This is a genomic window from Steroidobacter denitrificans, from assembly GCF_001579945.1.
In the GTDB taxonomy this organism is placed as follows: Bacteria; Pseudomonadota; Gammaproteobacteria; order Steroidobacterales; family Steroidobacteraceae; genus Steroidobacter; species Steroidobacter denitrificans.
Window position 1 is genome coordinate 3181957 of sequence record NZ_CP011971.1, and the last position, 57671, is coordinate 3239627.

A 57671-nucleotide genomic window follows, 5' to 3' on the forward strand; every position below is an offset into this window, starting at 1 on the left:
CGTTCCACTCCGCCCATCCAGGTGGAAAGCGGCCCAGTTGATAGCCATCCGCACCGATATCCCAAGGCTCTGCAATCAGCTTCACGTAGCGCAGCGAAGATTCTGCGGCGACTTGCTTGAAAAAGGCCGCATCGGTGCGAAAACGCCCGTTCTCGCGGCCCTGCACCGCCGCCAGATCGAAGCGAAACCCGTCGACATGCATTTCCTCGACCCAGTAACGCATGCAATCGATGACCATCCTGCGCACAGCGTGATGACCGAAAGCCACGGTATTGCCGCAGCCGGTACGGTTGATGTAGTGCCCCGGAGAACTGGTCTCGAGCTTGTAGTAAGTCGCATTGTCCAGTCCTCGCAGGCTCAAGGTCGGACCGAATTCGTTGCCTTCTGCAGTATGGTTGAACACCACATCCAGAATCACCTCGATGCCGGCGGCATGCAGCGCCTTGACCATGGTTTTGAATTCAATCACGGCATCATCGATCGCATACCGTTGCTCGGGAGCGAACCAGGCAATGGGATTGTAGCCCCAGTAGTTGGCCAGTCCCTTGTCACTCAAGACCTGCTCTGTCAGGAATGCCTGCACAGGCATCAATTCCACCGTCGTCACGCCCAGGCGCGTCAAATGAGCAATGACATCCGGATGCGCCAGACCCAGATAGGTGCCGCGTTCGCGTTCGGGAACCCCGGGATGCAGCTTCGTGTAGCCCTTGACATGCAGTTCGTAGATGACGGTGTCGCGCCAGGGTACGGCCGGCGGCCGATCCTCTCCCCAATCGAAGGCATCGTCGATCACCCGTGCCTTGTAATTGTACGGCGCACTGTCGTTGACGTCGGGCAGATTTTGTTGCGGATCTTCTTGGTGTCCCATCAACGAGGGGTGCCAGGTGAAACTTCCCGCCAGTAGCCGGGCATAAGGATCCAGCAACAGTTTCGCGCCGTTATAGCGCAATCCGTACGTGGGGTCGTAGGGCCCATACACTCTGAATCCATACACCAGACCGGGCCCTCCCAGCGGCGCAGGCAGGAATCCGTGCCAGATGTTGTCGGTGCGTTCGGCGAATTCCAGGCGTACTGTTTCATGTCCACCCTGTTCATCGAACAGGCAAAGCTCGATCCGGCTCGCTCCCGTAGAATAGACAGCGAAGTTCACTCCTTCTCCCGTCCATGTGGCGCCCAGCGGCACCGGAACACCAGGCTGGAGCGATATCGAGCTGTAATCGGTCGAGAGAGTATTCATGCGTCTATAAGGCTCACGTTTCACCATGCTCCAGCGCGATCATGGCCAGCGGCGGCAATGTGATGCTCAAGCGCGCCGGAAACTCTCGCCAGGGGGAGGATTCGGCCTGAAATTCACTTTGGTGCGCATAGTCCGATCCGCCGAAACAAGACGCATCACTATCCAGCCGTTTGCGATACCGTCCCGGCCGAGGGACGCCGAGCAGATAATCCCGGCGCGGCACTGGAGTACAGTTGAACACGAAGATCAGTAGCGGCACATCGTCGTCCGACGGGTGCCGGCGCAGGAAAGCGAATACGCTATCGTCGCGATTATCGACGTCCAGCCAGCAAAATCCCCGCGCATCGTGGTCGCCCGCATACAGCGCTGCCGAGTTTCGGTACAGTCGATTGAGTTCGCGATTCCAGGATTGCAGCTGTTGATGATGGGGATGCTGGAGTGAGGCCCAGGCCAGATCTTCATGGTCTCGCCATTCGTGCCACTGCCCGAACTCCCCGCCCATGAACATGAGTTTCTTGCCGGGGTGCGCGGCCATATAGCCCATCATCAACCGATAAGTCGCCAGCTTCTGCCATTCATCACCCGGCATCTTGCCCAGCAAGGAGCGTTTGCCGTGAACGACCTCGTCGTGTGAAAGCGGCAGGATGAAATGCTCCGAATATGCATACATGAACGAGAACGTGATCAAATCATGGTGATATCGGCGATACAGAGGATCCATCTCCATGTAGCGCAGCGTGTCGTTCATCCAACCCATGTTCCATTTGAAATGAAATCCCAGCCCTCCGTGATGAACCGGGCGGCTGACGCCGTCGAACGCCGTCGATTCCTCAGCCATGCTCAATACACCCGGATGATAGTGACCGATCGCCCGGTTGAGTTCCTTGAGAAACTCGATGGCTTCCAGATTCTCGCGGCCGCCGTACTCATTGGGCGCCCAATTGCCAGGCGCGCGCGCATAGTCCAGGTACAACATGGAGGCAACCGCATCCACGCGCAACCCGTCGATATGATAACGATCGATCCAGAATAGTGCGTTGGTGATCAGAAAGTTCCTGACCTCGTGACGACCGTAATTGAAGATGCGGGTTCCCCATTGCTGATGTTCGCCGCGGCGCGGATCTGCGTGCTCGTACAAGCAAGTTCCATCGAATTCCGCCAGTCCATGGGCATCCTTGGGAAAATGTGCCGGCACCCAGTCCATGAACACGCCGATGCCGGACTGATGCAGACGATCGACGAAGCACATGAAATCCTGGGGCGAGCCGTGGCGCGCCGTCGGAGCGAAATGGCCCAACACCTGATAGCCCCAGGAGGCGTCGAAAGGATGTTCGGCCACGCCGATCAACTCGATGTGGGTATATCCCATGTCGAGCACATAGGGGATCAATTGCTCGGCCAGTTCGTCCCAGGTCAGGAACGCCGGTTTGCGATGCCAGGAGCGGCGCCAGGAACCTGGGTGCAACTCATAAATGCAAATCGGCGAGCGCAGCGGATCCCAGCTGCGTCTTTGCGACAGCCAGCCGGCATCGCCCCAGGCATAGCCGTCGATATCGGCGACGATCGAGGCGTTCTGCGGCCGTAATTGCATCTGGAAGCCGTAGGGATCGGCTTTCAGCACGCGATGTCCGTGAGCCGTGAGAATCTCGTACTTGTACAAGGTACCCGGCCCGATCTCGGGGATGAAGATCTCCCATATGCCGGAACCGGCACGCGGCCGCATGGCATGCGACCGCGTGCCGGCGCTACCGCCTTCATGATCGAGGTCGCGCCCCCATCGATTGAAATCACCGACTACCCTGACTTGCTTCGCATTCGGCGCCCAAACCGCGAAGCGTGTGCCCGGCATGCCCCCGCTCGTCTGCGGATGCGCACCCAGCTTCTGGTGTATGAAGTGATGTTTTCCCTCGCCGAACAAATGCAGGTCGAGGTCGGTGATTTCCGCGCTCACAAGACCGGCTTGATGCTCCAGATGTTATTCGCGTACTCGGTGATGCTGCGGTCGCTGGAAAAGGGCCCCATGCTCAATGCATTGAGCACTGATTTGCGGGTCCATTCCTGCGGCTGGGCGAATAGTGCATCCACTTCTTCCTGGGCGGCGGCATAGGCGTCAAAATCCGCCAGCACCATGAAATGCTCTCCGTCGCTCAGCAGACGGTCCGTCACGACCCTGGAATCGGAAATATTGCCTGGTGTGAAGTATCCGGAGTCGATCTTCTCCAAGGCGCGTTTCAGCTCGGAATTGGCCTGCATGACCCGTACCGGAGAGTAACCCTGCGCCCGACGTGCGACAACCTCCTGCTCGGTCATTCCGAAAATGAAAATATTGTCCCGACCTACGGCTTCACAGATCTCGATGTTCGCTCCATCGAGCGTTCCGATCGTTAGTGCGCCGTTCAGGGACAGTTTCATGTTGCCTGTTCCGGAGGCTTCCATGCCCGCCGTGGAAATTTGCTGTGACAGATCGGCCGCCGGCATGATTTCCTGAGCCAGCGACACGTCATAATCCGGCAGGAAGCAAAGTTTCAGCTTGTCGGCGATGCGCGCATCGTTGTTGATCGTATGCGCCACGTTGTTGATCAGCTTGATGATGGACTTCGCCATATGGTAACCCGGCGCAGCCTTGCCGGCGATGATCACGACGCGAGGCACGAGATTCGCGGCGGGGTCGTCCAGGATCCTCAAGTAGCGAACGACGACGTACAACAGGTTCAGCAGTTGCCGCTTGTACTCGTGGATACGTTTGACCTGGACATCGAACAGCGCTTCGGGATTGACCCTCACGTCGAGCAATCGTTCGATTGTATCGGCCAACCGCTGCTTGTTGGCAAGTTTGATAGCGCGAAAGCGTTGCTGAAACTCGACGTCATCGACCGCCCATTTCAGGCGCTCCAGATCCTCCAGGTCGTTCTCCCAGGCCGAACCGAGTTTCTCGGTGAGCAGCGCCGCCAGACCAGGATTGGCCTGCTTCAACCAGCGCCGCACTGCGATACCGTTGGTGACGTTCGTGAAGCGTTCCGGCCACATCTGCGCGAAGTCCGCGAAGATGGTTTCCTGCATCAGGCGCGAATGCAACTTGGCCACGCCATTGATGCGGTGACTACCGATCACGGACAGATAGGCCATGCGCACCCGGCGATCGCCGTCCTCGTTGATGAGCGACATGCGGCGGCGGCGCTCCAGATCCTGTGGGTAGCGGCTGCTCACCTCTTCGAGAAAGTCCCGGTTGATCTGGTAGATGATCTGCAAATGCCGCGGCAGGAGCCGTTCGAACAACGATACCGGCCAGGTTTCGAGCGCCTCGGGCAGCAGCGTATGATTCGTGTAGCTGCATACCTCGCGCGTAATTTGCCAGGCATCTGCCCATTCCACCCCATGGATATCGACCAGCAGATGCATCAGTTCGACGATCGTCATCGCCGGATGAGTATCATTGAGCTGGATGGCGATCGCATGCGGAAGTTCCTTCAATGGACGCCGATCGGCCAGATGCTGGGTCAACAGATCCTGAAGGGAGGCGCTCACGAAGAAGTATTGCTGTTTGAAGCGCAGTTCCTTGCCCTGCGGCGTTGAATCATCGGGATAAAGCACCCGGGACAGATTCTTGGCATCGATCTGTTCGCTGACCGCACCGGCATAATTGCCCGCGTTGAACGCCTCGATCCGAAACGGGATGATGCCTCGCCCGGACCATAGCCGCAGATGATTGACCGTCGGGCTGCGATTGCCGGGAATCAGCAGATCGTAGCCCACCGCCCAGACATCCTGCGTTTCCACCCACTCGTGGCGGATCCGGCCATCCTGGTCACGCATCGACTGGCAACGACCGCCGAAACGCACCCGGTAGCGCACTCCCCCGTAGCCGCGCTCCCAGAAGTTGTGCTGTGCCAGCCAGGAGCTGGCAACCTCGCGCTGCGCACCCTCCGGATCGATCACTTGTGTAAAAATGCCGTAGTCGTAACGGATGCCATAACCGGTGGCGGCATAGCCCAGAGTGGCCAGCGAATCCAGAAAGCAGGCCGCCAATCGCCCGAGGCCGCCGTTTCCCAGGCCCGGATCTTCTTCTTCCGCAGCCACCTGTTCCAGTTCATGGCCAAGTGTCCGCAGGGTGTCCCGAACCTCATCGATCAACCCATTGTCGAAAGACGACAAGGCGTTGACCAAGCTGCGGCCGAGCAGAAATTCCATCGACAGGTAGCAGACTCGTTTGACGCGTGCCTTCTCGACACGATTGCAGGTCGCTATCCAACGCTCCGCCAATTCCTCGCGCACCGCCAGCGACAAGGCATCATAGATATCGCGGCGTGTCGCCTGGGCCAGCGACTTGCCGAGGGAGCGCTCCAGCCGGTCGACCAGCGCCTGACGCACCGCACCGGGGCGCAGCGGGACGGAACCGACCAATGCGGTCGTTCTTGCCGGCGAATTCACTTTACTTCGACCACTTTCTCCGCGGCGATCCGCCATGAGCCGCTCTCGCGTACCAGGGTGAGCTCCTTGGCCAAGGCATTGGCGCCAAAGCGCTGCACGAAGCTTGCGATACGCCGATCGTCCCCGTCCGGCGCGACTTTCAGGCCCTGGATGACCGGGTCGGGTACCGGGCCGGTCGCCACTTGCTCATAACGCTGTTCCAGCCAGGCCGTGCTGCCGGCAGCATCGGTGGGCGCCACGAAGCCGGTGGAATACAAGGCGATCACGGCGTCCGCTTCGCGGCCTGCCCAGGCCTGAGCCCAACTCGCCACGACCTCCTCGGGCGAACGGGCCGTGGTCCCGGAAGCACGGAAATAAGACGGGGGTTCATCCAGACAGCGTTCGCGCTGTACACCGGTGCCGCGGGTGCCGGCTGCGGGAATCCTCAGCGATTCGTTCGGTGTCGGCTGTGACAAGCCTGCAGGCACCCGCAAGGCAGGTTCGTTTCGCGCCGACAGATAGGGTTCGTCCCGTGGTACGCAGGTGTTCTTCGACCCGCCACAAGCCGCCAGTAAAGCCAGCATGCACGCCAGCAACAACCCTGCCCCAGGACGCGTCGGGCCAGTGCGCCTCTCATTCATGGAGGAAATGAAAACAGCGGCCGGGTCGGTCATGCTTGTCGCCATGGTTCGTTGCAATATCGCATCGGGAGAGATTTCGAGCGTAGATACACCGGTTCGACGCCGGTTCACCCCTGTTCGCCGCCAGATCACCTGCCAGATCATCTGTAAGGGAAGTAAGGATGCCCACATAAGATCTGTCTGGCGGGCGGGCCGGGTGGCGTCTGCGATGCTAAGGATCTGCCAGGCAGAAGGCAATGATGGCACCACAACCTCACTCATAACGCCTCTCATGGTCCGGGCTGCGGCATTGGTCGTATAGCCGTGATCGACCACTCCCGGCGAACCGGATCGAGCCACCCGGCCGGACACCCCGTCAGGACCTATAGTCCGCCGCGGCCGGCACGATGTGCGTCATCCTCTTACCGCAACGGCCCTCATTCCGGCACAATTCCTGCCGATCGCGGCATAGGCGGCGGGGCGGCATTATGGCATCCATCGGTGAACTCGTTCGCGACGCTGCGAGACGCATGTTCGGCGTGCTCACCTGGCAGCCGCCAGGATGGGTACAGAACCTTGCCGACAAGGCATCCGGCGGCTCTCGGCTCGTCCACGCTCATCCGCGCCGCTTCGCGGCCGCCGGCCTGGGGCTGCTCGTCCTGCTCATGGCCGGCATCGGTCTGTGGCGCTGGAATGAGCTGCGGCCGCGCCCGGCCAGCGTCGTGTTCATGGTCGAAGCTCCGGCGGCGACCTGCTACGCCTGCGAGCCGCCTGGCGACCCCAATCCATTGATGGTGCGATTCGAGTCCTCGGTCGCGCCGCTGGAGCTCACCGGCCGGCCGCTGCCGGCCGGTGATGCGCCGCTGTCCATGCGCCCGGCGTTGGCAGGCCGATGGTATTGGGACGACGATCGCACCCTGCGCTTCCAGCCCGCTGCCGACTGGCCGATCGGCACCACATTCAAAGTCAGCTTCGCTCGCCGGGGATTCACGGCGCCGCATGTCCGCCTGCACGAGCAGACATTCGAGTTCAGCACGGCGGCATTCGCAGCACGCATCGCCGACGCCGAATTCCATCAGGATCCTACTCTTGCCTCGAGCAAGAAGGTGGTCGCCACAATCGCCTTCACCCATCCCGTCGATCCGGAACGCTTCGAACGCCATGTACGCCTGAGACTCTATGAGCGGGTCACCGACAAGATCGAGAAGGAGCTGGCGGCGCCGGCCTACACAGTCATTTACGACAAGCTGAAGCTGCAGGCTCACGTGCATTCCGATACCCTGGATATTCTGCCGAAGGCCGCCCGCCTGCAGGTAGCGATCGAACCGGGAGTAAGTGCGGCGCGCGGCGGCAACGCGACTCGGGACATGCTCGAAACCAGCGTCGCAATTCCCGGCCTCGACAGCTTGAAGGTCACGCAGATATCGCTGGACATCGTGCGCGATGAGCGCAATGAGCCCGACCAGGTATTGCTCATCACGACTTCCTTCCCGGTCGCCGAGCGCGATCTACCGCCAAAGGTACAGGCATGGCTGCTGCCGGAAAAACATCCGGACCGGAAGGTGCAAGAGGAATTCGAGCGCAACGCCCTCCGTGCCCCGGGATACACGCCAGGCCGGCCGTATGAATGGAACCCGGCCCAGGTGCGGACCGAGATCCTGGCGACGGCTCAAAAACTGGAGCTGACGCCCATCCCCGGCGAACGCGACCATTATGAATTGCATAGTCTGCGCTACTCCGCCACACCCGGCCGCACCCTATTCGTCAAGGTGGCTGCAGGGCTGAAATCCTTCGGTGGATACGTTCTGGGCGATTCCGTCGAGCAACTGATGACGGTGCCGGAATACCCGCGTGAACTGCACATCCTGCACCAGGGCTCCTTGCTGTCGATGTCGGGCGACAAGACGCTGAGTGTATTCGCGCGCAATCTGCCGGCCATGCGCATCGAAGTCGGCCGTCTACTGCCGAACCAGCTGCAACATCTGGTGACACAGACTTACGGCAACTTCGCCACCCCGCAGTTCCACGGCTGGGCCTTCGATGCTGCGGACATCACCGAGCGCTTCGTCAAGATCGTCCGGCTGCCTTCCGCACCCCCCGGCCAGGCCCAGTACGCGGCACTGGATCTGGGCGAATACCTGGATGCGGGTACCGGCGAACGACGCGGCATCTTTCTGCTGCGCGTACAGGCCTGGGACGCCGACAACAATCGTGCCATCGGCTATCCGCCCAGCCAATGGAACGCAAGCCGCCAGGAAGGCTCCGCGGATGCGCGACTGCTGGTCGTAACCGATCTGGGATTGGTCGTGAAGCGGGCCCTCGACGGCACACAGGATGTATTCGTGCAATCGATTGCCACGGGGCGACCGGTGGCGGGCGCCAATATCGATATCGTCGGACGCAACGGCCTGACAACATTGTCGCGCAGCACCGATGCCGACGGTCATGCGCGCTTCCCGGACATGAAAAGCTTCCAGCACGAGCGCGCTGCGGTGCTCTATCTGGCGCGCCTTGGCGAAGACCGTTCGTTCCTGCCGATGAATGGACATGACCGGATCCTGGATCAGTCGCGTTTCGATGTCGGCGGCGTGACCGGCCAGAGCGATCCCGGTGCGTTGGCCGCCTATATCTTTTCAGACAGGGGTATCTACCGGCCGGGCGAGGAAATTCGCGCCGCAGCGATCGTGCGCACTCAGGATTGGGCACCCACGATCGAAGGTTTGCCTCTGCGCCTGGAAATCACGGATTCGCGCGGCACCACCGTGCGCCGTGAAATCTTCACTCCCGGACCCGCCGGCTTCGGCGAGATTCGTCATGAGACCCGGAAGAGCGCGCCGACGGGTACCTATACCCTGGCCTTGTCGATCGTGCGCGATCGCCATCGCGCCGACCTGATCGGTTCGACCACGGTGCAAGTACGCGACTTTCTTCCGGATCGCCTGCGCATGCAGGCCGGCTTCTCTATCGAATCCGTCACGGGCTGGGTTACGCCCGAACAGCTCGAAGCCCGCATCCAGCTCGACAACCTATTCGGCACGCCCGCCGGGAACCGGCGCGTCGCCGCACAGCTGACCCTGAATCCGAGCATTCCCGCATTTCACGCCTTTCCGGATTACCGGTTCCACGATCCCCACTATGCTCGTGAAGGCTTCAGCGAAACCTTGACGGAAGTGCGCACCGATGCGCAGGGCCGCGCCGTCATACCCCTGAATCTGCAGCGCTTCGCGCGTGCCACCTATCGCGTCCACCTGGTCGCGCAGGGTTTCGAGGCCGACGGCGGACGCGGCGTGACTTCGGAGGCTGCGCAGCTGGTCTCCAGCATGCCTTATCTGATCGGCTACAAGACCGACGGCGAGGTGGACTACCTGTCGCGCGACAGCGAACGGAACGTCGAATTGATCGCCATCGACCCCGACGCACGACGCATGGCGGTGGACGGTCTGACGCTGGTACAGCTGGAGACGCGCTTCACCTCGGTACTCATGCGCCAGCCCAATGGAACCTACAAGTACGAATCGCGGCGCAAGGAAACCGTGTTGCAGGAGACTTCGCTCGCCATCCCGGTGGCGGGCCTGACGCTGAGCCTTCCCTCCACAACGCCAGGCAGCTTCGCCTACCTGGTGCGTGACGCCCAGGGGCAGCAGCTGGTGCGCATCGATTATCAGGTCGCGGGCGAAGGCAACGTCACCCGGACAATGGAAAAGAATGCCGAATTGGAGCTGACGTTGGACCAGCGCGACTATGCCCCCGGCGAGGAAATCGAGATGTCGATTCGTGCACCCTACGCGGGCTCCGGCCTGATCACGATCGAACGCGAAAAAGTCCATGCCTGGCGCTGGTTCCAGACCTCGACCACCAGCACGGTACAGCGTATCCGCCTACCGGAAGGTCTGGAGGGTAATGCATATGTCAACGTGACCTTTGTGCGCGACGCGGGTTCGCCGGATATCTATGCCAGTCCCCTGTCCTACGGTGTACAGGCGTTCTCGATCGACACCGATGCACGCCGCAACACTGTGGACGTACAAATGCCCGCACAGGTAAAGCCGGGCGAGGATCTCACCTTCCGCTATCGCACCAGCCGGCCGGCGAGGCTGGTGTTGTTCGCGGTCGACGAAGGCATCCTGCAGGCTGCCGGCTATCGCGCACCCGATCCGCTGGGGCATTTTTTCCAGAAGCGTGCTTTGTCGGTTTCGACCACTCAGATCCTGGACCTGATCCTGCCTGAGTTCCGGCTCATGGGCCTGTCATCCGCTCCGGGCGGTGATGCCGACGGCACGCCGGGCAAGTATTTGAATCCCTTCCGGCGCAAGGGAGAAAAACCCGTGGTGTACTGGTCGGGCATCGTCGATGCCGACACGACGCCCCGCGAGTTGACGTACCGGATTCCCGATTATTTCAATGGCAGTCTGCGTGTGCTGGCGGTCGCCGTCAGCCAGGAACGTATCGGCGTGCATGACGGCCGCACGCTGGTCCGGGGTGATTTGGTGCTCTCGCCGAACGTGCCGACCACCGTCACACCGGGGGATGAGTTCGATGTCAGCGTCGCCGTGGCGAACGCCGCCGCCGGCTCCGGTACCCAGGCGCGCATCCAGGTATCGCTCGACACCGGCGCTTCGCTGGAAATCCTCGGCGAGGCGCGTCGGGAACTGACGATCGCGACAGGACACGAGGACTCCGCCCGCTTCCGGCTGCGGGCCCGTGACCCGCTCGGACCCGCCGAGTTGCGGTTCACGGCATACGCCGGCCGCTACAGCGGCCGGCGCAGCGTCGATCTAAGCATCCGACCGGCGACGCCCTATATGACCCGATTGAAAGCGGGTGTGCTGGAGCGGGGGGAACAGGACGTTCGCATCGAGCGGAATCTCTATCCGCAACACCGCCGGCTGGAAGCCGGTATATCGGCTCTGCCGCTGCAACTGGCGCATGGCTTCGTGAGCTATCTGGCGAACTATCCCTATGCCTGCACCGAGCAGATCGTCAGCCAGGCCATGCCGGCCGTCGTACTCGCCGCACGCCCGGAGTTCGGCTACGTACGCGCCGAGACAGGCGCGGATGTGGCGGGCCTGATCGACGAGTTGCGCGCCCGCCAGAACGATGCCGGCGCCTACAAGCTGTGGCCTGGAGGCACCCAGGTCTCCGAATTCACCTCACTGTATGCGCAGCATCTATTGATCGAAGCCGCCGAGCGCCAGGAACCCATTCCTGCGGACCTGCTCGAGCGCGGTAACGGCTATCTGCAGCGACTGGCGACACGCGATGGTGATGACTTGACGCAGGAACGTCAGAGCGCCTACGCCATGTATCTGCTGGCACGCCAAGGCCAGCGCGTATCGGGCGAGGTCGCCGCGGCGCGCGCGCGCCTCGAGGAGCGCTATCGGAGCCGATGGGAGCGGGACCTCACGGCAGGCTGGCTGGCCGCTACGCTGAAACTGATGCACCAGGATCGCGATGCGCAACGCCTGATCGGCGGTCTGCGATTCTCCGCCGCCGGCGCAGCTCCCGCTGCCGCAGATACCGCTGCCGGCGAATCCATGAGCGATGAAATCTACAACGACCCCATGACGCGCGATGCCTGGCTATTGTTGCTTCTGTCGCGCCACTTTCCGGAGCGGTTGAGGGATCTCCCGGATGCCGTGCTCACGAATCTCACCCAGCGGCTGACCCGGGGCGAATATCATTCGCTCTCTTCGGGCGCCGGTTTGCTGGCGCTGGATGCCTATGCCGACGCGACGGGCATGCAGGCCCACGCGCTGTCGCTCGCCGAGGTACTGCAGGACAAGCGCCTGCGACCGCTGCAGCTGCCGGACGAGCTGTTTCCCAAGGTGGCGTTCAGCGATCAGGCCGGTGCGCTGCGCTTCGGCAATGACGGTCCCCTGAAAGCCTACTACCTCGTCGAGGAATCCGGCTTCGATCGCCAGCCGCCCACGCAGGCTTCGCGCTCGGGACTGGAGGTGCTGCGCGAGTACACCGATACGAACGGACGCCTGCTGGAACCCGGCGCGCCGGCCGTGGCCATGGGCCAGAGCATGGAGGTACGCTTGAAATTCCGCAGCTTGAAAGCGGACCGCACGCACAGCGTGGCGCTCGTCGATCTGCTGCCGGGTGGATTCGAGCTGGTCGTACCGCCGCAGGATGCGGACACGCCGTTTCTGCAGGCGGCCAGCGCAGCGGACGATGCGAGCGGGGGATCCGGCATCGCCTATACCGGCTGGCAATGCCGGATCTGTCGCGACGATACCGACGCCTTGCTGCAATACGCGGATCTGCGTGAGGATCGGGTCGTGTTCTATGTCAGTGCCGGCACTTCGGTGTCGCAGATCGTGTATCGCATCAAGGCGACGAATGTCGGCGACTACGTGGTGCCGCCGGCCTACGGCGAGGCCATGTACGATCGATCCGTCATGGGGCGCTCCACCGCCGGCCGCATCAGCGTATCGCGGCCTTGAAAATAATGGAATGCATTCCGCTCATGATCCTGGTCATCCATGCATCTGAGGCGGATCCATGCTTGGTTTCTTCCTGCCAGCTGATGGAATGCATTCCATTCATGTCCGTCTCCGTTCATGCCTCGAATCTGAAGGCATGAACGGAGACGGACATGAGCGGGATGGGCACCCAATGTAAATTTGACAATGCTGAAACGGTTGGAAGGGTGAAACGATTGAGATGAGGCGAGTTGAGTCGAGCTGATCGTTCATGAGAGCGCGTGGAATCGCCTTTCTCACCTGTGCAGTGGCGCTGCTGATCGCAGCGGCCGGCGTGCGCTACTGGCCGCGCGAACCGCTGGCGGCACACATCCCCTCCTCGACTGCGATCTTCGACCGTAACGGCAAGCTGCTGCGCCTGACGCTCGCCGGCGACCAGCAATATCGCCTGTGGACGCCGCTGGAGACGGTATCTGCGCAGTTCATCGAAGCTCTGCTGCTGCATGAAGACCGGCATTTCTATCGTCATCCCGGCTTCGACCCGGTCGCGCTGCTGCGTGCCGCCGCGGCGAGCTGCTCGGGTGATGTGCGAGTGGGGGGGTCGACCATCACCATGCAGCTGGCACGTCTGCTGTACGGCCTGAACACGCGTTCCGTGCCCGGCAAGCTGGAACAGATCGCGCGTGCGCTGATACTGGAACTGCGCTATTCCAAGCGGGATCTGCTGGAAGCACACCTCAACCTGATGCCTTATGGAGGTAATATCCAGGGCGTGGGTGCAGCCAGCCTGGTGTACTTCGGCAAGCCGGCAGCAAGACTCGATCTCGCGGAAGCCCTCAGCCTGGTGCTCATTCCTCAATCCCCGGCCCGCCGCGCCCCGGCGGCCCAGGAACCTGCCGAGTTGCGTGCGGCACGCATGCGCTTGTTCGATCGCTGGCTAAAACAGCACCCACGGGATGCCGATAAGCGCCAATACATCGCCCAGTCCATGCGCTACGGGCAGCTGAATGACCTGCCTTTCGCTGCACCGCATTTCACGGATCAGATCCTGCGGCGCGTCCGCGCCGACGGGGTTGCAGCGCATGCCGGCGAGTTTTCCGGCGGATCGCCGCGCGGCCTGGCGACATCCATACCGGATGAGCATGTCCTGGTCACGACGCTCGATGCTTCACTGCAAAACCTTGTACAAAAAGTGCTGACCGGCTATGTGCGCGAACGGCGCGACCTAGGCATACACAACGCCGCGGCCCTGCTGGTGGATTATCGCGATCTGTCCGTACGCGCCCTGGTGGGTTCGGCGGATTTTTTTTCGGCGGATATTTCCGGACAAGTGAATGGAACTCAGGCGAAGCGCTCTCCGGGGTCGGCGCTCAAGCCGTTCATCTATGCACTGGCGATCGATCAAGGCCTGATCCATCCTCTGACCGTATTGAAGGATGCTCCGACTTCGTTCGGGCCGTTCAGTCCCGAGAATTTCGATGGCCGCTTCATGGGGCCGATTACCGCAACCGATGCGCTGATCCGTTCGCGTAACGTACCAGCGGTGGCCTTGTCGGCACAACTCGCACGACCCAGCCTGTATGAATTTCTACGCAGCGCGGGGATTTCGCGGATGGCGAGCGAACGCCATTATGGACTGGCGCTGGCGTTGGGCGGGGGCGAGGTGACGATGGAGGAACTGGCGGTGTTGTATGGAGCACTCGCGAATCGCGGCCGCCTGGCACCGCTGCGCTATCTGGCGCATGAGCCCCTACGCACAGCACCGCGCGTCTTGTCCGAGGAGTCGAGCTTCATGACGCTCGAAATGCTCAAGAACACACCTCGCCCGGACGACCTCGCCGCGCCCCGACACAGCACCATGCCGGTCGGCTGGAAGACCGGCACCTCCTGGGGTTTTCGCGATGCCTGGACGGCCGGCGTGCTGGGGTCCTACGTACTGGTCGTATGGCTGGGCAACTTCGATGGCCAGGGCAATCCGGCATTCGTGGGAATCCAGGCTGCGGCGCCGCTGTTTTTTCGTCTGGTCGATGCGCTCGCCGCGAACAAAAGGCTCGTCGAGCCGGCATATCGCCAACCGCCGCGGCTGGCACGCGTCGAGGTGTGCGGCGCGTCGGGTGATCTGCCGAATGCAGAATGCCCGCAGATCGCCTCTGCATGGTACATCCCGGGCGTCTCGCCGATCCGGGTGAGCCAGATACACCGCCGCGTCTGGATCGACACACGCACCGGCTATCAAGTCTGTCCGCCGTACGATCCGCGGTATACGCGCAGTGAAGTATTCGAGTTCTGGCCCACGGATCTGCAGCTGTTGTTCGCTCAGGCGGGGATGCCGCGCCGCCGCCCGCCGCCGGGAGCGGCTTGCAGGCGCGACGCAGCAGGCGGAACGCCGCCGCGTATCACCTCGCCGGTCACGGCGGTAACTTATGCAGTGCCGGTCGACCGAATCGGCAAACAACCTATTCCGCTGGCCGCGGACGCAGACGGCGAGGTACAGCGCCTGCATTGGTTTGTCGATGACAGCTATGTCGGTACAGGCTCGCCGGGGGTGGCGCTGCCCTGGAGGCCGGCGCGCGCGGGAAGATACCTGGTACGAGCGGTGGACGATCAGGGCCGAGCCGACAGCCGGGAGCTGAGCCTCGCCCTGGTCAGATGAGGCCTCGCCGAACCCGGTTATCCGGCAGGCACTCCCGGCACAGGATCCAGCGGTCGCTGCAGCTTCAGAGCGCTGCAGCAGCCCGCCGGCGCCTCGACGATGCCTGCATGCGGGTTATCGGCGATTTCGATGTCGTAATGCCCGATCCGATCAAGCCGTAGATAGATCTACCGATGTATCGGCAACCTCCGCAGGGCGGCCTTGCGGGCCGCTTCGAACTCATCGCCCGGTACCCAGGCGGGCATTTCATCCGCGTTTGCGACATTCAGGCCGACATAGAAGCCGAGCTGCGCATCTTCGATCATGCCGTCGAAATTCCAGCTGTCGTCGATTTCGTCCGAGGGCTGGTGATAATGCTCTCTCTCGTAGCGCTCGTGCTGTTCCTTGCCCCAGCCGTCCGGCTTGCCGATGATGTCGGTGCCGGCATCCAGATACAGGGCGGGTACGCCGATTCTGGCGAAATTGAACTGGTCGGAGCGATAGAAAAACCCACGGTCGGGAAACTGATCCGGAGTCACGACGCGATCCTGAAACCGGGCGACGGCTTCGACATAGTCATCCAGCGTCGATTTTCCCTTACCCACGTAAATGACATCCCTGGCGTGGCCCCAGATGTTGCCGCCATCGAAGTTGATGTTGGCCGCCATTCTGCCAGGCTCGACCGTGGGGTGTTCGGCATAGTAGCGCGAACCCAGCAGGCCCTGCTCCTCGGCCGCTACGAACAACAGCATCACGGAGCGGCGCGGCGGTTCGGGCAACGCCGCGAACGACTTACCGATCGCCAGCAGCTGTGCGACACCGGAAGCATTATCCAGCGCGCCGTTATAGATCCTGTCGCCATTGGCGTCGGGCGCACCGATCCCCAGATGATCGTGATGCGCTGTGTAGATGACGTATTCTTCTTTCAACTTCGGATCGCTGCCCTCGAGCACACCATAAACGTTGGCCGTCGTGGAACGATTGAGGGTATTCGTAAATTCCAGGGAAGTCTTGACGCCCAGCGAAACCGGCATGAAATCCTTGGACTTCGCAGCCTGGATCAACTGCTCCAGGTCCCATCCACCGAACTTCACCAGCTCGCGCGAGGCCTCTTCGGTGAGCCAGCCCTGCACCTGGATGCGGGGACCGCCTTCGTCCGGCAACTCGACCTGTTCGCCGGTCCATGAGGTCTGCACGACCTGGAACGGATAGCCGGCGGACGGCGTGGTGTGGATGATGATCGCTCCCGCGGCCCCCTGACGGGCGGCACTTTCATACTTGTAGACCCAGCGTCCGTAATACAGACGGGTATCACCGGCAAATAATGTTGGATCCCAGTCAGGATCATTATTGAGCATCAACAGAACCTTGCCGGTGAGATCCTGACCCTTGAAATCATCCCAGTCATATTCGGGCGCCTGGATGCCGTAACCCACAAAGACGACCTCCGCATCCTGGATCGCGCCCTTGCCGGCTTGCACACCGCTGCCCGCGATGTATTGATCCCACCATTTGAAGGACAGGCTTCCGCCGTCCTTGTGGAAGATCCATTGCTTGGGCATCTGCGTGGTGACGCCGACGACATCGAACCTCTGTTGCCAGCCGCCATCTTTGCCGCCCGCGGAGAAACCAATCTGTTGCAACTGTTTCACCAGATATTCGCGGGTCTTCACATCGGCCGGCGTCGCAGGGCCGCGGCCCTCGAACGCATCGGAAGACAAGGTGACGATCCAATCGCGCAGATCATCGACACTGATCTGTCCGGCCGCCGTGCTGGCTTGCGCGGAAACGGCAACTGCCTGGGGACCGGGTACGGGTGCAGGTTCGTGGCGTTTGCACGCACCGAGCGAAATGGCAAGTATCGCCAGCGCACTCAAGAGCCGAGGACGACGAAGCTCTGTATACATCTTGATTCCCGACCGAATGACTACGTTGCGAACTCTACACCAGATGCGGAGCCGGCCCCGGCCGCCCCGCCGCCAAGCCAGCCGCCTTACCCGATGCATGCTCACTTACCCCACCCGACTCTCTCCACCACTGGACCGAAGTCCCGCTCATGGCCCTCTAGCGTCGTGCATCAGGAGAAATGCACGACGCTAGAGGGCCATGAGCGGGCTTCAACCACGGAACGATATCGAACAACTCTATAATATGCATGGCATGCCTCCCGCCGCACGTAAGTTACCCCGCGATTTCTACGCCCGCGACACCCTCAAGGTGGCTCGTGAGCTGCTGGGCATGCACCTGGTTCATGTCGGACCGGCCGGCCGCCAGGTCGGGCGGATCGTGGAGACCGAGGCCTACCAGGGGCCGCTGGATCTGGCTGCTCATTCTTCTCGCGGCCGCACCGCGCGCACCGACGTCATGTTCGGTCCGCCGGGACATGCCTATGTCTACCTGATCTATGGCTTTTGGAACTGCCTCAATGTGGTGGCCGCCGCCGAGGGCACGCCTCACGCCATCCTGCTGCGGGCCCTGGAACCGGTGGAAGGCACGACCGGCACCACCCATGGGCCGGGACTGTTGTGCCGGGCGCTGCACATCGACCGCAGCCTGAATCGCACCGACCTGTTGGGTCGGACGCTGTGGATCGAGCGGCCGGCGGACTATCGGATGCCACGCGTATCGCGCAGTCCTCGCATCGGCGTGAACTATGCCGGCGCCTGGGCGCGCAAACCCTGGCGTTTTTTCGATCGGGATTCGCCCTACGTCTCCACCGTCACGGCTGCAGCTCGCCGCAAAGCCCTGGCACGCGCCGCTCCATGAGCGTCTCACGGGCCAGCCCCGCGTCCTGTTGCCATGCACCGTGATTCATGGCCCAACCTGCTAGAATGCAAGGTTCTTCTTTAATTGTGCGCCATTTTCCGGCGCGGACTGGCCCCTCCAGGACAGGACCTCCACATCATGCTGGCCGCACAAAACCTGTTCTCCTACCGCAAGTATTGGCCGGCCCGCTTCGGACCGGCACCCTTCCTGCCTATCTCACGCCTGGAAATGGACGCACTCGGCTGGGACAGTTGCGACATCATCATCGTGACCGGCGACGCCTACGTCGATCATCCCAGCTTCGGGATGGCCATCATCGGGCGCGTGCTGGAAGCCCAAGGGTTCCGGGTGGGCATCATCGCCCAGCCTAACTGGCACTCCACGGCCGACTTCGAGCGATTGGGCAAGCCGAATCTGTATTTCGGCGTGACCGCAGGCAACATGGATTCGATGGTGAACCGCTACACCTCGGACCGCCGCGTACGCAGCGACGATGCCTATACGCCCGATGGTCAGGGCGGCCGACGGCCTGACCGTTCGGTCATCGTGTATTCGCAGCGAGTCCGTGAAGCCTACGCCGATACACCCATCGTGATCGGCGGCATCGAGGCCAGCCTGCGCCGCATCGCGCATTTCGACTATTGGTCGGAAACGCTGCGACGCTCGCTCCTGCTGGACTCCAAGGCCGATCTGCTGGTGTACGGCAACGGCGAACGCCAGATCGTCGAGATTGCCCATCGGCTGGCCAAGGGCGAGTCCATCGACACCATCACAGACCTGCGGGGCACCGCTTTCGCGCGGCGCACCCTGCCGGAGGGCTGGACCGAAATCGACTCCACCTCGATCGACGAACCCGGTCGGCTGAGTCCGCCGATCGATCCCTACGCGGTGAAGCGTGATACAGCGGCCGGCACCCCGGCGCCCGCAACCAAGGTGGCGCACCTGCACCGGCAGATCCCCGGTCCGGCGCGCAAGGAATCATATATCCGCATACCGTCCTTCGAAGCGGTGCGCAACGATGCAGTCTTGTATGCTCACGCCTCGCGCATCCTGCACATGGAAGCGAACCCCGGCAACGCCCGCGCACTCGTGCAGCGGCACGGAAATATCGATGTGTGGCTGAACCCGCCGCCGATTCCGCTGACTTCCAAGGAAATGGATGCGATCTACGATCTGCCGTATCAACGGGTACCGCACCCTTCCTACGGTCAGCGCAAGATCCCGGCCTACGAAATGATCCGCTTCTCGGTCACCATTCAGCGGGGTTGTTTCGGCGGCTGCACGTTCTGTTCCATCACCGAGCATGAAGGACGCATCATCCAAAGCCGCTCGGAGGACTCGATCGTCCGTGAAATCGAGTCGATGCGCGATACGATGCCGGGATTCACCGGCGTCATCTCGGATCTGGGCGGACCCACCGCCAACATGTATCGTCTGGCATGCAAGTCACGCGAGATCGAGTCGGCCTGCCGCCGACCATCCTGCGTCTACCCGCGCGTCTGCCCGAACATGAGCACGGACCACACGGCGCTGATCAAGCTTTACCGCAAGGCCCGTTCCCTGCCAGGCATCAAGAAGGTGCTGATCAGTTCGGGCGTACGCTACGACCTTGCGGTGGAATCGCCGCAATACGTCAAGGAACTGGTGCAACATCATGTGGGCGGCTATCTCAAGATCGCTCCCGAGGCGATCAGCGAGGGTCCGCTGTCGAAAATGATGAAACCGGGCATAGGAACCTATTTCCGGTTCAAGGAATTATTCGACCAGTATTCCAAGGAAGCAGGGAAGGAACAATATCTCATCCCCTATTTCATCGCCGCCCATCCCGGCACCACCGATGAGGATATGCTGGAGTTGGCGTTGTGGCTGAAGCAAAACAGTTACCGCATCGATCAGGTGCAGGCCTTCCTGCCGTCACCGATGGCGACCGCGACGGCCATGTGGTATTCGGGCAAGAACCCGCTGCGCAAGGTGACGCGTACCAGCGAGACCGTGCCCATCCCCAGAGGATTGAAGATCCGCCGCCTGCACAAGGCGTTTCTGCGCTGGCATGACGCCAACAATTGGCCGATGCTGCGCGAAGCGCTCAAGCGCATGGGACGCACCGACCTCATCGGTTCGGGCAAACGTCACTTGATACCGGCCTGGCAACCGGCAGGCACCGGTGAAGCGCACGAAGGCCGGCGCATGCCCACGCACACTGGATCGGCCAGACTCCAGCCTGCGCGGACGCAGCACACCGGACTTCAGGGAGTGTCGCCGTCCGCGGCGAACACAGAAAAAGCCACGCCGGCCTCGGCGACCGCCCGGCGCGGACCGGTACGTCGACGCTACGGCAAACGCAGACCCTGACGCCGAACGGAAGCCGCCGTCGCGCGGCGGCGCTCATTCACGCGGCCGCTCCAGTTCCCACTGCGGGAACGACACGCCGCGGCGCACATGGATACCGAAGCCGGCGTAACGGAAATGGCGTGAAAGCCGCGAGCGGTACCATTGCGACTCACGCAAGTGAATACTGGTGTCGCTGCAGGAACGGTCGGCATGGTGCCGCCAATCCTCTACGGTGGGAGCATAAAAATACAATGCCCCGCGGCACAACCGCCCCAGATTGGCCATCGCGCGTCGTGCGTCGCGCTCGGGCAGATACTGCATGACATCGTGGCAAATCACGAGATCGAAGCGCGCCCGCGCACGATAGTCGGTGAGCGATCCCTCAACCCAGCCGTAACGCCGGCACAAATGCTCGCTGAACTCCAATCCCACGTAGGCGCTGCGGGGGAATGCATTCAGCATTGCCGGGCGCATCCAGCCCAGTCCGCAACCGGCATCCAGGATCCGGCGCACAGGCAACTGCCACTGCTTGAGGATGGCGGCCACCACGGCTGCGCGGCGCGCCATCTCGGCCGGCGTGGTCACACGCGTGCGAGGATCGCGATAAAAACGTTGATAAAATCCGGAATCGAAATCGTCTTGCGTCATGTTCTTGCGTCATGGGGATAGGTACCCGCGGGTTGCCGCTGACGGAATCTACCGACTGGGGCTGCCGGTCCTTTCATGCCAATCTCACAAAAAACCAGCCACGAGACCTGTGGCCGGTGCTGCAGGCTGGATCAGCATCGCAAGCTGGAATATGCCGCAGGCCGGAATGGTCGAAAACAAAGGCCGGCGGGGGTAGCTTATCAGCAGCCCCTTGCGTGTGCCCGCGAATATCCGCACAGAGCAGTCTCGTGACCGGAACTGGTGCGGACCGGCCGGGCCTGTTGTGGATCGGATAGAGTACGCTGACGGGGACAGGACGGCATCCGGCGGCGCCTTGACTACCGGATATCCGGCCCAAATTAGCAATCATGTCTCGATAGGAATCCAATCATGGCGATTCGCAACCCGCCCTCGTGGATGTGGGCTGAAGCCTGCGAAATGATCGACCGGGCGGAACGAATGCAACGGCAGTTCTTTCGCTTCGGGCAGGCGGTGCATGCCCAGGCGCGCTGGGAACCGCCGGTAGACATCGTGGCGTATGGAGCGGACATGCAAGTGACGGTCGCCCTGCCAGGCGTCGCACCGGAGCATATCGACGTGCGTACCGACAGCGGTCTACTGCTGATCGCCGCGCTGCGCCCGCCGCCCATGCAACGGAACATGACTGCGGTGCATCGATTGGAAATTCCCTATGGACGCTTTGAGCGGCGCATCGCCTTGCCCGCCGGACACTATGAACTGATGGAGCAGGCGTATGTGAACGGATGCCTCGTACTACGCCTGGCAATACGCTGAACTGGAGCCTTCATGACCGACTCTATACAGCATGATGAGCGGCCCGACGACGAGGTGGCTGCAATGACCGAGCAGGCGGCGAACGATGTCGCTGAGACGGGGAAACCGGACACGACGATCTCCGACGACATGCTGATCATCGTTCCGGTACGCAACCTGGTGCTGTTTCCCGGCACGGTCATGCCGGTGGCGATCAATCGGGAACGATCCCTTGCCGCTGCCCAAGAAGCCGTTCGGTCTGAGCGCAAAGTCGGTTTTCTGCTTCAGCAGGATCCCGACCTGCACGCTCCGACCGGTCGCGACATGCACAAGATCGGCACGGCGGCGAACATCGTGCGCTATGTGACCGGTCAGGACGGCACCCATCATCTGGTCGTGCAGGGCGAGCAGCGCTTTCGTGTGCTCGACTATCAGAGCGGTCTGCCGTTCATGGTGGCACGGGTGGAATATCTGCCTGAATCCGCGACCAGCACCGAAATTGAAGCCCGCGCACTGAATCTGAAGCGGCTGGCCGCCGAGGTAGTGGCGCTGTTGCCGCAGGCGCCTGCCGAACTGGCCAATGCCATCCAGGCCATCGAATCACCCTCGACGCTCGCGGACCTGGTCACCAGCTTCATGGACATCAAATCCTCCGAGAAGCAGGAACTTCTGGAAACACTGGATTTGAAACTGCGCCTGGAGCGTGTCACGGAGATCCTGTCGAAGCGTATCGAGGTATTGCGTCTGCAGCGTGAAATCGAGGCTCAAACCCGCGAAGCCATCGATGAGCGCCACAAGGAAGTCCTGTTGCGCGAACAGTTGCACCAGATCCGCAAGCAGCTCGGCGAAGAAGGCGAAAGCGGCGCGGAAATCGCCGAACTACGCGAAGCCGCCGAACAGGCAGGCATGGCCGAGGAAGCGCTGGAACAGGCATACAAGGAGCTCAAGCGTCTGGAGCGCATGCCGGATGCCAGCGCGGAATATTCCATGCTGCGCACCTGGCTGGACTGGATGATCCAGCTTCCCTGGTCCAAGCTCGATGAGGAGTCGATCGATATCGCAAAGGCGCGCGAGGTCCTGGATGAGGATCACTACGGCCTCGACAAGATCAAGCGCCGCATCATCGAGTACCTTGCGGTACGCAAGCTCAACCCTCAGGGGCGCAGCCCGATCCTGTGTTTCGTCGGTCCGCCGGGCGTGGGCAAGACGTCTCTCGGCCAGAGCATCGCCCGGGCTCTGAACATCAAATTCGCAAGAGTCAGCCTGGGCGGCGTCCACGACGAAGCCGAAATCCGCGGTCACCGCCGCACCTACATCGGCGCACTGCCCGGTAATATCATTCATGCATTGCGCAAGGCCGGCACACGCAATCCGGTGCTCATGCTGGATGAAATCGACAAATTAGGCGCCGGCATCCAGGGCGATCCGGCCTCCGCCTTGCTCGAGGTGCTCGATCCGGAACAGAACAGCACGTTTCGCGACAATTATTTAGGCGTACCCTTCGATCTTTCGAAGGTGATGTTCATCGCCACCGCCAACATGCTCGACACCATACCGGGACCGTTGCGCGACCGGATGGAAATCATCGAGCTCACGAGCTATACGGAAGATGAAAAGGTCGAAATCGCCAGGCGCTACCTGGTGCGACGACAACTCGAGGCCAATGGCCTGAAACCTGGACAGGCGTCGATCACCGAAGCCGCTCTGCGGCAGCTGGCGCACGATTACACCCGCGAGGCAGGCGTGCGCAATCTGGAGCGCACTATCGGCTCGGTCCTGCGTCACGTGGCGGTACGTATCGCGGAAGCCGCCGTCGAACAGCAGGTGATCGATGTCGGCGATCTGCAGGCGATACTGGGTGCGCCGCGCTTCGAAAGCGAAGTGGCGATGCGTACCAGCGTACCCGGCGTAGCCACGGGACTGGCATGGACGCCGGTGGGCGGCGATATCCTGTTCATCGAATCGACGCGCGTGCCTGGAAACGGCAAGTTGATCCTGACCGGACAGCTGGGCGATGTCATGAAAGAAAGCGCGCAGGCGGCCCTGTCGCTGCTTAAATCACAGTCGTCACGGTTGGAACTCGATCCCGAGGCATTCGATCGCAGTGACGTGCACATCCACGTGCCCGCCGGCGCGATTCCGAAGGATGGACCCAGTGCCGGTGTCGCCATGTTCACATCCCTGGTATCGCTGTTCACCAACAAGACGGTAGCCAGCGGCCTGGCGATGACTGGTGAGATCAGCCTGCGCGGCCTGGTGCTGCCCGTGGGCGGCATCAAGGAAAAGACTGTCGCGGCCCACCGTGCCGGTATTCGCAAGATCCTGCTGCCCGCCCGCAATGCCAAGGACCTCGAAGAGGTGCCGCAGGTCGTACGCAATGACGTGGAATTCGTTTTCTGCGAACGAGTCGATGATGTCGTACGCGAAGCACTCGACCTTGCGCTCAAGACAGTATCCACCGAGGCGGCTTGAACCAAGTATTCGCCGCCCCGGCCTGCAGCACAGCGCATGCCCCGTCAGCATTCAATCGCATTGCAAGAACTCTCCGAAAAGAGTAATCAGGAGATATGTTCAGCAGGTTCCAATGAGACGCACGCACGCGTCCTGGATGAATTACCGCGGGTTTCCTGATGCCCTGAGTCTGCGGCTCTGGTCTTTACTTTCCCGCATTTCTCGCGGATTCCTGTATTTACGTCGTCGGTCCGCGAGGATTGCACGAGGGATTGCGCGCGCGCTCCCTGCCGGGAACATGTGCTCTCACGATGGGCTTCTACATGCAGGACGATGCCATACCCCGCTTTTGATCCAAAAGCATGTGAACTGTTTGCGGGAGTGCGTTGCCCAATGGATATATAGAGAGTTTTGCGCCTGGACTTGATCGTTGTAGCTTGATATTTGATTCGATCGGTGCGGAGGGCAGTTCGATGCAGTCAGACAGCCCCAAAGAAAACTTCTCCGGCGGAGAGAATTTCGTGGAGGCCTTGAGCGCCTACAGCCGGTGCCATCGTGCCAAGCATTGGTCGGGCACCTTCGGCGAATTTCTTCGTGCGATCGTCCCGGCGCAGGCACGCGCAATTGCACGCACCAGTCACGAATACCTGTGGGACATGCTGGTGTGGTTCGGCCGCAATGCGTCGAACAGCCCCGACGGCAATGGCGAAGCTGCAGATCCCCGCGAACTGTTCAAGCATGAACTGTTCGGCATCGACGACGCGCTGGGACGCGTTGTCGATTACTTCAAGGCCGCTGCGGCGGGATCCGATATCGGGCGACGGCTGCTGCTGCTGCTCGGTCCGCCTTCAGGCGGCAAGTCGACGATGGCCATCCTGCTCAAGCGAGGGCTGGAGGAATACAGTCACACGGACGATGGCGCCATATATGCCTTGCAGGGATCACCGATGCACGAATCGCCGCTCAATCTGGTTCCGGCCAGCCTGCGTGCGGATTTTCGCGATACTTATGGCGTCGAGATCCGCGGCGAACTCAGTCCTTGGGCGCGCGATCGGCTGGAGCGCGAATTCGACGGCGATTTTTTGCGCATGCCGGTGGACCGAATCTTCCTGTCCGAGGCATCCCGTATCGGCGTGGGTACCTATGCGCCGCATGATCCGACCACGGCCGATCTTGCCGACCTGGTCGGTTCCGTGGACTTGTCGAAGGTGGCGCAGTACGGCGACGAAGGTGATCCGCGCGCCTGGTCCTGGTCCGGCGCCGTCTATGCGGCCAGCCGAGGCGTGCTGGAGATGATCGAGATTCTGAAGGTCAAGCGCGAATTCCTGTATCTGCTGCTGACCTTGACGCAGGAACAAAACGTCAAGGTGTCGCGCTTCCCGCTCATCTACCTGGACGAGACGATCCTGGCGCATACCAATCTGGCGGAATTCCACAAGTTTCTACAGGAAAAGGAGAACGAAGCCCTGCTCGACCGCATGGTCATCGTCAAGGTGCCCTACACCCTGTCCTACCTGGAAGAATCACGTATCTACGGCAAGCTCGTCTCCGCCGCACCGGCGTTCCGCGATGTGCATCTGGATCCGCATGCTCTGCGGGTCGCCTCCGTGTTCGCCGTATTGACCCGGCTGCTCAAGCCAGAGCGCGAAGGATTGGATCTGACCAAGAAGCTGCGCCTGTATGCCGGGGAAAGCGTGGAAGGCTTCTCGGATTCCGAAATCGTACGCCTGCGCGCCGAGGTTCCCGAGGAAGGTCTGACCGGCGTCAGCCCGCGATTCATCGTGAACTCCATATCCAATGCCATCACGCGCAATGACAAGAAGAGCCTGACGAGCATGGAAGTTTTGCTGGCGCTGAAGGACTCCATCGAAACCGATGCTCGTATGGATACCAAGTCCAAGAAGTTGTGGATCGACTACCTGGTCCTGGCCCGCAAGGACTTCTACAACCGCTGGGTCAAGGAAGACGTACATCGTGCCTTGTTTGCCTCCTTCGAGGACGAAGCGCAAGAACTACTGGACAAGTATCTCGATGAGGTCGAAGCGTCGCTGGATCATCGTGAGGTAACCGACCCGATCACCGGCGAATCACGCGCCGCCGACGAACGCTTCCTGCGGTCGGTGGAAGATCAGATCAAGGTATCAGAGTCCGGCAAGCAGACCTTCCGCCAGGAGGTCGTGCGCAAGGCCATGGTGGCCTACAAGACCGGTGAAAAATTCACGCTCAACAGCCATGCGAGAATGCGCGAGGCGATCGAACAATACCTGTTCGAAGAGCGCCGTGACGTTCTGCGCCTGGTCACCTCGGCGGCACGCCCGGACGATGAGGCCCGTAAGAAAATCTCGGCGGTTCAAGACCGGCTCACGAGCGAGTATGGTTACGATGATCACAGCGCCAAGGAAGCGCTGAGCTATGTGACGACTTTACTGGCACAGGAGTAAGCAGTTTACGAGAAACGAGATTGTGAGCGAGATGAGCGAGAGATGAGCGAGAACACGTCGGACGAAACCAGCACTGCCGGCGGTGCCGGCGAGACCGGCTGGTACGACCTCTTTTCTCGCGGTGCGCGGGACTGGCTGCGTCATAACGATAAGATACGCGAGGCCGTGCGCCGGCATCTGCCGGAAATCATCGCCGGCGCGGATGTCCTGAGCGGCGGCACCAGTACGGTACGCGTTCCCGTACGCATGCTGGAACACTATCGCTTCCGCCTGCGCTCGCCCGGAGAGCAGCAGGGTGTGGGACAGGGACACGCCAGGCCGGGTGATCGGATCGGCCGCCCCCGGCAGGAAGACGAATCGCGGGGCCAAGGCGGCAACGAGGAAGGCACGATCCAGTATACCCTCGAGTTTCGCATCGACGACATCGTCGATTGGCTGTGGGAAGAGATGAAACTTCCCAACCTCGAGGCCAAGACGGGACGCGCCAAGGACGATGACTGGACACGCGAGGGCTGGGACCGCCGAGGGGCGCGTGCACGCCTGGACCGGCGCCGCTCGCTGAAGGAGTCCATCAAGCGCCGCGGCATGCAAGCTGAAAGCGGAGTCACGTCGCCGCCGTTCACCGATGACGATCTGCGCTTTCGTCAACTGGCGAAGCGCGAGCAGCCCGCCATGCAGGCCGTCGTCATTCTGCTGCTGGACGTCTCGGGCAGCATGGGTGAGCGCGAACGCCGGATTGCCAAGGCCTTCTTTTTCTGGGTCATCCAGGGTCTGCGCCGCCAGTATCGAGACCTGGATCTGGTGTTCGTGGCGCATACCTCGCAAGCCTGGGAATTCCAGGAAGAGGAATTCTTTCATGTCAGCGGCACGGGCGGAACGCTCGCTTCTGCAGGCCTGGAGAAAGTGCGCGAGATCATTCAGGAGCGCTACAACCCCAGTCAATATAATGTATATCTATTCTACGCCTCGGACGGTGAGAACTTCCCTTCAGACCAGATCCAGGCGCAGGCAGTGCTCAAGGAACTGGCGCGCGCCTGCAACTATGCAGGCTTCCTGGAAGTCTCGGTGCTCACCGGCGAGGAGCCCGACAGTGAGACCGGCAAGCTGTTTCTGGAACTCGCCGATGGAGACGGGCAGGTCGGCGCTTTCCGGGTCGCCGGCGTGGAAGACATCTGGAAAGCCGTGAGGTACTTCTTCGGTCAGCAGGCTCAAACCTCATGAACATCGAAGAATGGCAAATCTACGCCGCCAGGATCGAACAGCTGGCCGCGGATCAGGGCTTGAAGTACCACCCGGTCGAATTCGAAATAGTACCCGAAAATTTCATGACCGAGATCGCGATCTACGGTCTACCGGTACGCATGCCGCACTGGTCCTTCGGAGCACGCTATATTTACCAGTTGATTCAGCATCGAATGGGTTTGTCGCGCCTGTTCGAAGTCGTCTATCCCGGCAATCCGGGACGTGCCTATCTTGCCAAGAGCAACAGCATCGCCGAAAACGTGTTGGTCACGGCCCACGTGCTGGGACATGCAGACTTCTCCGCCAACAATCTGTTGTTCCGCCGCAGCCAGGCGGAAGTCGGCGAACACATCGTGGAACAGGCGGCGGCCCACGCACGCCGGATCAGTCAGGCCATCCAGGATCATGGCATCGAGGCGGTCGAGACCGTCCTGGATGCGGCACTGGCATTGGAACAGCACGTGGATATTCACCAAGGCCTGCGGCGTGAAAAATATCCCGAACGGATGCCGGATCGTGCGCCGCCCGCCGTCGACGAGTTTTCCCAGCGTTATGCCTTGCTGGGCCCCGATACTGCACGCCCGCGGATCAGTACCGGTCCCGCGAAGCGCACACCCACGCCGCCCCACCCGGAACAGGACTTATTGTGGTTCATCGCCCAGTACGCCCCGGACCTCGAGCCCTGGGAGCGTGACATCTTCCTGGCGGTACGCGAGGAATCGTTCTATTTCTATCCGGTGTTCGCCTGCCAGATCATGAACGAAGGCTGGGCTTCCTACTGGCACGCGCGCCTGCTCAGAGAAGCCGATTTCCTGCCTCAATCCTGTTACGTCGATGCAATCAAGTGCCATTCGGACGTCGTGCGTCCGACCGCCGGCAGCGAGCAAGTGGCGCTGTCCACGAATCCCTATCATCTGGGCTTCTCGATCTGGGAAAAAATCATCGAGCAACAGGGACTGGAACAGGCCCGCCGCATCATGAGCGAGGACGACGATTTCTCGTTCGTGCGCAACCATCTCACCCTGGAGCTGGCGACGGAGCTCGAGCTGTTCCGCTATGAAGGTCCTGCCAACGGAACGCTGGTCGTTCAGGATGTCGATCTGCCGGCGCTGCACGAGGCCTTGCTGAGCCCGAAGTACGGCTTCGGCGCACCGACCGTCAGCGCCGCGCACGTCCACCTCGACGGCAGGCTGGATCTGCTGCACGATCACGTCGCCGACGGCCGCGGCCTGGATCCGGAGCGTAGCCGCAAGGTTCTGGAATACATCGTCCGGGTGTGGCGCCGGCCCGTAACCCTGGCCACCGTGGACGGCAACGAGCATGGCATGGAGATCACCGTGTCGCCCTCGCTGCAGCTCGAAAGCGGCTAGACGTTATTCATGAACATTCGACGTCTATGGCTGCGCAGCCTCGGTTAAGCTTCATCGCATGAGCGCGCCGCTGCCATTCCATCCCGCCGTCGACGCCTGGTTTCGCAGCACCTTCGCCGCGCCCACGGCCGCGCAGACGCAAGCGTGGCCGGCCATCCAGTCGGGAAAAGACGTACTGATCGCCGCGCCCACGGGTTCCGGCAAGACCTTGGCGGCCTTCCTGGCCGCCATCGACGAACTCGTATGCGAAGGAGAACGATGGGGCTTGCCGGATGAGACACGCATCGTCTACGTCTCGCCGCTGAAATCGCTGTCGAACGACATCCACCGCAACCTGGAGGCACCGCTGTCCGGCATACGTGCGCGTCTGCTCGAAGCCAGGAGTGGAAATGCCTCCCGGACGCGCGGACCGGGCGACGTCGAGATCCGCACCTGGGTGCGCACCGGCGACACGCCCCAGCACGAGCGAGCACGGATGCGGCGCAAGCCGCCGCATATCCTCGTCACCACGCCGGAATCGCTCTACATCCTGCTCGGTTCACAATCCGGCCGCGACATGCTGGCCACGACGCGCAGCGTCATCATCGACGAAATCCACGCCGTCGCCGGCAACAAGCGCGGTTCCCACCTGAGCCTGTCACTCGAGCGGCTCGATGCGCTGACCGGACGCCGGCCCACGCGCATCGGACTATCGGCCACCCAGCAGCCCATCGAGGAGATGGCGCGGTTCCTGGTCGGCACGAAACACATCGCGCAGGGTAACGCCGACTGCCGCATCATCGACAGCGGCCATGCACGGCACCGGGATCTCGCCCTGGAGCTGCCCGCCTCACCCCTGGAAGCGGTGATGTCCGGCGAGGCCTGGACCCAGGTCTACGACCGCCTGGCCCAGCTCATCCGCGAACATCGCACCACCCTGATCTTCGTCAACACCCGGCGCCTCGCCGAACGGGTTTGCCGCCACGTGTCCGAGCGGGTGGACGCCTGGCACGCGGCCGGCGCAGACGCTGCCGATGCCACCCTTGCCGACATCTCCGACGTTGGCAGCACCGACGCCGATGCCGGCGCCGACACCGAAGCCCGCTGCACCCCGTCCGGCGCGCGGGCGCGCAAGCGTTCCCTCCGGCCATCGCTCGTCGCCGCACACCACGGAAGTCTCGCGAGGGAGTTGCGCTTCGATGCCGAGCAGCGGCTCAAGCGTGGCGAACTCAAGGCACTGGTCGCAACCGCCTCGATGGAACTGGGCATCGACATCGGCGAGGTCGATCTGGTGTGCCAGTTGGGCTCGCCACGGTCGATCAATGCCTTCCTGCAACGTGTCGGTCGCTCCGGGCACGCCGTGGGCGGCACACCGAAGGGTCGCCTGTTCCCCTTGTCCCGCGATGATCTGGCTGAATGCACTGCTCTGCTGGACAGCATCCGGCGCGGCGAGCTGGATCGATTGAAACTGCCGCTGCAGCCCCTGGACGTGCTGGCCCAGCAGATCGTCGCGGAAGCGGCGGCACGCGAATGCAGGGAGGACGAACTCCATGAGCTGCTGCGCGGGGCCTATCCCTTCCGCGCGCTCACCCGCGAATCGTTCGACGAGATCGTGCGCATGCTGGCGGAAGGCTTCACCACCCGCCGCGGCCGCCGGGGGGCGTTGCTGCATCACGACGCCGTCAACCATCTGCTGCGCGGGCGCAAGGGCGCCCGGCTGACGGCGATCACCTCCGGAGGCGCCATTGCTGACACGGCCGACTATCAGGTGATGCTGGAGCCGGAAGGACACGTGGTCGGATCGGTCAACGAGGATTTCGCGGTGGAAAGCCTGACGGGCGACGTGTTCCAGCTCGGCAACGCCGCCTATCGAATCCTGCGCATCGAACGCGGTACCGTCCGCGTCGAGGATGCTCGCGGTGAAACGCCGTCGATTCCCTTCTGGCTGGGCGAGGCGCCTGGACGCACCGATGAACTGTCGGCCGCGGTGTCGCGGCTGCGCAGCGATATCGCCGCGTACCGGCATGATGAACCTGCGGCGCTGGACCATCTGGTAAACACCGTGGGCATCGACACCGCCGCCGCGGCGCAGCTGCTCGCCTACTACACGGCCGCGCAGGCCGCGCTGGGCTGCCTGCCGACGCAGCGCATCATCGTCTTCGAGCGTTTTTTCGATGAAGCCGGCGGCATGCAGCTGGTGATCCATTCACCTTTCGGCGGCCGCATCAATCGAGCCTGGGGACTGGCACTGCGCAAACGTTTCTGCCGCACGTTCAATTTCGAGCTGCAGGCGGCCGCGACCGAGGACACGATCATCCTGTCGCTGACCACGGCGCACAGCTTCGAGTTGCAGGACGTGGCGCGTTTCCTGCGTCCCGACAGCGCGCGGGACATTCTCGTCCAGGCGCTCCTGGCCTCGCCCATGTTTACGACGCGTTGGCGCCGGAATGCCGCGATCGCGCTTGCCCTGCCGCGGTTTCGTGGCGGCAGGAAAGTCCCGCCGCAGCTGGCGCGCATGAACGCCGAGGATCTGCTCGCCGCCGTGTTTCCGGACCAGCTCGCCTGCGGCGAGAACCTGACGGGCGATATCGTGGTTCCCGATCATCCGCTGGTGCGCCAGGCGGTGCGCGACTGCCTGGAGGAAGCCATGGACATCGAAGGCTTCGAGCGGCTCTTGTCGGCGCTGGTCAAGGGCGAGCTGCGTATCGAGGCGCGCGACCTCACCGAGCCCTCGCCGCTGGCGCTGGAAGTTCTGTCGGCACGGCCCTACGCCTTCCTGGACGATGTCCCGCTGGAGGAGCGCCGCACCCAGGCGGTCCTCGCCCGGCGCTGGCTGGACCCGGAGTCGGCCACGGACATCGGCAAGCTCGACTCCGCCGCGATCGCCCGCGTGCGCGCCGAAGCCTGGCCGGACGCGGCCAGCGCGGATGAGCTGCACGACGCCTTGCTGTGGTTCATGTTCCTGTCCGAGGCCGAAGTGCGGCGCATGCCGGCGTGGCCGGCACTGATGCACGAGCTCATGACGCGCCGTCGAGCCTGCCGGCTGCACACCGACGCCGGCGTCTCGTACATCGCCACCGAGCGCATCCCGATGCTGCGCGCCCTCCTCCCAGGTGCCCGCATCGAAGCCGCGCACGCCGCCCCTTCGACTCATGAACCTGGGACTCATGAACCCGGGATCTGCGAACCTGCGGCGCATGAAAAGGCGTGGTCGTCCGAAGACGCGCTGCGCGAGCTGGTACGCGGACGCCTGGAGGGACTCGGGCCGGTATCGGCGGACGCCGTGGCGCCGGCGCTGGACCTGCCGGCCCGCCACATCGACGCCGCGCTGCTGGCGCTGGAAGCGGAAGGCACCGCGATGCGCGGCCGGTTCGAGCCGGGAGGCACCCAGTGGTGCGACCGCCGTCTGCTGGCCCGCATTCACCGCTACACGGTCAAGCGCCTGCGCGCGGAAATCGAGCCCGTGCAGGCGCGCGATTTTCTGCGCTTCCTGTTCGACTGGCAGCATGTGACGCCGGACTCCGGCATGCAGGGTCCCGATGCCGTGCCCGCCGTGCTCGCCCAGCTCGAAGGCTTCGAGGTGCCTGCCGGCGCCTGGGAAACGGAAGTTCTACCGGCACGCATCGCCGGATACGAACCCGCCTGGCTGGATGAGCAGTGCCTGGCCGGGCGCATCGTATGGGCGCGGCTGGCCAGCCGCGCCGGCGACGCCGGACGTGGCGCGGCGCCGGTGCGCTCGACACCCATCGCCCTGCTTTCCAGGCGCCACGTGCGCTACTGGACCGTGTTCACGGACCCGCCCCACTCCGGGTATCTCAAGTCCGGGCATCTCACCAGCAAGGCCCAGCAGGTCGCCGCGTTCATCCAGGCGCATGGTGCCTCCTTTTTCGATGAGATCGCCGAAGGCGTGCCGCTGTTGCCGAATCAAGTGAAGGACGCCCTTGCCGAACTGGTCGCACTGGGCCTGATGAACTCGGATGGCTTTGGCGGGTTGCGCGCCCTGCTGCTGCCCGCGGACCGCCGCAGGCCGGCGGCACGCGGCACGCGCCGGCGCAGCATGGCGATCTTCGGTATGCAGGACGCCGGCCGCTGGGCATGGGTACGGAAAGCCTCCGGAGGACAGCCGCCCGAGCCGGATTCTTCCGGCCGGGTCCCGACCGGCAGATCCGCGCAACGCCACCCGGGGACGGAAGCGATCGAGTATCTGTGCCACGGACTGCTGCGCCGCTGGGGCGTGGTGTTCTGGAAGCTGCTGGAACGTGAAGCCGGCTGGTTGCCGCCCTGGCGGGACCTGCTGCATTGCCTGCGGCGGCTGGAGGCACGCGGGGAGATTCGCGGCGGGCGCTTCGTGGCCGGTTTCTCGGGCGAGCAATTCGCCCTGCCGGAGGCCGTCGGCGCGCTGCGCGAGGTCCGTCGCCGGCCGATGCGGGATCAATTCGTTTCCTTGTCGGCGGCGGACCCTTTGAACCTGATCGGGATACTGACGCCGGGCGGGCGGCTGGCGTCGATCACGGGCAATCGGCTGCTGTATCGCGACGGCCTCCCCGTCGCCCTGCAAGCCGGCGGAGAGATCCGGTTCCTGGAATCCATGGATGAAAAAACCCAGTGGCAGACCAGGAACCTGCTGTTGCGCCGCCCGGCGCCGGCGCCGCTGGCCGGTCTGGCCTGAATCGGCCTGCCTGAAGCGACGCTGCGTCCCACCGCTGCGCTCTTTACGGATCGCGTCGTTTCAAAACACGCAACCGCGGTTCAGCGTGAAAAGAGACTGCATATCCGCCAACAATCAGATATCTAACGCGATGGGCGTTGAATTCGGACAAGAGTTTTTTGAAGTCTTGGAACATCCAGCACGTGTCCCTTCATTGCATACACCGACGTGGTAATTTCCATCACGGCGCGAATGCGCTCGCCCGGCGGCAAACGTTGCCATGCACGCTTGTCGGCGGCTTTCATCTCCTCCAGGCTGGTGTAACGAATAATGCGCTTGTCCATTGTTCGCGATCTAGTATATCTGACATCCGGCGATATTTTTGATGCAAACTGTGACGCAGTTCATCCAAGGTGTGACGGTCGTCCCTGTCCCAGGCCGGGGAAAAGATTAAGTTCGTTCTCATCATTGACCTTGGAGGAAGGCTGGAGGCAGCTGTTCCATGGCCGAACCCGGATCGAGCAAAGAAACCATGGAGGCATCGGTCAACGACCGCGTTGCAACACTATTGTCGCGCCTCGTCCCGGACGTCGTGTTCGACGAGCCGTTCGAGTCCCGATTCCGCCCCTGGTACACGGAACATAGCCACACGCGCATTCGTCAAACGATGTGGACCGCGAATACGAACTCCTGGTCACCGGCGCATTTCGCACACAGCGACGCCGAGCGGCATAGACCACCAAATATCGAGCATCGATGAGGACTACCGACATTTCCCCCCAAGATACTTCTACGGCGCATGCGCAGCGTTCGACCGACATCGTCACGCTCCAGGCTCACATCCTGCAACAGCAAACCCGCTATCCGGAAGCCAGCGGGCAGTTCTCATGGATCCTGTCCGCACTGTCCATTTCCACCAAGATGATCGCCGCGCATGTCCGCCGTGCACGGCTGGACGATGTGCTCGGCGCAGTTGGCAGCCAGAACGTCCAAGGAGAGCAGCAGCAGAAACTCGACGTGATCGCCAACGATATTCTGTTGCGCGCACTCGGCGGACGCGAGGGTGTCGCGATCGTCGCTTCGGAAGAAAACGAGCAACCGATCATCCTGCGCTCTGACGATTCCGAGCAGCGCAAGTACTGCGTATTGTTCGATCCACTGGACGGATCTTCCAATCTGGACGTCTGCGGTGCAGTCGGTACGATCTTCAGTATCCTGCGCAAGGATCGCCGCTCGACACGACCGGAAGCCTCGCTCCTGCAGTGTGGCGCCAAGCAAGTAGCCGCCGGATACGTACTGTACGGCTCGTCGACCGTTTTCGTCCTGACGATCGGCCTGGGCGTAGACATGTTCGTCCTGGATCCGGCCTATGGCGCTTTCATCCGTGTCGCCGAGGGGCTCAGAATCCCGCCGGCGAACAAGTCCTATTCCGTCAATGAGGGTAATCGCCTGGGGTTTCCGCAAGGCTATCGAGATTATCTCTCCTGGGCGCAGGAACAAGGCTATTCCAGCCGCTATGTCGGCGCGATGGTGGCTGACGTGCATCGGATCCTCCTGCAGGGAGGAGTGTTCATGTATCCACCGACCCGCAAGGCCCCCGACGGCAAACTGCGCTTGATGTACGAAGCCAATCCCATGGCCATGCTGATCGAACAGGCGGGCGGCAAGGCGTATTGCGCGCCGGGACAACGCATCCTCGATATCGTCCCCGACGATATCCATCAGCGCGTCCCGGTAGTCCTGGGCAGCGCCCAGGAAGTCGACCACGTCATGAACCGGCTGGCCGCGGCGGCACCAGGCTGAACAGCAACCAGGCTCACCCCGGTGTATCCTGTGCCCCTTCCAACTTCAGCCCTTCCGGATTGCCAGTGCTCAGCGCCGATAAAGTTCTCGTCACAATCGGTACTCCTTGCTCCATTTCTGCAGTAGGCAGCACCGAAACCTATCTGGCGCGCGTCACCGGCGCGGCGGAATTCATCGCCTATGCCGCCTTCGATGCGGGTCTGGTCGAATTGGACCCCATGACTGATGGATCCCTGGGCCTGCGCTGGAGCGCCGGCGGCGAGCCGGCTTCGTTGGCCGATATCGAACAGCGCCATGGCGCACAGCTGCGCGCCAACCTCGGGATTCGCTACATCGACGAGCTGACGGCCATATCCGACTCGGTTGTCTCGGAAATCGGCGCCTCCCTGCCGCATGATTTCGCCGTCGGAGGATTGCGCGGACTGGCCGGGCTTTCCTACCGGGAAATACGCGAATCTGCGCTGAAGGACATGCACGGCTTGTTCGATGACGACCCACGACTGGGCCCGTCCCTACAGGCACAGCTGTTCGCCTACTGTGGACTGGGAGCGCTGGCGGCCTTGCCGACGGCGCTGTCCGAACTCCTGCCCGACCCCTACAAGTTCCGTGTCGCAGGCGCTACGGCGTTCGGCGGCATGGACGCTCTGGCCCAGCTGCGGCCGGCAGGCGCATCGAATCCGGCAAACGACAAGCTACGCGACAAATTCGCCATCCGCCTGGCGAATTCCCTGTCCTCGCATGGCCCGGCACTGCTCTCGACCATGCTGGCGCCCGCCTATTCTCTGAGCAAGTCGCTGAAGCACCCTGCCCTGCTGGATTCGCTGAAATCACCCAGCGGATACTCGCGAGTACCTCAGGCGCCGCTCAACTCCGTCGGCGCATGCGCCTCCAGCTCGCTCATATTCTGCGATTTTGCCCCCCAGATGCTGTTCGACTACCCAGGCTATCAACGTCCAGCCATCACCTTGTGGACGGCAGCCGACGCAGCGGCTCGTCCGTATTGGCAGATGCTCGATGCGTTCGGGCCCGGGGCACTCATGACCCGCGGCAAGCTCGATGCGGTCAACGCCGGCCGCCCGAAGGAACTGCACCGAACGGTAGCCGACTGCCTCGCGCCATTCGACATCGACGCCAACGGGACGGTGATCGGCGAAGGCGGCTCCGGGCTGCTGATCACCACGCTGGACTTCGCACTACGGAATTTCCTCGATATCACGTCCATCATCGCCGGCTGGGGACAAAGCGGCGAAGCCGGGGGTAAAGCGCATTTTGCCGGTGTAGGTTTCGGCGGAGAGAATGCACTGATCCACGCCTATGAACTCGCCCATCGAGGCCACGGCTACGGCGTGGCGGATTTTCGATATATCGTGGCGCATGCCACCGGCACGCGAACCAACTCCAAGACCGACCTCACCACGGCGGCCAACGCCCGCGCGATCGCCGCCGGGCGCCAGGGACACCACTCCGCTCTGCCTCCTCTGCTGGTCGGTACGCCAAAGGCCGTCGGTGACGGGCATACGATGGGCGAAACCGGCCTGAAAGCCGTCTCGCAGGCATTGCAGTATCTGCTCGGCAAACCGGCCGTCGGCGTGCCTACGCTGCGTAATCCGGATCCCGATCTCGGGCCCGTCGCCGACGCCTTCCGCCTGAGGCAAGCACCCGTGGCCGGAGATCTCGATGGCGGCGCAATCTGCGCAACACAGGGCTTCGGCGGCTACAACGGCGCAATAGCCCTGCGCGCGGCGCATGCGGATGCCTTTGCCCGTTACCGTATCGATCCGATGATTCTGGCTGCCTACCTGGAACGCTGGCCCGAACTGCGCCGCCAGCGTGAGCAGCGTGAACGCCGCCGGCGACTGCATCGGGGTAGCGCGCTCGAACTGGCCCAGCAACATCGATGGAAAGGACTCGACTGAACGTGCCGCCGGTCGCGTCCGCCTTCCCCGGGGATGCCGTGCAGAATCTGCGCAGGTTCACACCCCGGACGTTCTGGCTGGTCACGCTGGCGGCGGCCGCCCTGCTAGGTACGCTGGTCGCCGTCCCGCAATGGCTGTCGAAACAGGCACGCATGGACGTACTCCGCTCACATGTCGCAGAAATCGCCGAACTGGCCGCCAACGTCGTCGATGGCGACCTGCATCGCCAACTGCTCGATCCCGCCAACTACACTCCAGAACTCTACGAGCGTGCCCTGGAACCCCTGGTGCGCTTTCACTCCGCCGCGCCCGAGGTCTTTTACATCTACACCATGAAGGCGCAGGGCCGGCAAAGCTTCTTCGTGCTGGACACGGCAGCATCGAGCAAACTGGCGACACGCCATGCACTACGGCCTTCCGCCTACATGGAACCGTTCGTGCCGCTGGACAAGGAACCCGACCCCGATTATCTCCAGCGTATCGCCTCGGGCGAAACCTACGTCTACCCGACCTTCCAGAAAGACGATTATGGGATCTTCCTGTCGGGCCACACACCCATTTATGACAGCCACGGACGTTACAGCGGATTCGTCGGTGTGGATTTCGACACCGCCTACTACATCGCGCGGGAAGCGCGCTTCCAGATGATCTCGATCGGCACTCTGGCCGCCGCGCTGCTGATCGCACTGTTGATCGGCTATTTCGCGGCACGCTATCACTACGCCATCATCCATCGCCTGCGCGAACAGTATGATCTATCGATACGCGACGATCTCACGCAGCTGCTCAACCGCCGTGGCGCACTAGCGGCCGTACGCCATGCGCTCAGGGCGCAGGCATCGAGTTACGCGATCATCCTGGTCGACGTGGATGACCTGAAGGGCCTCAACGATTCACATGGTCATGCGGCCGGCGATGAGTTTCTCATCAAGGTCGCAACCGCCATACGCGCCAGCGTGCGGGGAACCGATATCTGCGCACGTCTAGGCGGGGATGAATTCATGATCTTCGCCACGGGTTGCGACGTGGATGCCGCCACCGAGATTGCGCGGCACATTCTCACCCGCGTCTTCTCGAAAGATTCGACGCCGGGACGTTCGCACTTCGGCGTTTCGATCGGTATCGATGTCACGTATGAGCCGGGCGAGGAATTCATCCATATGTATCGGCGCGCCGATGAGGCCTTGTACAGAGCCAAGGATGACGGCCGCAATCGTTTTGTGGTGTTCGATGCCACACTGATGACGGCCACCGCAGCGATCCGGGTCGCAGGCGGCACCGTAGAACGCTGAACAGCGGCTCAGCCGCTCCAACGCTCGCGACACAAGGCCAGGAAACGCACGCACGCCTGGGACAGCGGCTGGTGCCGCAGATGGTATACGCCGACCTGGCGGTCAATATTCGAGAATGGCAATCCATCGATCGGCACCAGTTCATCGGACAGACCGGAGACCAGGTCCGATACATACGTGACCCCTTTCCCCTCCGCGACCAACGCGAGGCGCAGGTCCATGTGACTGATTTCCCAGACCGAAGCAAAGGCATTGCGCAAGCGCTCGCCGCCCGGGCGCCGGGTGAGATCGTCAATGTAGGACGTCACCAGCGGCAGCGTTCGCAAGGTGGCCTGCGGGTCGCGGCGCAATGCCTCCCGGCTGGAATGATTGCGGGCCACGACCAGCCGGCGCCTCTCGGAGAAGCAGGGATGGACCGCGAAATAGTCCGGCATGGTGTGTTGCAAGGGGCCGAAACCCAGCTCCCAGCGGCCGTCGGATACACCATGCACGATCTCGCGGCTGGGCGCTACGACGACCTTGAGGCGTGTCAGCGGATTACGTTCGGAAAACACCCGGAGCAGATCGATGCCGAAGCGCGCGTTTACCGGCGCGGACAATGCCAGGGACAAGGTCGACAAGGCGCCGGATTTGATCTGGGCGATATCCGCCAGCGTTTCGCGCTCTTCGTTGAGCAGCGTCTCGGCATAGCGCAGCAGACGTATTCCGGCTTCCGTCAATTGGGGCGGATTGCTTCGGCGCAGCAACACCGCCCCCAGACGATGCTCAAGATTGGCGATCGCCTGGCTCACGGCGGATTGCGACAATTCCAGGCGCTCCGCGGCGCGGCTGAAGCCGCCGGCTTCGGTTACGGCATGAAAACAGCGAATTTCGTTACGCTCGATGTGCATGGCTCCCGGAATCGCGCATTCAGTGCGAGTTGCAGGCCGACGCGGCTGGATCGAACGGGTATTTTCGGCCAGCCCGTCAAGACTGTCGAGGGGCTGACCCTATATGTCTTTACACTGCAGCTTGCCTCTCTCGCCTGATATTCTTGTATTTTTGCCGCTTTGTTCCGCTACGGTCGCCACGCAATCCAACCATGACTCACGCAAACATCTACACCCGCAAAGATACACCTGAATTTGTCGAACTCAGTCCGGCCTCGCCCGCCACGGCCGCCGTCATTTGGCTGCACGGACTGGGCGCCGACGGCTTCGACTTTGTGCCCCTGGTCGATGAACTTCGCCTGCCGCCGAACAGCAATATCCGCTTTGTATTTCCTCATGCGGCGCCGCGCCCGATCACGCTGAACAATGGATATGTCATGCGCGCCTGGTATGACGTCAAGGGTCTCGGCTCGGAACGTATCGAAGATGAAGCGGGCATCCGCGAAACCGAAGCACTCATACGCCGATATATCGATCACGAAATGGCTCAGGGCGTTACCCCCGGCCGAATCGTGCTCGCCGGATTTTCCCAGGGCGGCGCCATAGCCCTGCACACCGCGTTGCGGTATCCACAGCGCCTTGCCGGTATTCTTGCGCTGTCGACCTATCTGCCGCTCCACAAACAGCTCGAGCAGGAACGATCACCCGAGAATCGCGATTTGCCGATACTCATGTGCCATGGTACACAGGATCCGATGATCGGACTCGATTATGCCAAGGCCTCTTGCGAGATGCTGCAAACGCTCGGCTACCCAGTAGACTGGCGCAGCTATCCCATGGCGCATCAGGTCTGCATGGAAGAAGTGCAGGATATCTCGAACTGGCTGCAGCAACGCCTGCCACCGGTGGACTGATCACGGGACCATTGAGCAGATCCTGGATTCAGCAGTGAATCCAGGCTCGCCGCAGGCCGGCGATGGCGCCACACTCGGGCTTCAGTTCTCAATAGGACTTGGCCCATACCACCCGCTGCTGGCTCGGCGCACCCGTGAACGGACAGATTCCGGATTCACTGCCGTCTTGCGGAATGCAGCGTACCGTCACGCCCAGATCAGCCTTGATCTGCGCTTCCAATTGCACATCTCCGCTGAAATGCGCGAGAGCGAAGCCGCCGTGGATCGGTGTCGGTTCATTGTCCTGGACTCGCTCAGGTGTGAACCAGTCATAGAATTCCTGCCGCGTATCGATGCGCCGGGTATGCTGTTCCCGAAACGATCGAGCGCGTTCGAACAGCGCCTCCTGAATAGACTCCAGGATCGTCGTGACGGTAGCCACAAACTCGCCGCGCGGAATAGCCTGCTTGTCCTTGTGCGCACGATCGCGGCGAGCGACTAACAACGCATCCTTCTCGATGTCGCGGGGACCTATTTCCACACGCAGCGGCACACCCTTCTTGATCCAGTGCCATACCTTGTCACCGCCGCGCTCGTCGCGCTCGTCGACTTGCACGCTCAGCGGACGCTCGGCATAGCGCTGCGAACGCAGCGCACGGGCCACGGCATGGCAATACTCCAGCACGCGCGAGCGATCGTCCTGCGTTCGATAGATGGGCAGGATCACCACCTGCACCGGCGCCACCTTCGGCGGCAGCACCAGGCCATCGTCATCTGCATGTGTCATGATCAATCCGCCGATCAGGCGCGTCGATACGCCCCAACTGGTGGTCCAGGCATACTGTTGTTCGCCCTGACTGTCCAGGAAGCGGATTTCGCTGGCCTTGGCGAAGTTCTGACCCAGGAAATGACTGGTTCCCGCCTGCAGCGCCTTGCGGTCCTGCATCATGGCTTCGATACAGAAGGTCTGCTCGGCACCGGGAAAACGCTCTCCGGCGGTCTTCTCGCCCTTGATCACCGGGACGGCCATCCATTGTTCTGCGACCTCGGCATATACCTCCAGCATGCGCATCGTTTCCTCGAGCGCCTCTTCCCGAGTCGCATGCGCGGTATGGCCCTCCTGCCACAAGAACTCCGCGGTGCGCAGGAACATACGCGTGCGCATCTCCCAGCGCACCACATTGGCCCACTGGTTGATCAGCAGCGGCAGATCACGATAGCTCTGTACCCAACGCGCGAATGCATCCCCGATGATCGTCTCGGAGGTCGGGCGCACGATCAGCGGCTCTTCCAACTCGCCCGTGGGAATCAGTTTGCCGTCGGACCCGACTTCCAGCCGATGATGAGTCACGACCGCGCATTCCTTCGCGAATCCTTCGACGTGCGCCGCCTCTTTCTGTAAAAAGGACAGGGGAATGAACAAAGGAAAGTAGGCGTTCTGATGCCCGGTCTCCTTGAACTTGTCGTCCAGCACACGCTGGATATTCTCCCACAATGAATAACCCCACGGCTTGATGACCATGCAGCCGCGCACCGGCGAGTTCTCGGCCATATCGGCTGCCTTGACGACCTGTTGGTACCACTCGGCATAATTTTCCCCGCGCGTCGGGGAAATGGCGGTTGCAGATTTTTTACTGGACTGGCTGCTCATCGACGTAAATCTTGGAATACAGGCCTGTTAGGATACGAGTACTGAGAGTACGACCAAAAAAGGATGCAAAGAGAATCGCGCAAGGACGCGATTACAACAGATTTTCGTTCCCGGACGAAGCATCCCGAACGTTCCGTACCCACTCCCGCGGGCGCAATCCGTCCCATCGGCGCTTTTGCATCCGGAGTCGAGTGGCGTCCCCATCCCACCCCCCTGCGCGACACTCCGGCCCCTGCCTGACGCCGGTACCTGGCACGACCGGGCGGCGCAGATGTCCAGGCAAGGCAGCCCGGCCCCCGCTCCCGGCTCCTCGATGTCCGCCCGTCAACCGTTGTTCGGCTCCAGGGAAGGATTCACCGCGTTCCTGGCAATTCCTCCCGAGCGAGACTTCTCAGCCGTACACTCGAATGGTCATGAATGATCCAGCCGGGGCTGGTCGGGGCGCCACATGATCTAATGTGGAAATGGGATAATCTCGAAGTGGGATTATTAGTGACGGATCTCTACACCGGAGTTCCGGCATTGAAGTCTTTGCGCACGCCCGTTCATGCCTATTTCCTCGAACTGCTGCTCGCTGCACGGCACAAGGCGCAACTTACCCAGCAGCAACTGGCAGATCGGCTCGGTAAACCTCAGAGCTTCGTGGCGAAATACGAAGGGGGAGAACGCCGCCTGGATGTCATCGAGTTTCTACAACTGGCGCAATTCCTGGAGATCGACGCCGCTCGTATCATGCGCCAACTGATGAAATTCAACGCGATCCAGCGCAGACCGGATCGCGCCAAGCCGGCACAAGGCAAGGCCGCCGGCACCAAGGGCGGCACGAGCCGTGAAGCATCCCGCAGCGGCAGGACGGGCCCCGGCTGGCGGCTCGAGACGGATTCCTCGAGGAAATAGGCGCTGCCCGCGGCATGCCCATCATGCCCGCTGAACCTGCAGAAGGCCGGAAATGCGTTCTGGTTCGATTTGTGCCGATGGCCGACGCCCATCACCGCTACTTCTCCCGAGTGCTCGCTTCGGTTTTGCGGCGCTGCGGATTCTCTCCGTAAGCGCTCGAGAAGGTCTCGGCGAACAAGCTGCGAAAAACCCTGTCCGCATCCTTGGCGATGATGGCGTACCTGTCCCTGTACAAATCCCAGTAGCGCATCTTGGCAGGCGCCCCCAGCATCGAGTCCTGACTGATCTGCCGGTCGAAATCCTCCTGCAGCCGGTCCGGATCGAACTGTGCGAGCATGGAATCGAAGGCGAGTCGTACGGCGTGTAATACCTGCGCCGGATCTTGCAGAGAATCCGGTACCTCGATACCGGCGGCATTCGATGCGGACACCATCCATGCGTCATCGGCCGGCGGCTTCGCATCCGGCGTATCTTCCCTGCCCGAGCCGGCGGCCACCGCCTTTGGGTTCATCCAAGGATCCTCCGGCGACAAATCGAGTTCATCCAATTCCACTTCGGCGGCCTCTTCAACCGGGGAGGCCGAGGCCGGAACCGGGGCACCGGTGGTATCGTGCCAAAGGCGCGTGAACAGATCCTTTTCCAGTATCGCCGCCGGCTCGATCGACACGCCGATTTCATAGGCATCGATGTACAGCACATCGCCATGACGCAGCGGCTGCGGTTCGGTGCGTGAGAGGCGATTTTCGGGCGAATTGATGGCAACGCCGTTGGTGCTGGTATCTTCTATGTAGTATTTGCCATTGAGATACCGGATCAGCGCATGACGGCCGGAAACATAAGGATCGGGAAAGACCCAGTCGTTGTCGGGCAGCCGCCCGATCGTCCCGCCCGCCGAACGGAACACCTTGCGACTGGATGCCCCCAGCGCCTCAGCCTGTTCTCCAAGGATTTCCAACGTAAGAATCATGAGTTCGGTGAACGTCTGTCGGCTTCGCCGTGTCCGGATCCTGCGAAAAGCATCGCAGTATCGGCCCAAGATCTGCAAGCACTATGAGCGGCATTGCACAGTTCAGGCAAGAAATATCCACGGCGTATCGACCTGGCCGGACGCTGGACCATGCCGTCACGGAGTATTGGCCGGAAGGTGTCGCATACGCGCGCAAAACCGCAGAAAACAGCTCGGGATGGCGGCAGGAATGAAGATGGATCAAAACGGTATTCGCGATGGGCAGGTGATCGATCGCTATCTCAGCGGCGAGCTGACGATGCGCGAAGCGCGAGAATTCGAACAATACTGTCTGGACCATCCGGAAGTGCTCAAGGATATGCCGATTCCGATACGGCTCAAGGCGCGCCTTTCGCGTCATCCGCATGCGGAAGACGAAACCGGCATGTTCCCAGCGACTCCATCCGGCGCAACCCATGCGGCCAGCGATGCGATAGAAGATGACTTCGATTCGGATGAAGAAGGACAGACAACACCCCGCCTCTATCGGTGCAGCGCAGGGCGCTTCATGATCGTCGCGCTGGTAACGGTCATGCTGCTGGCAATCGCAGCTGCAATCAGCCAGGCCATGAAGGCCGACGCCCTGGCAGGACAGATCGAGGATCTGCAGCGCGCGCACCAGTCCTTGAAAATGCAGGCGCCCGGCAGCGTTCAAACTTATCGCCTGCAACCTACACAGGCCAAGCCCCAACATGCCAGCCTGAACATCGGCCGGCCGGTCCCGCCGCAATGGATGGAACTGCATGTCGATGTCTCGACTGGAAAGTACACCCAGTTCCAGATCACGATCGACGAGAGCGAGACAGGCCGCGTCATGCAAATGAAACGCGTGGCCCGCGATTCCAATCATGAGCTTCGGCTGGCACTGAACTCGTCGGCCTTCGCGCCCGGCAACTACCTGTTGAAGATCGACGGCTATACCTGGCGCGGCCAGCTCGAGCATGTGGGCTGGCTGCGCCTGGACCTGCGCTGACTCAACAAGCAGCGCTACGAGATGAAGGCGAGCGCTCACTGGATGATCCGATCCCGCCCATGGCCTTCTTTAGCCATACATCAGGAGAAATGCATGGCGGGAGAAAGCCATGAGCGGAGCCTGCCATCCCTGGCGGGCTTTTACAGAAGAGCTCTTGCGTGAGCCTCGCTATCCGTCGCGCAGCACCGCCGCCGGCGGGTGATTCACTACCGAACGCGTCGCCAGGGTGCCGCTCACGCCCACCAGTAGCGCACCCGCCAGCAGGCCCAATCCCCATATCGCAGGATTGAAACGGTAGGTCAGATTGAACACTTGCGTGGCCAGAACATAACCCGCCACGCTCGCCCCGATGGCTGCGAGCATGCCCGACAACAGGCCCAGGGTGGTGAATTCGGCGGCGACCCCGAATAGCACGATGCGGCGACTTGCCCCCAAGGTGCGCAGCATGGCACTTTCGTAGCGACGCTCATCAAGCGTGGACTGGACTGCCGCCAGCAATACCATGATGCCCGCCAGCAAGCTGAAGCCGAAAACGTACTGAACCGCCAACGATGCCTTGTCCATGACGCCGCGCACCTGATCCAAAAGAGCCTCCAGATCGATTGCGGTGACTTCGGGGAAATGTCGCGATAAATCCGCCAGCATCGAGCGCTGGTCGCGCCGGACATGCAGGCTGGTGATATAGGTACCGATGCTGTCATCCAATGCGCCTGGCGAGAACACCATGAAAAAGTTCGGTTGGAATGTATCCCATTGCACTTCGCGGAAACTGGTCACGCGCGCGGTGAGTTCTTCGCCCGTAACGTCATAGGTCAGTGTGTCCCCGATCTTCAAACCCAGCGCCCGCGCCAGATCGATCTCGACCGAGACCTGCGGTTCGCCGCCGTCGTCCGGCTGCCACCACCGGCCTTCGAGCAAGATGTTATCCGTCTGCATGTCCGCGGCCCAGGTCAGGTTGGCCTCGCGTTCGATGAATTCGCGGCCGCGATCGCTGTGCACGGCCTCGGTGGCCGGGATGGAATTGATGCTCAGCAGCCGCGCGCGAATCATCGGCACCAGCCGTGGCGGCGCCATGTCGCGCTCGACAAAAAATTCGTGCAGCGCCTCCTCCTGATCCGGGCGGATGTTGATCATGAAATAGTTCGGCGCATCCGCCGGCAGGCTGGCACGCCATTCCCGCATCAGATCCTGACGCACGACCGCCAGCAGCAACAGCACCATCAATCCCAGACCAAAGGCCACGATCTGCACGATGCTGTCACGGTCGCGGCGGGCGATGTTCGCCATGCCGTAGCGCCACGACACGCCGACCTTGCCGCGAAAGCGCCCCAGCAGGCGCACCAGTATCCAGCCGGCCAGGGTCAACGCCGCGAACATCCCGGCAATGGCAACAAGCACGTATACCAATAGTTCCATGTCGCGCAGCAGCCATCCCAGGAGGACCACCAGCGCCGCCAGGGCTGTACCGTAGACCGTCATGTAGCGCAGCGGCGGCGGCTCCAGGTTACGCCGCAAGACTCGCGCCGGCGGCACATGGCGCAACTGCAGCAGGGGCGGCAAGGCGAATCCGACCAGGATGAGTACCGCAACCAGTATGCCCAGCCAACCGGCGCCAAGCGTGGGGCGCGGCAACTCGCCGTGCACCAGGTCCCTGAGCAGGTAGGCGATACCTTCCTGGGCTACATAGCCGACAACGGCGCCCAGCATACCTGCCAGCAGACCGGTCATCAGCAATTCCAGCACACTGATACCCAGCACCAGACGCTGTGGCGCACCCATGCTTTTCATGAGCGCCGCGGTATCCAGGTGGCGTACCACGTAGCGCCGCGCCGAAATCGCCACGGCGACCGCGGCCAACAGCAGGGTCGCAAGCGCGGACAGGCTCAGAAAGCGGCCGGCACGATCGATCGCCGAACGGATCTGTGGACTGCCGTCCCGCAGATCCGCAATGCGCTGCCCGGGCTTCTTGCGCAACTCCAGCTGCCGCTTCAGCGCGGCAATCGCCGCGGTCTCGCCCGCGAATAATGCTGCATGAGAAATCCGGCTGCCTTCCTGGAGCAGACCGGTGGCCGGTACATCCTCCAGGCGCATCAGCAAAGTCGGAGCGAGATCCACGAATTGCGAGCCCTGGTCGGGGCGATAGTCCAGCACCTGCGTAACCGTCAGCTCGGCCGCGCCGACCTGGATGCGATCGCCGATCTTCGCGTCCAGTTGCGCGAACAGACGCGACTCCAGCCAGACCTCGCCCGCCCCGGGAAGCTGGAACGTCTCGCGTGCCGGACCGAACGCCTGGTCGGCAATCTTCAGGCGGCCACGCAATGGATAGTCCGAGGATACCGCCCGGACCGCGATCAGCGCATTGTCTTCTCCCTTGAATGCAACGCTCGGAAAGGTCGACATCTCGGCAAAGCGTAATCCGGCATCGGCCGCCATCCGAAAGTAGTCCCGCTCCAGAGGTTGGCGCGATTCCAGCCGTAGGTCGGCGGCCAGCACCTCGCCGGCCTGTCGGTCCACCGCGAGGCTCACGCGGCTGGTGAAAAAACCCACAGCCGTCATGGCGGACACCGCCACCAGCAGCGCCAGCAGCAAGACACGCAGTTCACCCGACTTGCTGTCGCGCACCAGGGCTAGCAGCGCCAGCCGCAATATTCGCCTGCCGGGACAAGCCGCACGCATACCGTCCGGTGGTATTACACTCATGCCACCGGCACCGCCGACGCACTATCGAGTGTAGCCGAGAGCCGTCCCGCTTCGATATGCACGATACGGGCACAGCGCCGTGCAATCGCCGGGTCATGCGTGACCACGACCAAGGTGGTCTGCAGGTCACGATTCAGTTCGAATAACAGCTCGATGATGCGCTCTCCCGTAGCGGCATCCAGGTTTCCCGTGGGTTCGTCGGCGAACAGCAGGGCCGGACGGGTGACAAAGGCCCGGGCAATGGCGACACGCTGCTGCTCGCCGCCGGACAGCTGGCGCGGATAATGCGCCTGGCGACGGGCCAAGCCGACCTTGGCCAATACCTCGGCGGCCGCCTCGCGTGCATTCGGCCGGTCAGCCAGTTCGAGCGGCAGCATGACGTTCTCCAGCGCCGTCAACGAAGGCACGAGATGGAAACTCTGGAACACGAAGCCCACATGCCGTGCCCGGACCGCGGCCCGGCCGTCCTCATCCAGCGCCGTCAAGTCCACATCGTTCAGCCAGATGCGTCCCCGCGACGGCTCATCCAGTCCCGCAAGCAGCGCCAGCAAGGTGGACTTGCCGGCACCCGACGCACCTACGATCGCCACAGTTTCACCGGCATCGATCTGAAGATCGATATCGGCCAGAATCGTTAGTTTCCCTTCGGGGCTGCTAACCTCCTTGCCGATGCCGACCGCCCGCAGGACGGTGCGCGGACCGGCCGCTTGGGACTCGGCCCGGGGAGAAACGCTCTCTGGAACGGATCGCGTATCCTGGGCGACGCTCATGCTTGCGGGAGATTCATGATGTGGATACGAGCCTCGGAACGATGAAATGGATCGGACATCCTATCGCTGCGATTTACGGCCTGCACCGGCTGTCGGGACGCGGCCAGCCGGGCAGACTGCTGTTGCTGGGCGTATTGGGACTCTTATGGAGCCACATGGTTCACGCCGTACCGCCAAAACAGGGGGCATCCGATCAGCCGGTTCTGCTGGTCATGGGAGACAGCCTGAGTGCGGGGTACGGCATCGCACTCGACGCCACCTGGGTCGCCTTGTTGCAGCGTCGCCTGACATCTCAAGGGTACGATTACCGGATCGTGAATGCCAGCACCAGCGGCGAGACGACGGGCGGCGCGCGCAGCCGGCTGCCACGTGCCCTGAACGCGCATTCCCCGGCCGTGGTGATACTCGAGTTAGGCGCCAATGACGGCCTGCGAGGGCTTCCGATACGGCAGGTGCGCGAGAACTTCCAGGCCATGATCGAGCAAAGCCAGGACGCAGGCGCACGTGTCGTGCTGGTGGGCATGCGCATACCGCCGAACTATGGCGCGGCGTACGCGGATCGGTTTCATGCCCTTTACCCGCAGTTGGCGCAGCAGTACGACACGCCGCTGGTCGACTTCTTTCTGGATGGTGTGGCGCAGGATGCCGCACTGATGCAGGATGACGACATCCACCCGAACGCGGCGGCGCAGCCACGCCTGCTCGATAATCTCTGGCCGGCCTTGCGCACGGTCCTGACGAAGGAATGAGTCCCGCATGAACGCAGCACAAGAAGCACAACACGGCGTGGACAAGATCTGGCTCAAGAACTATCCGGCCGGCGTGCCGGAGCAGATCAATCCCGATGAATATTCCTCGCTGGTGCATCTGCTGGAGGAAAGCTGCGCGCGCTATGCGGACCTGCCGGCCTACACGAGTATGGGCAGGACGCTTACTTATCGAAGATACGAACAGCTATCGCGGGATTTCGCCGCCTGGCTGCAGCAGGAAGCAAAGCTCGGCAAGGGCGAACGCATCGCGTTGATGATGCCGAACGTATTGCAGTATCCGATCGCCCTGTTCGGGGCGCTGCGCGCCGGATTGGTGGTAATCAACACCAATCCGCTGTATACCGCGCGCGAACTCGAGCATCAGCTCAATGATTCAGGCGTCAAGGCCGTCGTGATCCTGGAGAATTTCGCGCACACGCTCAGTGAGGTGATCGCCCGCACTCGGGTCGAGCAAGTCATCATCAGCGGTGCGGGCGACCAGCTGCGATGGCCGAAATCATCGCTCGTCAATCTGGTGGTACGCCATATACGCAAACAGATTCGACCCTGGAAGCTGCCGGGCGCAGTACGCTTCAACGCCGCACTGGACAGAGGCGGCTTCCTGACGTTCATGCCCGTCGCAGTAGGGCACGACGATATCGCCTTCCTGCAGTATACCGGCGGCACAACGGGCGTCGCCAAGGGCGCGATGTTGACTCACCGCAATATGGTGGCCAACTTACTGCAGTCGGCAGCCTGGATCGGCATCCAGGCCCGAGCCGGCAAGGATACGATCATCACTGCGCTGCCGCTGTATCACATCTTCGCACTCACCGCGAACTGGCTGGTGTTCACCCACTATGGCGCACACAACATCCTGATTGCGAACGCGCGCGACTTTCCGGCCTTCGTCAAGGAACTGAAGGCGCATCCCTTCACATACATCAGCGGCGTCAATACCCTGTTCAACGCCTTGCTGCATACGCCGGGCTTCGAATCAGTGGATTTCAGTGCGCTGCGCATCACCCTGGGCGGCGGCATGGCCGTGCAGCGCTCAGTGGCCGAACGCTGGAAGCGGGTCACCGGCAACACACTGACCCAGGCATGGGGCCTCACGGAAACCTCACCGGCGGCCTGTATCAATCCCTTTACCATCGAATATAACGGTTCCATCGGGTTGCCGATTTCTTCCACGGAAATCAGCATACGCGATGATGCGGGACAGGCATTGGACATCGGAGAGGTCGGTGAAATCTGCGTGCGCGGCCCCCAGGTGATGCGCGGCTATTGGAACCGCCCTGAGGAAACCGCGCAGGTGATGATCGGTGACTGGCTGCGCACCGGCGACATCGGGCGCATGGACCAGCAAGGCTACGTATACATCGAGGATCGCAAGAAAGACATGATCCTGGTATCGGGCTTCAACGTCTATCCCAACGAGATCGAGAGTGTCGCGGCAACACATCCAGGTGTTCTGGAAGTCGCAGCCGTCGCTCAGCCCGACCGGCACTCCGGCGAGGTCGTCGCGCTGTTCGTGGTACGCCAGGATCCGAACCTGACCGAACAGCAGTTGATCGATCATTGCCGTAAGGAACTCACCAACTACAAGGTACCCAAGCATGTATATTTTCGCGACGAATTGCCCAAGACGAACGTAGGCAAGATACGGCGCAAGGCCTTGCGGGACGAATTGCCGGCATAGCTTTCCTTACGGAACGTAAGACCACAGAATTGTCAGCGGCGGAATCGGACAACCGGCGCATCCAAGCGCCGGCCGGTGCAGTGCATGTCCCTATCGATGATAGGCGGGACTCAGTTCATGCACGGCCTGAACCATCGCGGCGGCATGTTCGGGCGGAATCTCCGGATGGATACCGTGACCCAGATTGAACACGTGACCGTGCCCCCTGCCATAGCTGGCCAACACGGCAGCCACTTCCTCGCGTATTCGCACGGGCGATGCATACAGACAGTTCGGATCCAGGTTGCCCTGCAATGCCACACGATCGTCCACGGCACGACGCGCATCGGCCAGATCGGTCGTCCAGTCCACGCCCAAGGCGTCGCAGCCGCTTTGCGCCATCGCCTTCAACCACGCGCCTCCACCCTTGGTGAACAGGATGACGGGTATCTGCCGCCCTTCATGTTTGCGCCGCAGCCCGCCGATGATGTCACGCATGTAATGCAGCGAAAAATCCAGATAGCGCTGCGGCGAGAGAACCCCGCCCCAGGTATCGAATATCATCACCGCCTGCGCGCCCGCCTCGATTTGTGCATTTAGATACAGACGGGTCGAATCGGTCAGCAAGGCCAGCAAGGCATGCAGCGTTGCCGGATCTTCGTACATCATGGCCTTGATGCGCGAAAAATTCCGCGAACCGCCCCCCTCTACGATATACGTCCCCACGGTCCAGGGACTGCCGGCAAAACCGATCAGCGGCACTTGCCCGTCGAGTTCGCGGCGAATCAAGCGCACGGCATCCATCACATAGCGCAATTCCACGTTGGGATCCGGCACACCCAGACGTACGACATCGCTGCGCGACCGCACTGGCCGCTCGATACGAGGCCCTTCACCCGTCTCGAACTGCAGCCCCAACCCCAGCGCATGAGGAATCGTCAGTATGTCCGAAAACAGGATGGCCGCATCCAGTGGAAAACGCGCCAGCGGCTGCAAAGTCACCTCGCAGGCCAACTCGGGTGTCATGCACAACTTCAGGAAATTACCGGCGCGGGCGCGCGTGGCACGATATTCAGGCAGGTAGCGGCCGGCCTGACGCATCATCCATACCGGCGTGCGCTCTACGGGCAGACGCAACAGGGCGCGCAGCAGCAAATCGTTTTTCAACATGAAACCTCGGCATCGCTCCAAAAACTGGAATCATATCGGCGGGTCCCGCCGGCATGGCCGGCGCGCTCAACTCCGCTTTGCCGGATCGAACAAGCGCTCATGCTCGATGATCGCATAGCGATCCGTCATACCGGCGATATAGTCCGCTACCGCGCGGGCACGGCCATGCTCGCCGGCCTGCCTCTCCATCTGCAAAACTGCCTGATGATGTTCGGAAGGCAACAATTCCGGCCGCGCATAGAACACATCGAACAAGTCACCGATGACCGTGTGCGCCTTGCGGGTCATGCGCAATACTCGATAGTGGCGGTAAACCTTGTCGCGCAGATATTTTTTCAGCTGGAGATGTTCCGCCGTCACGGATGGGCTGAATCGTGCCAGCGCGTTCGGACAGGTACGCACCGCATCGATATTCGCCGGTGCGGCTGCCGCAATCGCCTCGCCGGTCGTCACGATCAGATCTGTGACCACATGATTGATCATGCGGCGCACGATCTCGTGAATCAGCCGACGCCCGCTCAACTTAGGCCAGGCCGCATGGACGCGCTCATACTGGGCACTGAACAACGGCACCTCTCTGAGCTCTTCCAGAGTGATCAGACCGGCACGCAGACCGTCGTCCAAATCATGGTTGTTATAGGCAATCTCGTCGGCCAGATTGGCTATCTGCGCCTCCAGCGAGGGTTGTTGCCGCTTGATGAAACGCTCGCCGATCTCGCCCAGCGTACGCGCATCGTTCAGTGAACAGTGCTTGAGGATGCCCTCGCGCGTCTCGAAGGTAAGATTCAGTCCCGGGAAGTCCGCATAACGTTCCTCGAGCTCATCGACCACGCGCAGCGACTGCAGGTTGTGTTCGAAGCCCCCATACGCGCGCATGCGTTCATTGAGCGCATCCTGTCCGGCATGGCCGAAAGGCGTATGACCCAAATCGTGTGCCAGGCAGATGGCCTCCGTCAAGGTCTCGTGCAGATGCAAGGCGCGCGCGATCGTACGCGCGATCTGCGCAACCTCGATCGAATGCGTCAGGCGCGTGCGATACAGATCGCCTTCGTAATTAACGAAGACCTGGGTCTTGTAGACCAGGCGCCGGAATGCCGTGGAGTGGATGATACGATCGCGATCACGCTGAAATTCGCTGCGGAACGCCGGCAGATCCTCGGCATGCCCCCGACCGCGCGTGTGCTCGTCATGAGCGGCATAGGCCGCAAGGCCTTCTCTTGACATGCCTGCAAGGCCTTCCCCTAACATGTCCGCAAGGCCTTCCCTTGATATGTCTGCTGGGACGGCATCCCGGCAAATCCGGTTTTGGACATGTCCGCAAATCCTTCGTTCGACGTACCGGCCGGACCGCGGCCCGGCGCACCCACCGACCCGCCCGAACCGTCCGCCGGGCTGCCTTGCCAATTGCACGAAGATTGTGCGCTCATGATCAGATGCGCCGCTCGCCGGCCGGGTCGAAATATGCTCGCAAGCTCGCATCCAGCGCCTCAGACGTATAATCGCTCACCACTTGCGCCTGCCCCAGCTGCGGCAGCAACACCAGGCGGATACGGCCATCCAGCACCTTCTTGTCCAGGCCCATCAGATCCCGTGCACGCTGCGCACCGATATGCGGTGCGTCCACCGGAAGACCGAAGCGCCGCAGCAGGCGTATAAGCCGCTCGCAATCCGCCTCGTGCAGCCAGCCCAATCGCCGCGACATATCCGCTGCGATCACCATGCCGGCCGCCACCGCTTCCCCGTGCAGCCACCGACCATAGCCGGTGGCGGTTTCGATTGCGTGACCGAAGGTATGTCCCAGATTCAGGATGGCACGCAATCCCTGCTCGCGTTCATCGATTGCGACCACCGCTGCCTTGATCTCGCAGGAGCGGCGCACCGCGTACATGATCGCCTCGTCCTCCCGGGCCAGCAGCGCCTCGGCGGATTGCTCCAGCCAGTCGAGCAACGCCGCATCGTGGATCATCCCGTACTTGATGATCTCGGCGATTCCGGCCCGGTATTCACGCTCGGCCAGGCTGCGCAAAACCCGGGTGTCGGCGATGACGCAGCGAGGCTGATGAAATGCGCCGATCATGTTCTTGGCCTGCGGATGATTGACGCCGGTCTTGCCGCCTACGGAGGAATCGACCTGTGCCAGCAGGGTCGTCGGAACCTGTACATAGTCGATACCGCGCTGATAACAGGCGGCGGCAAAGCCGGCCATGTCGCCGATCACGCCGCCGCCCAGGGCCAGCACCGCAGCATCGCGATTCAGACGCTGTTCGATCAGGGCATCGATGATCAGGGCCATACTTTCCAGGGTCTTGTGCTGCTCTCCGTCGGGAAGGATCACACTACCGACGCGCCGCTCACCCAGGCTGTGCTGCAGGCGCTGCAGATACAAAGGAGCCACCGTCGTATTGCTGACGATAAGCAGGTTGCGAGCCTGGACATGCCGCGCGAGCAACGATTCGTCATCGATCAAATCCGGGCCGATCAGGATCGGATAGCTGCGGACCCCCAGATCGATGTCGACCTGTTCGATGTTCATCCGTTCGATGCCCGCCCGCCCGCCGGACCGGCGGGCGGCATACTCGTCTGCAGCGGTACGAGACCGGCTTGCGGTCATGGTCTGCTCCGGGACTTGTTTCAACATGAGGTCGCTCGCTCCTCGAGGCGCTTCACGATGTCTTCGGCAACCGCGCGCACATGCCGTCCGTCGGTGGGGACGATCAGGGTTGCCATCGACTCGTACAAAGGTGCGCGAAAGTTCATCAGCGCCTGCAACGTCGATTCCGGATCCCCCTGGTTCAGCAGCGGACGTTGCCGGCCATGGCGGGTGCGCTCCAACTGCTGGCGCACGCTGGCCTTCAGGTACACGACACAGCCGCGTCCGGCAAGACACTCACGATTGCGAGGATCCAGCACGGCTCCACCGCCGGTGGCGACCACCACGTTCTTTAGCGCGGTCAAGGACTCGATCACTTCACGCTCCCGCTCGCGAAAGCTGTCTTCGCCTTCCTTCTCGAAAATATAAGGGATATCGACCCCGGTGCGGCGCTCGATCTCTGCGTCGCTGTCATGGAAGCGCAGGTCCAGCAGCTTGGCCAGCTGTCTGCCCACAGCGGTTTTCCCCGAGCCCATGGGGCCGATCAGAAAGATACTGGTGCCGCTGTGCGGATTCAAAGTCGTTGTCTACGGTCATGGACTCCCATGACTATAAACGAAGAAGCCGCCCGAAGGCGGCTCCGTACCGATCGGCCCGTTTCCAGGTGGGTTGGGGGCCTCGCTCAAGATTCTCGTCCGCCGTGAATCCGCAGGCACGGCGGACGAGAATCTTGAGCGAGGCTGCAGTCCGCCGATGGATCAGCCAATACGTGGCAAGTCCTGATTTCGAGCCCTCCGCCGGCGCGTCTTGCTCTTTGAATGGGTTGGAACCCTGGACGGCTTGGAAGTCCCGCTCGTGGCCTTGGTCCGCCGTGCCTGCGGATTCACGGCAGACCAAGGCCATGAGCAGGGGCCACCTGCCCCTGAGCGATTTCCAGCGGTGTCCTGGATGAAGGCGGGCGCCCCGGGAAGGAATCCCGGGGCGCTTTCGAGCAATCAATACAGATTGGAACCTTCGCGCAGGATCCTGGGGGTCACGAAAATCAGCAATTCATCCTTGTTGTCGGTGCTGGAAGTGCTCTTGAACAGCCGGCCCAGCACCGGGATGTCGCCCAGGTAAGGTACCTTCTGCTCGCTCTCGCGGCGCTCGGTCTCCAGGATGCCGCCGAGCACGACGGTTTGGCCGTCATTGACCAGCACCTGGGTCACGATCTCGCGGGTGTCGATACTGGGTACGAAACCGCCGGTAGCGCTGGCGACCAACTGGCCGACGCTATCCTTGGACACGGTCAGATCCAGGATGACCCGGTTGTCCGGGGTGATCTGCGGCGTCACCTTCAGACTCAGCACGGCCTTCTTGAACGAAGTCGTAGTCGCGCCCGAGGAAGAGGATTCCTGGTAGGGAACTTCCACGCCCTGCTCGATGGTAGCCTCACGCTGGTTGGCCGTGATCAGCCGTGGAGATGAAATGATCTCGCCGCGTCCCTCGGCCTGAGCGGCCGATAGCTCCAGATCGACCAGGTAATCGGAGTCCAGCAAGGTCAGCGCCAAGCGCCCCGCCGGATTGCCCACCGGCAAGTTGACCATGTAACGATCGCTGGGATTGCCTTGCACGAAGCCCGGTGTACCCCTTCCCTGACCCAACGGCCCGCGGCTGAGAATGTATTCGTCGTCCTCGGTCACGAAACCGTTCGCGCCGACGATGCCGCCGCCGTCGCTGCCACCGTGATTGAATGCGGCCGTCACACCGAAGCGCACGCCCAACTCGCGGCTGTAATCGTCGCTGACGATCACGATGCGCGCCTCGATCAGCACCTGGCGCACGGGGATATCCAGAGTGGAAACCAGCCGGCGGATGTCGGCGAGCCGCTCTGAGGTATCCTGCAGCAACAAGGTGTTGGTACGTTCGTCGATAGCGGCGCTGCCGCGCTCGGACAACAGTGAGTTGCCGGCACCGGACTTGATCAGTGCAGCCAGATCCGCAGCCTTGGCGTAGTTGATCTGCAAATACTCGGTACGCAGCGGCGCCAGCTCCTGCACCTGCTGACGAGCCGACAGCAATTCCTTCTCTCGGGCCGCGATTTCAGCCGCGGGCGCGATGAAGACCACATTGCCCTCGCGGCGCATATCCAGGCCCTTGGTGCGCATCACCACGTCCAGGGCCTGATCCCAGGGCACGTTCTGCAGGCGCAAGGTGACGTTGCCGGACACCGTGTCCGTGATGACCATGTTCTGGCCGCTGGTGTCGGCCAGCAGCTGCAACACGGCACGGGTTTCGATATCCTGAAAGTTCAGCGTCAGGCGCTCACCGGTGTATTCCTTCACATCCTGCAATTCCGGCGGCAGTTTCACTACCGGCTTGATCTCGATCGTATAGACATTGTCGGACTGGTACGCCAGCTGTTCATAGTCGCCGCTGGCGACGATCACGAGGCGGGCGCCGTCGGCGATACGCAGGGCATCGACCGTATTGACCGGCGTAGCGAAGTCGACCACGTCCAGACGCTGCATCAACGCTTCGGGCAAGGTTGTACGGGCGAAATCGACGATCACCCGGCCGCCTTCCTGGCGCAGATCGGCAGGAACCTTCGAGTCGGTCAACTGGACGATGATCCGGCCGGAGCCGTCGCTGCCGCGGCGAAAGTCGATGTTGCTGACGCTGCGCTGACCGGATACCGGCACCGCCCGGCTCGTGGCCATCGACATGGCCGACCCCGAGGACGTCGCGCCCATCCGGG

The 57671-nt window shown here is 62.1% G+C and carries 35 protein-coding genes and 1 pseudogene (2 of these 36 only partly in view); 19 read left to right on the top strand and 17 right to left on the bottom strand.

Features of this window, described 5'->3' with window-relative positions:
- From glgX to ACG33_RS14290, 4 genes and pseudogenes are all read right to left on the bottom strand, one after another.
- On the bottom strand, nucleotides 1-1237 hold the 5' portion of the coding sequence (glgX, locus tag ACG33_RS14275) for a glycogen debranching protein GlgX (RefSeq protein ID WP_066922184.1). It extends 929 nt beyond the left edge of the window; the window shows 1237 of its 2166 coding nt (coding positions 1-1237); its start codon is at nucleotides 1235-1237; its stop codon lies off the left edge, out of view.
- Between the two features lie 13 nt (nucleotides 1238-1250).
- Nucleotides 1251-3176 (bottom strand): annotated as a pseudogene (gene glgB / locus ACG33_RS14280) (1,4-alpha-glucan branching protein GlgB); the annotation flags it as partial.
- Between the two features lie 8 nt (nucleotides 3177-3184).
- Nucleotides 3185-5638 (bottom strand): glycogen/starch/alpha-glucan phosphorylase, encoded by a 2454-nt coding sequence (locus tag ACG33_RS14285; RefSeq protein ID WP_066923500.1) that lies wholly within the window; start codon nucleotides 5636-5638, stop codon nucleotides 3185-3187.
- A 23-nt stretch (nucleotides 5639-5661) separates the two neighbouring features.
- On the bottom strand, nucleotides 5662-6318 hold the full coding sequence (locus ACG33_RS14290) for a hypothetical protein (RefSeq protein ID WP_157071814.1): 657 nt from the start codon (nucleotides 6316-6318) through the stop codon (nucleotides 5662-5664).
- Between the two features lie 434 nt (nucleotides 6319-6752).
- Here ACG33_RS14290 and ACG33_RS14295 point away from each other — a divergent pair, with 434 nt between their 5' ends.
- Both ACG33_RS14295 and pbpC read left to right on the top strand, forming a co-directional pair.
- Nucleotides 6753-12713: an alpha-2-macroglobulin gene (locus ACG33_RS14295; RefSeq protein ID WP_066922190.1), complete on the top strand. Its 5961-nt coding sequence runs from the start codon at nucleotides 6753-6755 to the stop codon at nucleotides 12711-12713.
- A gap of 250 nt (nucleotides 12714-12963) precedes the next feature.
- Nucleotides 12964-15345, top strand: a complete 2382-nt coding sequence (gene pbpC / locus ACG33_RS14300; RefSeq protein WP_066922192.1) for a penicillin-binding protein 1C — start codon at nucleotides 12964-12966, stop codon at nucleotides 15343-15345.
- Nucleotides 15346-15512: 167 nt separating this feature from the next.
- On the opposite strand, the gene ACG33_RS14305 is transcribed toward pbpC, so the two are convergent.
- Nucleotides 15513-17231: a M28 family peptidase gene (locus tag ACG33_RS14305; RefSeq protein ID WP_083537007.1), complete on the bottom strand. Its 1719-nt coding sequence runs from the start codon at nucleotides 17229-17231 to the stop codon at nucleotides 15513-15515.
- A gap of 253 nt (nucleotides 17232-17484) precedes the next feature.
- Here ACG33_RS14305 and ACG33_RS14310 point away from each other — a divergent pair, with 253 nt between their 5' ends.
- Together ACG33_RS14310 and ACG33_RS14315 are read left to right on the top strand one after the other, a co-directional pair.
- Entirely contained in the window at nucleotides 17485-18090 is a 606-nt protein-coding gene (locus tag ACG33_RS14310) for a DNA-3-methyladenine glycosylase (RefSeq protein ID WP_066923506.1), read from the top strand.
- Nucleotides 18091-18228: 138 nt separating this feature from the next.
- Nucleotides 18229-20442: a YgiQ family radical SAM protein gene (locus ACG33_RS14315; protein ID WP_083537009.1), complete on the top strand. Its 2214-nt coding sequence runs from the start codon at nucleotides 18229-18231 to the stop codon at nucleotides 20440-20442.
- Between the two features lie 33 nt (nucleotides 20443-20475).
- On the opposite strand, the gene ACG33_RS14320 is transcribed toward ACG33_RS14315, so the two are convergent.
- Nucleotides 20476-21069 carry a class I SAM-dependent methyltransferase gene (locus tag ACG33_RS14320; RefSeq protein WP_066922194.1) on the bottom strand — a complete coding sequence of 198 codons (594 nt, stop codon included), beginning with the start codon at nucleotides 21067-21069 and terminating at the stop codon, nucleotides 20476-20478.
- A 390-nt stretch (nucleotides 21070-21459) separates the two neighbouring features.
- Between ACG33_RS14320 and ACG33_RS14325 the strand changes: the two genes are divergently transcribed.
- From ACG33_RS14325 to ACG33_RS14350, 6 genes are all read left to right on the top strand, one after another.
- A complete protein-coding gene (locus ACG33_RS14325) occupies nucleotides 21460-21864 on the top strand; it encodes an Hsp20/alpha crystallin family protein (RefSeq protein ID WP_066922196.1) in 405 nt (134 codons plus the stop codon).
- Between the two features lie 63 nt (nucleotides 21865-21927).
- The gene (gene lon, locus ACG33_RS14330; protein WP_066922198.1) at nucleotides 21928-24315 is read left to right on the top strand and encodes an endopeptidase La; all 2388 of its coding nucleotides are present in this window, start codon (nucleotides 21928-21930) and stop codon (nucleotides 24313-24315) included.
- A 452-nt stretch (nucleotides 24316-24767) separates the two neighbouring features.
- Nucleotides 24768-26735, top strand: a complete 1968-nt coding sequence (locus ACG33_RS14335) for a PrkA family serine protein kinase (protein ID WP_066923508.1) — start codon at nucleotides 24768-24770, stop codon at nucleotides 26733-26735.
- 42 nt (nucleotides 26736-26777) lie between these two features.
- Entirely contained in the window at nucleotides 26778-27956 is a 1179-nt protein-coding gene (locus ACG33_RS14340; protein ID WP_066922199.1) for a YeaH/YhbH family protein, read from the top strand.
- Nucleotides 27953-29347: a SpoVR family protein gene (locus ACG33_RS14345; protein WP_066922200.1), complete on the top strand. Its 1395-nt coding sequence runs from the start codon at nucleotides 27953-27955 to the stop codon at nucleotides 29345-29347. Before ACG33_RS14340 ends, ACG33_RS14345 begins: the two co-directional genes overlap by 4 nt.
- Nucleotides 29348-29405: 58 nt before the next feature.
- Nucleotides 29406-33995 carry a DEAD/DEAH box helicase gene (locus tag ACG33_RS14350; RefSeq protein WP_066922201.1) on the top strand — a complete coding sequence of 1530 codons (4590 nt, stop codon included), beginning with the start codon at nucleotides 29406-29408 and terminating at the stop codon, nucleotides 33993-33995.
- 122 nt (nucleotides 33996-34117) lie between these two features.
- On the opposite strand, the gene ACG33_RS14355 is transcribed toward ACG33_RS14350, so the two are convergent.
- A complete protein-coding gene (locus ACG33_RS14355; RefSeq protein ID WP_066922203.1) occupies nucleotides 34118-34318 on the bottom strand; it encodes a hypothetical protein in 201 nt (66 codons plus the stop codon).
- Between the two features lie 158 nt (nucleotides 34319-34476).
- On the opposite strand from ACG33_RS14355, the gene ACG33_RS14360 reads away from it, so the two are divergent.
- The 4 genes from ACG33_RS14360 (at nucleotide 34477) to ACG33_RS14375 (ending at nucleotide 38985) form a co-directional block, all read left to right on the top strand.
- On the top strand, nucleotides 34477-34734 hold the full coding sequence (locus ACG33_RS14360; protein ID WP_066922205.1) for a hypothetical protein: 258 nt from the start codon (nucleotides 34477-34479) through the stop codon (nucleotides 34732-34734).
- A complete protein-coding gene (gene fbp / locus ACG33_RS14365; RefSeq protein WP_083537013.1) occupies nucleotides 34731-35777 on the top strand; it encodes a class 1 fructose-bisphosphatase in 1047 nt (348 codons plus the stop codon). Before ACG33_RS14360 ends, fbp begins: the two co-directional genes overlap by 4 nt.
- 65 nt (nucleotides 35778-35842) lie before the next feature.
- Nucleotides 35843-37693 (top strand): beta-ketoacyl-[acyl-carrier-protein] synthase family protein, encoded by a 1851-nt coding sequence (locus tag ACG33_RS14370; RefSeq protein ID WP_066922207.1) that lies wholly within the window; start codon nucleotides 35843-35845, stop codon nucleotides 37691-37693.
- Nucleotides 37675-38985: a GGDEF domain-containing protein gene (locus tag ACG33_RS14375; RefSeq protein ID WP_083537015.1), complete on the top strand. Its 1311-nt coding sequence runs from the start codon at nucleotides 37675-37677 to the stop codon at nucleotides 38983-38985. Before ACG33_RS14370 ends, ACG33_RS14375 begins: the two co-directional genes overlap by 19 nt.
- Before the next feature lie 8 nt (nucleotides 38986-38993).
- On the opposite strand, the gene ACG33_RS14380 is transcribed toward ACG33_RS14375, so the two are convergent.
- Entirely contained in the window at nucleotides 38994-39875 is an 882-nt protein-coding gene (locus ACG33_RS14380; RefSeq protein WP_066922211.1) for a LysR family transcriptional regulator, read from the bottom strand.
- A 191-nt stretch (nucleotides 39876-40066) separates the two neighbouring features.
- Between ACG33_RS14380 and ACG33_RS14385 the strand changes: the two genes are divergently transcribed.
- On the top strand, nucleotides 40067-40768 hold the full coding sequence (locus tag ACG33_RS14385; protein WP_083537017.1) for an alpha/beta hydrolase: 702 nt from the start codon (nucleotides 40067-40069) through the stop codon (nucleotides 40766-40768).
- Between the two features lie 88 nt (nucleotides 40769-40856).
- Here the strand turns inward: ACG33_RS14385 and proS are convergent, their stop codons facing one another.
- The gene (gene proS, locus ACG33_RS14390; protein ID WP_066922213.1) at nucleotides 40857-42398 is read right to left on the bottom strand and encodes a proline--tRNA ligase; all 1542 of its coding nucleotides are present in this window, start codon (nucleotides 42396-42398) and stop codon (nucleotides 40857-40859) included.
- A gap of 492 nt (nucleotides 42399-42890) precedes the next feature.
- On the opposite strand from proS, the gene ACG33_RS15895 reads away from it, so the two are divergent.
- A complete protein-coding gene (locus ACG33_RS15895; RefSeq protein WP_237392635.1) occupies nucleotides 42891-43295 on the top strand; it encodes a helix-turn-helix domain-containing protein in 405 nt (134 codons plus the stop codon).
- A 97-nt stretch (nucleotides 43296-43392) separates the two neighbouring features.
- Here ACG33_RS15895 and ACG33_RS14400 read toward each other — a convergent pair whose 3' ends face one another.
- Nucleotides 43393-44262 (bottom strand): type VI secretion system-associated FHA domain protein, encoded by an 870-nt coding sequence (locus tag ACG33_RS14400; protein ID WP_157071815.1) that lies wholly within the window; start codon nucleotides 44260-44262, stop codon nucleotides 43393-43395.
- Between the two features lie 235 nt (nucleotides 44263-44497).
- Between ACG33_RS14400 and ACG33_RS14405 the strand changes: the two genes are divergently transcribed.
- A complete protein-coding gene (locus ACG33_RS14405; RefSeq protein ID WP_066922216.1) occupies nucleotides 44498-45274 on the top strand; it encodes a hypothetical protein in 777 nt (258 codons plus the stop codon).
- Between the two features lie 168 nt (nucleotides 45275-45442).
- Here the strand turns inward: ACG33_RS14405 and ACG33_RS14410 are convergent, their stop codons facing one another.
- Both ACG33_RS14410 and ACG33_RS14415 read right to left on the bottom strand, forming a co-directional pair.
- A complete protein-coding gene (locus tag ACG33_RS14410) occupies nucleotides 45443-47974 on the bottom strand; it encodes an ABC transporter permease (RefSeq protein ID WP_083537021.1) in 2532 nt (843 codons plus the stop codon).
- The gene (locus ACG33_RS14415; RefSeq protein ID WP_083537023.1) at nucleotides 47971-48744 is read right to left on the bottom strand and encodes an ABC transporter ATP-binding protein; all 774 of its coding nucleotides are present in this window, start codon (nucleotides 48742-48744) and stop codon (nucleotides 47971-47973) included. The genes ACG33_RS14410 and ACG33_RS14415 overlap by 4 nt, the downstream gene beginning before the upstream one ends.
- Before the next feature lie 155 nt (nucleotides 48745-48899).
- Here ACG33_RS14415 and ACG33_RS14420 point away from each other — a divergent pair, with 155 nt between their 5' ends.
- Both ACG33_RS14420 and ACG33_RS14425 read left to right on the top strand, forming a co-directional pair.
- Nucleotides 48900-49493, top strand: coding sequence for an arylesterase (locus ACG33_RS14420; protein WP_066923518.1), 594 nt, complete (start codon nucleotides 48900-48902; stop codon nucleotides 49491-49493).
- Nucleotides 49494-49500: 7 nt separating this feature from the next.
- Nucleotides 49501-51195: an AMP-binding protein gene (locus ACG33_RS14425; protein WP_210399101.1), complete on the top strand. Its 1695-nt coding sequence runs from the start codon at nucleotides 49501-49503 to the stop codon at nucleotides 51193-51195.
- A 90-nt stretch (nucleotides 51196-51285) separates the two neighbouring features.
- On the opposite strand, the gene hemE is transcribed toward ACG33_RS14425, so the two are convergent.
- The 5 genes from hemE to pilQ all read right to left on the bottom strand — a co-directional run.
- Nucleotides 51286-52344: a uroporphyrinogen decarboxylase gene (gene hemE / locus ACG33_RS14430; protein WP_066922221.1), complete on the bottom strand. Its 1059-nt coding sequence runs from the start codon at nucleotides 52342-52344 to the stop codon at nucleotides 51286-51288.
- 66 nt (nucleotides 52345-52410) lie between these two features.
- On the bottom strand, nucleotides 52411-53592 hold the full coding sequence (locus ACG33_RS14435; RefSeq protein WP_407696460.1) for a deoxyguanosinetriphosphate triphosphohydrolase: 1182 nt from the start codon (nucleotides 53590-53592) through the stop codon (nucleotides 52411-52413).
- A gap of 181 nt (nucleotides 53593-53773) precedes the next feature.
- Nucleotides 53774-54871 (bottom strand): 3-dehydroquinate synthase, encoded by a 1098-nt coding sequence (gene aroB / locus ACG33_RS14440; protein WP_157071873.1) that lies wholly within the window; start codon nucleotides 54869-54871, stop codon nucleotides 53774-53776.
- 104 nt (nucleotides 54872-54975) lie between these two features.
- Nucleotides 54976-55470: a shikimate kinase gene (locus ACG33_RS14445; RefSeq protein ID WP_066923527.1), complete on the bottom strand. Its 495-nt coding sequence runs from the start codon at nucleotides 55468-55470 to the stop codon at nucleotides 54976-54978.
- Between the two features lie 459 nt (nucleotides 55471-55929).
- A protein-coding gene (pilQ, locus tag ACG33_RS14455) for a type IV pilus secretin PilQ (protein WP_237392639.1) crosses the window boundary here: on the bottom strand, nucleotides 55930-57671 show its 3' portion. It continues 484 nt past the right edge of the window; 1742 of the gene's 2226 nt are visible here — the last part of the coding sequence; its start codon lies off the right edge, out of view; it ends in the stop codon at nucleotides 55930-55932.

What these genes read in the sequence shown, in the direction of transcription:
- ACG33_RS14420 (WP_066923518.1), top strand. Translation starts at nt 48,900, where the DNA reads ATGGTTCACGCCGTACCGCCAAAACAGGGGGCATCCGATCAGCCGGTT.
- ACG33_RS14315 (WP_083537009.1), top strand. Translation starts at nt 18,229, where the DNA reads ATGCTGGCCGCACAAAACCTGTTCTCCTACCGCAAGTATTGGCCGGCC.
- ACG33_RS14360 (WP_066922205.1), top strand. Translation starts at nt 34,477, where the DNA reads ATGGCCGAACCCGGATCGAGCAAAGAAACCATGGAGGCATCGGTCAAC.
- ACG33_RS14295 (WP_066922190.1), top strand. Translation starts at nt 6,753, where the DNA reads ATGGCATCCATCGGTGAACTCGTTCGCGACGCTGCGAGACGCATGTTC.
- ACG33_RS14415 (WP_083537023.1), bottom strand. Translation starts at nt 48,744, where the DNA reads ATGAGCGTCGCCCAGGATACGCGATCCGTTCCAGAGAGCGTTTCTCCC.
- hemE (WP_066922221.1), bottom strand. Translation starts at nt 52,344, where the DNA reads ATGTTGAAAAACGATTTGCTGCTGCGCGCCCTGTTGCGTCTGCCCGTA.
- ACG33_RS14410 (WP_083537021.1), bottom strand. Translation starts at nt 47,974, where the DNA reads ATGAGTGTAATACCACCGGACGGTATGCGTGCGGCTTGTCCCGGCAGG.
- ACG33_RS14345 (WP_066922200.1), top strand. Translation starts at nt 27,953, where the DNA reads ATGAACATCGAAGAATGGCAAATCTACGCCGCCAGGATCGAACAGCTG.
- ACG33_RS14425 (WP_210399101.1), top strand. Translation starts at nt 49,501, where the DNA reads ATGAACGCAGCACAAGAAGCACAACACGGCGTGGACAAGATCTGGCTC.
- ACG33_RS14445 (WP_066923527.1), bottom strand. Translation starts at nt 55,470, where the DNA reads ATGGGCTCGGGGAAAACCGCTGTGGGCAGACAGCTGGCCAAGCTGCTG.
- ACG33_RS14400 (WP_157071815.1), bottom strand. Translation starts at nt 44,262, where the DNA reads ATGATTCTTACGTTGGAAATCCTTGGAGAACAGGCTGAGGCGCTGGGG.
- ACG33_RS14405 (WP_066922216.1), top strand. Translation starts at nt 44,498, where the DNA reads ATGGATCAAAACGGTATTCGCGATGGGCAGGTGATCGATCGCTATCTC.
- fbp (WP_083537013.1), top strand. Translation starts at nt 34,731, where the DNA reads ATGAGGACTACCGACATTTCCCCCCAAGATACTTCTACGGCGCATGCG.
- proS (WP_066922213.1), bottom strand. Translation starts at nt 42,398, where the DNA reads ATGAGCAGCCAGTCCAGTAAAAAATCTGCAACCGCCATTTCCCCGACG.
- ACG33_RS14355 (WP_066922203.1), bottom strand. Translation starts at nt 34,318, where the DNA reads ATGGACAAGCGCATTATTCGTTACACCAGCCTGGAGGAGATGAAAGCC.
- ACG33_RS14435 (WP_407696460.1), bottom strand. Translation starts at nt 53,592, where the DNA reads ATGTTAGGGGAAGGCCTTGCAGGCATGTCAAGAGAAGGCCTTGCGGCC.
- ACG33_RS14385 (WP_083537017.1), top strand. Translation starts at nt 40,067, where the DNA reads ATGACTCACGCAAACATCTACACCCGCAAAGATACACCTGAATTTGTC.
- lon (WP_066922198.1), top strand. Translation starts at nt 21,928, where the DNA reads ATGACCGAGCAGGCGGCGAACGATGTCGCTGAGACGGGGAAACCGGAC.
- ACG33_RS14340 (WP_066922199.1), top strand. Translation starts at nt 26,778, where the DNA reads ATGAGCGAGAACACGTCGGACGAAACCAGCACTGCCGGCGGTGCCGGC.
- ACG33_RS14305 (WP_083537007.1), bottom strand. Translation starts at nt 17,231, where the DNA reads ATGTATACAGAGCTTCGTCGTCCTCGGCTCTTGAGTGCGCTGGCGATA.
- ACG33_RS14375 (WP_083537015.1), top strand. Translation starts at nt 37,675, where the DNA reads ATGGAAAGGACTCGACTGAACGTGCCGCCGGTCGCGTCCGCCTTCCCC.
- ACG33_RS14380 (WP_066922211.1), bottom strand. Translation starts at nt 39,875, where the DNA reads ATGCACATCGAGCGTAACGAAATTCGCTGTTTTCATGCCGTAACCGAA.
- ACG33_RS14310 (WP_066923506.1), top strand. Translation starts at nt 17,485, where the DNA reads ATGCCTCCCGCCGCACGTAAGTTACCCCGCGATTTCTACGCCCGCGAC.
- ACG33_RS14290 (WP_157071814.1), bottom strand. Translation starts at nt 6,318, where the DNA reads ATGACCGACCCGGCCGCTGTTTTCATTTCCTCCATGAATGAGAGGCGC.
- pbpC (WP_066922192.1), top strand. Translation starts at nt 12,964, where the DNA reads ATGAGAGCGCGTGGAATCGCCTTTCTCACCTGTGCAGTGGCGCTGCTG.
- ACG33_RS14350 (WP_066922201.1), top strand. Translation starts at nt 29,406, where the DNA reads ATGAGCGCGCCGCTGCCATTCCATCCCGCCGTCGACGCCTGGTTTCGC.
- ACG33_RS14320 (WP_066922194.1), bottom strand. Translation starts at nt 21,069, where the DNA reads ATGACGCAAGACGATTTCGATTCCGGATTTTATCAACGTTTTTATCGC.
- ACG33_RS14325 (WP_066922196.1), top strand. Translation starts at nt 21,460, where the DNA reads ATGGCGATTCGCAACCCGCCCTCGTGGATGTGGGCTGAAGCCTGCGAA.
- ACG33_RS14335 (WP_066923508.1), top strand. Translation starts at nt 24,768, where the DNA reads ATGCAGTCAGACAGCCCCAAAGAAAACTTCTCCGGCGGAGAGAATTTC.